Origin of the sequence: Halalkalibacter oceani (assembly GCF_023715705.1) — a bacterium.
GTDB lineage: Bacteria > Bacillota > Bacilli > Bacillales > Bacillaceae_D > Halalkalibacter > Halalkalibacter oceani_A.
Map to the genome: position 1 here is coordinate 1 of NZ_JAMBOS010000023.1, position 57128 is coordinate 57128.

The 57128-nt window shown below is 44.9% G+C and carries 63 protein-coding genes and 3 pseudogenes (1 of these 66 running past the window's edge); 49 read left to right on the forward strand and 17 right to left on the reverse strand.

The genetic code is table 11. The features are described from left to right. Positions 1-240: 240 nt before the first annotated feature. Positions 241-1464: a sensor histidine kinase gene (locus M3212_RS16730; protein ID WP_251195120.1), complete on the forward strand. Its 1224-nt coding sequence runs from the start codon at positions 241-243 to the stop codon at positions 1462-1464. A 132-nt stretch (positions 1465-1596) separates the two neighbouring features. On the opposite strand, the gene M3212_RS16735 is transcribed toward M3212_RS16730, so the two are convergent. Then, positions 1597-2235, reverse strand: a complete 639-nt coding sequence (locus tag M3212_RS16735) for a hypothetical protein (protein WP_251195121.1) — start codon at positions 2233-2235, stop codon at positions 1597-1599. Positions 2236-2538: 303 nt separating this feature from the next. On the opposite strand from M3212_RS16735, the gene M3212_RS16740 reads away from it, so the two are divergent. The 5 genes from M3212_RS16740 (at position 2539) to M3212_RS16760 (ending at position 3982) form a co-directional block, all read left to right on the forward strand. After that, positions 2539-2748 (forward strand): hypothetical protein, encoded by a 210-nt coding sequence (locus M3212_RS16740; protein WP_251195122.1) that lies wholly within the window; start codon positions 2539-2541, stop codon positions 2746-2748. Positions 2749-2774: 26 nt separating this feature from the next. After that, a complete protein-coding gene (locus M3212_RS16745) occupies positions 2775-2993 on the forward strand; it encodes a DUF2922 domain-containing protein (RefSeq protein ID WP_251195123.1) in 219 nt (72 codons plus the stop codon). A 60-nt stretch (positions 2994-3053) separates the two neighbouring features. Further along, positions 3054-3260, forward strand: coding sequence for a YvrJ family protein (locus M3212_RS16750; RefSeq protein ID WP_251195124.1), 207 nt, complete (start codon positions 3054-3056; stop codon positions 3258-3260). 95 nt (positions 3261-3355) lie between these two features. After that, positions 3356-3577, forward strand: coding sequence for a helix-turn-helix transcriptional regulator (locus M3212_RS16755; protein ID WP_251195125.1), 222 nt, complete (start codon positions 3356-3358; stop codon positions 3575-3577). A gap of 18 nt (positions 3578-3595) precedes the next feature. Then, complete coding sequence (locus M3212_RS16760) at positions 3596-3982, forward strand: hypothetical protein (RefSeq protein WP_251195126.1); 387 nt, start codon at positions 3596-3598, stop codon at positions 3980-3982. Between the two features lie 123 nt (positions 3983-4105). Here the strand turns inward: M3212_RS16760 and mreBH are convergent, their stop codons facing one another. Both mreBH and glcT read right to left on the reverse strand, forming a co-directional pair. Further along, positions 4106-5113, reverse strand: coding sequence for a rod-share determining protein MreBH (mreBH, locus tag M3212_RS16765; protein ID WP_251195127.1), 1008 nt, complete (start codon positions 5111-5113; stop codon positions 4106-4108). Positions 5114-5592: 479 nt separating this feature from the next. Continuing rightward, entirely contained in the window at positions 5593-6423 is an 831-nt protein-coding gene (gene glcT / locus M3212_RS16770; RefSeq protein ID WP_251195128.1) for a glucose PTS transporter transcription antiterminator GlcT, read from the reverse strand. Positions 6424-6552: 129 nt separating this feature from the next. Here glcT and M3212_RS16775 point away from each other — a divergent pair, with 129 nt between their 5' ends. The 4 genes from M3212_RS16775 to M3212_RS16790 all read left to right on the forward strand — a co-directional run bounded on the left by M3212_RS16775 (position 6553) and on the right by M3212_RS16790 (position 9654). Beyond that, a complete protein-coding gene (locus tag M3212_RS16775) occupies positions 6553-7317 on the forward strand; it encodes a YkgJ family cysteine cluster protein (protein ID WP_251195129.1) in 765 nt (254 codons plus the stop codon). Beyond that, positions 7304-7717, forward strand: coding sequence for a thiol-disulfide oxidoreductase DCC family protein (locus M3212_RS16780; protein WP_251195130.1), 414 nt, complete (start codon positions 7304-7306; stop codon positions 7715-7717). The genes M3212_RS16775 and M3212_RS16780 overlap by 14 nt, the downstream gene beginning before the upstream one ends. A gap of 117 nt (positions 7718-7834) precedes the next feature. Continuing rightward, positions 7835-8170, forward strand: coding sequence for a hypothetical protein (locus M3212_RS16785; RefSeq protein ID WP_251195131.1), 336 nt, complete (start codon positions 7835-7837; stop codon positions 8168-8170). 122 nt (positions 8171-8292) lie between these two features. After that, complete coding sequence (locus tag M3212_RS16790; protein ID WP_251195132.1) at positions 8293-9654, forward strand: MATE family efflux transporter; 1362 nt, start codon at positions 8293-8295, stop codon at positions 9652-9654. A gap of 223 nt (positions 9655-9877) precedes the next feature. Here M3212_RS16790 and M3212_RS16795 read toward each other — a convergent pair whose 3' ends face one another. Further along, entirely contained in the window at positions 9878-10129 is a 252-nt protein-coding gene (locus M3212_RS16795) for a hypothetical protein (protein WP_251195133.1), read from the reverse strand. A gap of 323 nt (positions 10130-10452) precedes the next feature. Further along, on the reverse strand, positions 10453-10587 hold the full coding sequence (locus M3212_RS22150) for a hypothetical protein (protein ID WP_285874600.1): 135 nt from the start codon (positions 10585-10587) through the stop codon (positions 10453-10455). A 129-nt stretch (positions 10588-10716) separates the two neighbouring features. Here M3212_RS22150 and rnhA point away from each other — a divergent pair, with 129 nt between their 5' ends. The 11 genes from rnhA (at position 10717) to M3212_RS16850 (ending at position 23071) form a co-directional block, all read left to right on the forward strand. Next, complete coding sequence (gene rnhA / locus M3212_RS16800; protein WP_251195134.1) at positions 10717-11334, forward strand: ribonuclease H; 618 nt, start codon at positions 10717-10719, stop codon at positions 11332-11334. 79 nt (positions 11335-11413) lie between these two features. Beyond that, on the forward strand, positions 11414-12727 hold the full coding sequence (locus M3212_RS16805; RefSeq protein ID WP_251195135.1) for a lysine N(6)-hydroxylase/L-ornithine N(5)-oxygenase family protein: 1314 nt from the start codon (positions 11414-11416) through the stop codon (positions 12725-12727). A gap of 281 nt (positions 12728-13008) precedes the next feature. Then, the gene (locus M3212_RS16810; RefSeq protein WP_251195136.1) at positions 13009-13977 is read left to right on the forward strand and encodes a sugar phosphate isomerase/epimerase family protein; all 969 of its coding nucleotides are present in this window, start codon (positions 13009-13011) and stop codon (positions 13975-13977) included. 23 nt (positions 13978-14000) lie between these two features. Beyond that, positions 14001-15152, forward strand: coding sequence for a Gfo/Idh/MocA family protein (locus M3212_RS16815; RefSeq protein WP_251195187.1), 1152 nt, complete (start codon positions 14001-14003; stop codon positions 15150-15152). Between the two features lie 37 nt (positions 15153-15189). After that, positions 15190-16251 (forward strand): LacI family DNA-binding transcriptional regulator, encoded by a 1062-nt coding sequence (locus tag M3212_RS16820; protein ID WP_285874601.1) that lies wholly within the window; start codon positions 15190-15192, stop codon positions 16249-16251. A 33-nt stretch (positions 16252-16284) separates the two neighbouring features. Next, a complete protein-coding gene (locus M3212_RS16825; RefSeq protein WP_251195138.1) occupies positions 16285-16935 on the forward strand; it encodes a ThuA domain-containing protein in 651 nt (216 codons plus the stop codon). 15 nt (positions 16936-16950) lie between these two features. After that, positions 16951-18042, forward strand: coding sequence for a Gfo/Idh/MocA family protein (locus tag M3212_RS16830; RefSeq protein WP_251195139.1), 1092 nt, complete (start codon positions 16951-16953; stop codon positions 18040-18042). Between the two features lie 32 nt (positions 18043-18074). Continuing rightward, positions 18075-19367, forward strand: a complete 1293-nt coding sequence (locus M3212_RS16835; RefSeq protein WP_251195140.1) for an extracellular solute-binding protein — start codon at positions 18075-18077, stop codon at positions 19365-19367. A gap of 62 nt (positions 19368-19429) precedes the next feature. Continuing rightward, complete coding sequence (locus M3212_RS16840; RefSeq protein ID WP_251195141.1) at positions 19430-20362, forward strand: carbohydrate ABC transporter permease; 933 nt, start codon at positions 19430-19432, stop codon at positions 20360-20362. Further along, complete coding sequence (locus M3212_RS16845; protein ID WP_251195142.1) at positions 20359-21189, forward strand: carbohydrate ABC transporter permease; 831 nt, start codon at positions 20359-20361, stop codon at positions 21187-21189. Before M3212_RS16840 ends, M3212_RS16845 begins: the two co-directional genes overlap by 4 nt. A 265-nt stretch (positions 21190-21454) precedes the next feature. Continuing rightward, positions 21455-23071 (forward strand): gamma-glutamyltransferase family protein, encoded by a 1617-nt coding sequence (locus M3212_RS16850; RefSeq protein WP_251195143.1) that lies wholly within the window; start codon positions 21455-21457, stop codon positions 23069-23071. Between the two features lie 166 nt (positions 23072-23237). Here M3212_RS16850 and M3212_RS16855 read toward each other — a convergent pair whose 3' ends face one another. Next, positions 23238-23687, reverse strand: a complete 450-nt coding sequence (locus M3212_RS16855; protein ID WP_251195188.1) for an Lrp/AsnC family transcriptional regulator — start codon at positions 23685-23687, stop codon at positions 23238-23240. Between the two features lie 108 nt (positions 23688-23795). On the opposite strand from M3212_RS16855, the gene M3212_RS16860 reads away from it, so the two are divergent. Next, entirely contained in the window at positions 23796-24371 is a 576-nt protein-coding gene (locus tag M3212_RS16860; RefSeq protein ID WP_251195144.1) for a chromate transporter, read from the forward strand. Further along, positions 24368-24898, forward strand: a complete 531-nt coding sequence (locus M3212_RS16865) for a chromate transporter (RefSeq protein WP_251195145.1) — start codon at positions 24368-24370, stop codon at positions 24896-24898. Before M3212_RS16860 ends, M3212_RS16865 begins: the two co-directional genes overlap by 4 nt. Before the next feature lie 135 nt (positions 24899-25033). Here the strand turns inward: M3212_RS16865 and M3212_RS16870 are convergent, their stop codons facing one another. Beyond that, the gene (locus M3212_RS16870) at positions 25034-25183 is read right to left on the reverse strand and encodes an FbpB family small basic protein (RefSeq protein ID WP_251195146.1); all 150 of its coding nucleotides are present in this window, start codon (positions 25181-25183) and stop codon (positions 25034-25036) included. Between the two features lie 216 nt (positions 25184-25399). On the opposite strand from M3212_RS16870, the gene M3212_RS16875 reads away from it, so the two are divergent. The 7 genes from M3212_RS16875 (at position 25400) to M3212_RS16905 (ending at position 30688) form a co-directional block, all read left to right on the forward strand. Continuing rightward, positions 25400-25819: a hypothetical protein gene (locus M3212_RS16875; RefSeq protein WP_251195147.1), complete on the forward strand. Its 420-nt coding sequence runs from the start codon at positions 25400-25402 to the stop codon at positions 25817-25819. Positions 25820-25973: 154 nt separating this feature from the next. Next, on the forward strand, positions 25974-26120 hold the full coding sequence (locus tag M3212_RS16880; protein ID WP_251195148.1) for a hypothetical protein: 147 nt from the start codon (positions 25974-25976) through the stop codon (positions 26118-26120). A gap of 125 nt (positions 26121-26245) precedes the next feature. Next, positions 26246-26587 carry a hypothetical protein gene (locus M3212_RS16885; protein ID WP_251195149.1) on the forward strand — a complete coding sequence of 114 codons (342 nt, stop codon included), beginning with the start codon at positions 26246-26248 and terminating at the stop codon, positions 26585-26587. 646 nt (positions 26588-27233) lie between these two features. Next, the gene (locus M3212_RS16890; RefSeq protein ID WP_251195150.1) at positions 27234-27614 is read left to right on the forward strand and encodes an OsmC family protein; all 381 of its coding nucleotides are present in this window, start codon (positions 27234-27236) and stop codon (positions 27612-27614) included. 149 nt (positions 27615-27763) lie between these two features. After that, positions 27764-29134 carry an MATE family efflux transporter gene (locus M3212_RS16895; RefSeq protein WP_251195151.1) on the forward strand — a complete coding sequence of 457 codons (1371 nt, stop codon included), beginning with the start codon at positions 27764-27766 and terminating at the stop codon, positions 29132-29134. A 20-nt stretch (positions 29135-29154) separates the two neighbouring features. Beyond that, positions 29155-29769, forward strand: a complete 615-nt coding sequence (locus tag M3212_RS16900; RefSeq protein WP_251195152.1) for a YczE/YyaS/YitT family protein — start codon at positions 29155-29157, stop codon at positions 29767-29769. Between the two features lie 115 nt (positions 29770-29884). Continuing rightward, on the forward strand, positions 29885-30688 hold the full coding sequence (locus M3212_RS16905) for a YfkD famly protein (RefSeq protein ID WP_251195153.1): 804 nt from the start codon (positions 29885-29887) through the stop codon (positions 30686-30688). Between the two features lie 164 nt (positions 30689-30852). Here M3212_RS16905 and yfkAB (M3212_RS16910) read toward each other — a convergent pair whose 3' ends face one another. Continuing rightward, a complete protein-coding gene (gene yfkAB / locus M3212_RS16910; RefSeq protein ID WP_251195154.1) occupies positions 30853-32028 on the reverse strand; it encodes a radical SAM/CxCxxxxC motif protein YfkAB in 1176 nt (391 codons plus the stop codon). A gap of 186 nt (positions 32029-32214) precedes the next feature. Here yfkAB (M3212_RS16910) and M3212_RS16915 point away from each other — a divergent pair, with 186 nt between their 5' ends. Further along, positions 32215-33756, forward strand: coding sequence for a recombinase family protein (locus M3212_RS16915; RefSeq protein ID WP_251195155.1), 1542 nt, complete (start codon positions 32215-32217; stop codon positions 33754-33756). A gap of 135 nt (positions 33757-33891) precedes the next feature. Here M3212_RS16915 and M3212_RS16920 read toward each other — a convergent pair. Next, a pseudogene (locus tag M3212_RS16920) lies at positions 33892-34977 on the reverse strand (IS3 family transposase). Positions 34978-35091: 114 nt separating this feature from the next. On the opposite strand from M3212_RS16920, the gene M3212_RS16925 reads away from it, so the two are divergent. Beyond that, positions 35092-35262 carry a hypothetical protein gene (locus tag M3212_RS16925; protein ID WP_251195156.1) on the forward strand — a complete coding sequence of 57 codons (171 nt, stop codon included), beginning with the start codon at positions 35092-35094 and terminating at the stop codon, positions 35260-35262. Between the two features lie 55 nt (positions 35263-35317). Here the strand turns inward: M3212_RS16925 and yfkAB (M3212_RS16930) are convergent. Further along, a pseudogene (gene yfkAB / locus M3212_RS16930) lies at positions 35318-35974 on the reverse strand (radical SAM/CxCxxxxC motif protein YfkAB); the annotation flags it as partial. 168 nt (positions 35975-36142) lie between these two features. Between yfkAB (M3212_RS16930) and M3212_RS16935 the strand changes: the two are divergent. The 6 genes from M3212_RS16935 (at position 36143) to M3212_RS16960 (ending at position 41633) form a co-directional block, all read left to right on the forward strand. Continuing rightward, entirely contained in the window at positions 36143-36331 is a 189-nt protein-coding gene (locus tag M3212_RS16935; protein WP_251195157.1) for an SE1561 family protein, read from the forward strand. A gap of 14 nt (positions 36332-36345) precedes the next feature. Beyond that, positions 36346-36984 (forward strand): histidine phosphatase family protein, encoded by a 639-nt coding sequence (locus M3212_RS16940; RefSeq protein ID WP_251195158.1) that lies wholly within the window; start codon positions 36346-36348, stop codon positions 36982-36984. 175 nt (positions 36985-37159) lie between these two features. Further along, positions 37160-38704 carry a fumarate hydratase gene (locus M3212_RS16945; RefSeq protein ID WP_251195159.1) on the forward strand — a complete coding sequence of 515 codons (1545 nt, stop codon included), beginning with the start codon at positions 37160-37162 and terminating at the stop codon, positions 38702-38704. 373 nt (positions 38705-39077) lie between these two features. Then, positions 39078-39614: a hypothetical protein gene (locus M3212_RS16950; RefSeq protein WP_251195160.1), complete on the forward strand. Its 537-nt coding sequence runs from the start codon at positions 39078-39080 to the stop codon at positions 39612-39614. 63 nt (positions 39615-39677) lie between these two features. Beyond that, on the forward strand, positions 39678-40484 hold the full coding sequence (gene pdaA, locus M3212_RS16955) for a delta-lactam-biosynthetic de-N-acetylase (RefSeq protein WP_251195161.1): 807 nt from the start codon (positions 39678-39680) through the stop codon (positions 40482-40484). A 111-nt stretch (positions 40485-40595) separates the two neighbouring features. Continuing rightward, on the forward strand, positions 40596-41633 hold the full coding sequence (locus M3212_RS16960; RefSeq protein ID WP_251195162.1) for an LLM class flavin-dependent oxidoreductase: 1038 nt from the start codon (positions 40596-40598) through the stop codon (positions 41631-41633). A gap of 245 nt (positions 41634-41878) precedes the next feature. On the opposite strand, the gene M3212_RS16965 is transcribed toward M3212_RS16960, so the two are convergent. Further along, complete coding sequence (locus M3212_RS16965) at positions 41879-43090, reverse strand: MFS transporter (protein WP_251195163.1); 1212 nt, start codon at positions 43088-43090, stop codon at positions 41879-41881. A gap of 156 nt (positions 43091-43246) precedes the next feature. Here M3212_RS16965 and M3212_RS16970 point away from each other — a divergent pair. Next, a pseudogene (locus M3212_RS16970) lies at positions 43247-43333 on the forward strand (D-mannonate oxidoreductase); the annotation flags it as partial. A gap of 112 nt (positions 43334-43445) precedes the next feature. Here the strand turns inward: M3212_RS16970 and M3212_RS16975 are convergent. Then, positions 43446-43808 carry a GAF domain-containing protein gene (locus M3212_RS16975; protein ID WP_251195164.1) on the reverse strand — a complete coding sequence of 121 codons (363 nt, stop codon included), beginning with the start codon at positions 43806-43808 and terminating at the stop codon, positions 43446-43448. Between the two features lie 135 nt (positions 43809-43943). Between M3212_RS16975 and rlmD the strand changes: the two genes are divergently transcribed. Together rlmD and M3212_RS16985 are read left to right on the forward strand one after the other, a co-directional pair. Continuing rightward, positions 43944-45344: a 23S rRNA (uracil(1939)-C(5))-methyltransferase RlmD gene (rlmD, locus tag M3212_RS16980; RefSeq protein WP_251195165.1), complete on the forward strand. Its 1401-nt coding sequence runs from the start codon at positions 43944-43946 to the stop codon at positions 45342-45344. A 67-nt stretch (positions 45345-45411) separates the two neighbouring features. Then, on the forward strand, positions 45412-45720 hold the full coding sequence (locus tag M3212_RS16985) for a calcium-binding protein (RefSeq protein WP_349774201.1): 309 nt from the start codon (positions 45412-45414) through the stop codon (positions 45718-45720). Between the two features lie 286 nt (positions 45721-46006). Here M3212_RS16985 and M3212_RS16990 read toward each other — a convergent pair whose 3' ends face one another. After that, the gene (locus tag M3212_RS16990; RefSeq protein ID WP_251195167.1) at positions 46007-47443 is read right to left on the reverse strand and encodes a DDE-type integrase/transposase/recombinase; all 1437 of its coding nucleotides are present in this window, start codon (positions 47441-47443) and stop codon (positions 46007-46009) included. An 81-nt stretch (positions 47444-47524) separates the two neighbouring features. Between M3212_RS16990 and M3212_RS16995 the strand changes: the two genes are divergently transcribed. Together M3212_RS16995 and bluB are read left to right on the forward strand one after the other, a co-directional pair. After that, complete coding sequence (locus M3212_RS16995) at positions 47525-48001, forward strand: nitroreductase family protein (RefSeq protein ID WP_251195189.1); 477 nt, start codon at positions 47525-47527, stop codon at positions 47999-48001. A 24-nt stretch (positions 48002-48025) separates the two neighbouring features. Further along, entirely contained in the window at positions 48026-48673 is a 648-nt protein-coding gene (gene bluB / locus M3212_RS17000; RefSeq protein ID WP_251195168.1) for a 5,6-dimethylbenzimidazole synthase, read from the forward strand. Between the two features lie 312 nt (positions 48674-48985). On the opposite strand, the gene M3212_RS17005 is transcribed toward bluB, so the two are convergent. From M3212_RS17005 to M3212_RS17015, 3 genes are all read right to left on the reverse strand, one after another. Beyond that, on the reverse strand, positions 48986-50251 hold the full coding sequence (locus M3212_RS17005; protein WP_251195169.1) for a methyl-accepting chemotaxis protein: 1266 nt from the start codon (positions 50249-50251) through the stop codon (positions 48986-48988). Between the two features lie 30 nt (positions 50252-50281). After that, complete coding sequence (locus tag M3212_RS17010) at positions 50282-50803, reverse strand: EAL domain-containing protein (protein ID WP_349774203.1); 522 nt, start codon at positions 50801-50803, stop codon at positions 50282-50284. A gap of 625 nt (positions 50804-51428) precedes the next feature. Further along, complete coding sequence (locus M3212_RS17015; protein WP_251195171.1) at positions 51429-52697, reverse strand: IS1380 family transposase; 1269 nt, start codon at positions 52695-52697, stop codon at positions 51429-51431. Positions 52698-52856: 159 nt separating this feature from the next. On the opposite strand from M3212_RS17015, the gene M3212_RS17020 reads away from it, so the two are divergent. The 6 genes from M3212_RS17020 (at position 52857) to fosM (ending at position 56851) form a co-directional block, all read left to right on the forward strand. Further along, positions 52857-53420 carry a hypothetical protein gene (locus M3212_RS17020; protein ID WP_251195172.1) on the forward strand — a complete coding sequence of 188 codons (564 nt, stop codon included), beginning with the start codon at positions 52857-52859 and terminating at the stop codon, positions 53418-53420. Positions 53421-53654: 234 nt separating this feature from the next. After that, positions 53655-53984, forward strand: coding sequence for a PadR family transcriptional regulator (locus M3212_RS17025; protein WP_251195173.1), 330 nt, complete (start codon positions 53655-53657; stop codon positions 53982-53984). After that, positions 53984-54655, forward strand: coding sequence for a DUF1129 family protein (locus M3212_RS17030; RefSeq protein ID WP_251195190.1), 672 nt, complete (start codon positions 53984-53986; stop codon positions 54653-54655). The genes M3212_RS17025 and M3212_RS17030 overlap by 1 nt, the downstream gene beginning before the upstream one ends. Before the next feature lie 202 nt (positions 54656-54857). Beyond that, positions 54858-55196: a hypothetical protein gene (locus M3212_RS17035; protein WP_251195174.1), complete on the forward strand. Its 339-nt coding sequence runs from the start codon at positions 54858-54860 to the stop codon at positions 55194-55196. Between the two features lie 259 nt (positions 55197-55455). Then, on the forward strand, positions 55456-56424 hold the full coding sequence (locus tag M3212_RS17040) for an arsenic resistance protein (protein WP_251195175.1): 969 nt from the start codon (positions 55456-55458) through the stop codon (positions 56422-56424). A 4-nt stretch (positions 56425-56428) separates the two neighbouring features. Next, positions 56429-56851 (forward strand): FosM family fosfomycin resistance protein, encoded by a 423-nt coding sequence (fosM, locus tag M3212_RS17045; protein WP_251195176.1) that lies wholly within the window; start codon positions 56429-56431, stop codon positions 56849-56851. 77 nt (positions 56852-56928) lie between these two features. On the opposite strand, the gene M3212_RS17050 is transcribed toward fosM, so the two are convergent. Continuing rightward, on the reverse strand, positions 56929-57128 hold the end of the coding sequence (locus M3212_RS17050) for a LysR family transcriptional regulator (RefSeq protein ID WP_251195191.1). 664 nt of this gene lie beyond the right edge of the window; 200 of the gene's 864 nt are visible here — the last part of the coding sequence; its start codon lies beyond the right edge, outside the window; its stop codon occupies positions 56929-56931.

A 57128-nucleotide genomic window follows, 5' to 3' on the forward strand; every position in this document is an offset into this window, starting at 1 on the left:
GATGTCTTTTTCCTTTCCTCAGAATTAAAAATGTCGAAATGTTTCGAATTATATACGGACATTATAATCGACTAATTCTGGACAGGCAATACCGTCAACTTTCGGTAATTTAAGGGTGTCAAAAACATTATAGCAATGGGAACTTCTTTTTACTATGTTTCAAAATCATTTTACAAGGACCAGCTTCAAAATGATGTAGAGAATCGTCTGTCTGCCCATCGTGAGGTTATTGAGGCAGAAATGGCAGCGGAATCTCTTGAACATGTGGTTATCATGGAACAAAGGGAAAAGGAAAATTCATTTATCATTTTTGATAAAGAATTTAATGTTAAGGCCAGTACAGATACGATACCCGAAGAATGGCTTGATCGATACCGAGGGTGGATCAACAATTCTACTTCTCTTTTAGAGGGAAGAACAGACTTTGTTGATACTATTGCGCACCATATTGCCCATGTCTGGTCGTTTGAGCCGCTGATTGTTGATGGACAAGTGATCGGATATCTCTTTATCGATCAGGATACAGGGAATTTTGAGGAAACAAGACAGAACCTTTTGGTTATTACCATGATAATGGGGATATTCACTCTTATGTTATCTGGAATTTTGGCTATTTTCTTTTCGAGAAAAATCACATTTCCCCTTGTTCAAGCCCGAAATCTAACCCGAACGATTGCAAAAGGGAATTTTGATGTCCAACTTTCTAGTAAAGGAAAAGATGAATTGGCTGATTTGATGAATAATATTTCCTCCATGGCGAGGCAACTTAAAGGGTATAGAGATACCCGCCAACAATTCTTATCGAATGTCTCCCATGACCTTCGAACACCACTGACATATATTAAAGCGTATGCAGCTCTTTTGAAGGATCAGAAAGTAGAAACTGATTTAGTTCAAGAACAATCATCTATAATTTATCAGGAAGCCATTCGAATGGAGAGTTTAGTTAAAGACCTTTTTCAACTCATGAAGCTTGAAGAAGGTAAGGTCTCAATGAACATACAAAAAGTTGAGCTGGTTGATTTCATTAAAGGCGTCACCAAAAAAGTTAAGCTTTTAGCAGACGAGAAAAAGATTGGCTTACATGTTTCATCGTCACATGTCGACATAATTTCTAGTATTGATCCTGAACAATTAGAGAGGGCACTGTTGAATATTTTAAACAACGGCATACGGCATACAGCACCAGGTGGGCGGATTGAGCTAGACATTAAAAAATTGAAAAATAAAATCACAATTAGAATCAAGGACAATGGAGAAGGAATCCCGGCTGAAAGCCGTCCTCATATCTGGGATCGCTTTTATCGGGTCGATAAATCTCGTTCTACAAAGCAAGGTGGAAGCGGCCTAGGTTTGGCGATTACTAAACAAATCATCGAACGGCACGGGGGAGATATTCAAATCGAAAGCACGGTTCATGTGGGGACGACATTTATAATTCATTTGTATAGGGGGTCTGAATAAAGCTTAGAATGTGTGCACTACTCTAGGGTTGGAAACTTGACTTATTTCTTGTTCCATTAGTCCGAGTCATTAATATTTAAGCCTCTTGGATCTAAATCCTTGAGGCTTTAACTTTTAAATATTAAGACTAGCCTATCTCTTTTTTACCATGACTACATTGATAAATCCAAGAATATGGATAAACCATACAACAACAACCAACAGGAGAAACGGAATCCTTAAGACATTTGGGATATGTGGAACGTGAAGAAATAAAAAATAGAATGTGTGCAGGGCGACTAAGATATAATAAATATGCACACGTTGCTGGACGTATTGCCAAGCTTCTTTACCTAAGAATTTTATGCTTTTTTTATTTGAGGTGAATAAGAGTATAAGTAAATAAAGCAAACAAACAATGCCAAGGAGATTCCCAATCGCAAAACCGGGATGGATATCGAAGCTATTCGCAAATGGATTAAAGACCACAAACAACATCATAAAATTCCATCTAATCCAACCATCGAAAATAATGTAGACATGGGTGAAGGCTGTTAAGCCAGTCCAAATTCCTAATTCTTTTCTCCAATTTAAAAATAACTTCATCTTGTTATTAAGCTTTGAAAGTGATCCAATTATAAGAATCGCCGCTAAGTATAGAACTGATACGTCAGCAAATGCTCGGTTCCAGGCGTGCATTGGATCCCAATCACTTCTTAAAAAGAGAAACAGGGAAGTAAGCAACGCAGTTAACATGAACAAAGTTATATGTTTCTTTACCTGACTATCCAATTATGTTCATTCCTCCTAGTAATCTTTATTCTAATGCTAGTCTAGAAGATCCATTTGTTAGAATTGTGAAGAATGGAAAAATTATTATCTTTCTTTCGTGTCTAACAAAGAGATTCACCTAAGTTATGTCTAACATTGTGGTAATATTTACTAAATGGTATTGAAATAAGCATTTCAATATTGTATCCTAAAAATAGCCGGTGGGAGACCTCCGGCTATTTTTGCGTTCATAAAAAAGAGGCAGCCCACCGGCCTAGGCTGCCTCTTTTTTTGAGGTGGGGAAAACGGAAAGGAGGAAAGCAAATGGCAACGAAAAATTTAATGCAAGCACGGTTGTCACTGATCCATTTAGAAGAAGATCAATTTGGAGAAACGAGACAACGACGAAGTGGTTACCCTGTGAAGATTGACGCAGACGTTAACGCACTTTATGATGTCTCAATCGCTCTCAGTAGCTTAAGTTCGGCATCGCTTGTGGGAATTACTTTATCTGAGGAAAGTACATTGGCATAAAACTAAGGTGGGAGGAGAATTGAAAAATGGGAGAACAAACACTGGAATTACGGTTTAGAAATGATTTAGGACGGACGATAGCCATTCGCGTCTTAAACCCTCGAGAAGATGTTACAGCGGAAGAAATCTCTGGAGTGATGGATGTCTTGATGGAGAATAATGTCTTTGCTGGAGCAGTCCAAGCGCTTGAAGCAAAAATTGATGCTCGTATTGTCTCTCGTGCGGTTGAAACCATTATTGTATAGTCGTTCTAGCCTGGGGAGGAATTTGATCTTCCTCAGGTTAGTAGTTAGGAGATGAAGAGAGTGGAAGAATTAATAAAACTCATCTCGAATGTTGGATTTCCAATTGCCGTCGCTTCCTATTTATTGGTTAGGTTAGAACCGGTGATAAAGGAGTTGCAAAAATCCATTGCCGGATTAACGATGGTCATAGCCAAACAAAATGAAGTGACACAGGAACAGGTGAATCAGCTGATGGATACGATCAAACGAGAGCAGGGAAAACGATGAAGATGATGCTCCCTGATCAACAGACCAGGGAGCGAAAAAGGACTTGAAATGTTAACATCGAATAGTATCTTCGAAATGGAAAGGGGGGCTGATGAATGAAAAACAAGCTACCGGATTTCAGGAAACAAAGTGGCTATTCACAAGACAAACTAGCAGAAAAACTTGGTGTTTCAAGACAAACCATTATTTCAATTGAAAAAGGAAAATATAATCCTTCCCTTCCATTAGCATTGGTTATGGCGAAATTATTTAATACGTCGGTAGAAGAAATCTTTTATTTAGACGAGGAGGATTTAAAGAAGTACATTAAAGAATAAATGCAGGAGGCAAATAAAATGGCATCTCAAAAGAACTTTTTTATCATAGGGGTATTGTTATCATTCATTTTTGTCGTAAGGCTTTTTCTCTTTGTTATGACTGACAATAGGGATACGATTGTGTATGCTGTGGAACTCTTGAATTGGGGGTCTGTCGCAGTAATGGCTTTTTGTTATAGTTATCTTTTCCCTCAATTTAAGGAAAAAGATGAAAGAGCGCAGACTATAAGGCAAAAAGGGATATATTACGCTATGTTTGTAATGATAATCTCTCTAATTATAATAATGCTACTCATTCAATATAGTATTTTATCTTTAACAACCCTTGCAGTCGTACGAATTTTAATCTCATTAGTGCTTATAACCATTTCATTATCTTGGGTTATACTTGCAAAAAAAATGTAATACGAAACGATGAGCATCAAATGAATCAACGACTCCATTCTGCACTCAGCCAGGAGGAAAAACCATTTTCCTCCGGCTTTTAAACTCGTGTGCAGTTTTCATTATCGCTTCCTGGACGTGTGTTTACACAGTGGCTTTTTGCAGCTTGTCGATGAATTTCAGTGATCGTCCTGTGCCGATTGCGACGGATTCAAGCGGTGTAGGGGCGATATGGACAGGGACGTCGATCTCGGTTGCAAGCCATTCCTGAATGCCGTTGAGCAGGGCGCCGCCGCCGGTGAGCATGATGCCCCGATCGACAATGTCGCCGCTCAGCTCGGGTGGACAGTCCTCCAATGTCGAGCGAATTGATTCGAGCAGCTGGAGCATATGCTCCTGAATGGCCTGCTGAATTTCTGTGGAGCGCAGCGTAACGGTTTTTGGCAGGCCGTTCACGAGGTCGCGTCCTCTAATCTCCATCGTCATTTCCTCATGGGTAATTGGAGCGTAGCCAATTTCCATTTTGATCTGCTCGGCCGTGCGTTCGCCAATTAGAACGTTGTAAGACTTTCGCACGTATTGAATAATGCCTTCATCGAGCTTGTCGCCGCCAATTCTGACGGAGCTGCATGAAACGACGCCGCCGAACGAAATGATCGCGACTTCGGTTGTTCCGCCGCCGATGTCAACGACGACATTGGCAACCGGCTCTTCGACAGGGAGGTCGGCGCCGATTGCGGCTGCGACCGGTTCTTCAATGACATGAACCTGTTTGGCACCGCAGCTTTTCACGGCGTCGAGAATGGCCCGCCGTTCGACCGAAGTCGAGCCGGAAGGAGCGCAGACGACGACATTCGGCTTGCGCATGGCAAGGCCAAGCTGCTTGCTTGCTTTTCGCATAATCGCTTTCAGCATTTTCGAGGTCATATCAAAGTCGGCGATCACGCCATCCTGAAGCGGACGGACAGCGACAATATTTGCCGGCGTCTTTCCGACCATGCTTTTCGCTTCGAGGCCGACGGCCAGCACCTCCTGCGTTTGGGTGTTTATTGCGACAACGGAGGGTTCGTTTAAAATAATTCCTTTTCCTTTGCTATATACAAGTAGGTTCGCAGTTCCTAGGTCAATTCCAATTTCAACATTATTCCACATTTTTTTCACCAACTTCATAGATTTCATTGTCTAGGGTAACATTTTAACAATGAACAAACTCGAAAAATAGAGACGGAACGCTTATCTTCTATGTAAGAATATGAGAGAAAGTCAAGCGGATAAAGAGATTCGGTGGATTTAATGGAAAACGTTGCTAAAAACGCCGGTGCTTAGGTCTTAAGCCTGGTGAAGGAGGGAGGAGGGTGTTGAAGTTTTTTTTCTTTGGTTGGAGTCATAATTTGAAGCAATGGCTCCGTTCTGCACAAAATCCGTACTGAAGAAAACCACTTCAGTACGGATTTTTAAAACGAAGTGCAGACTTCGCACACTGCTTTGAGCTTGAGACAAAGGGGAAATTGCCCTTTGTCTCAAGCTCTATAGTAAGGTGGGGAGGTGACAAGAGCGTAGGCCAAGCATAACCTGCTCTTACACAAACAATACCCGACTCCCTCCGGATTGAAACCTGTTTCTTTTTTCAATTATCGTCTGGCGATCCGTTGCAAATGTAATGTTAAATAAACCGCTTCCGCCTCGGGCACTTTTTTTTCTAATGATTGCTCCATCATTTCCAAAAGACTCGATGCCAATTCATAGCAAACGGGGTACTGCGCCTGGAGAATGTCTTTCAGCGCATCCTGGTTATCGTCATACTGATCCTTGTTGATTAGTTCGATCGAATGGCGAAGATGTCTGACGAGGCGTAAGTAGTTGATGTCTTTGCGGTCAATTGACAGCTGCAACGTGTTCTCCACTTCCTGCACCATTTCTCCGATCAGTCGCGTATGCTGATTGACTTCCTGAATGGAACGCTTCGTCAGCGCGCTGTGAATGTGGAGGGCGACAAAGCCGATTTCATCCGGCGGGATCGAGATCGAAAGCTCCTGGTTCAGCCGGGCGATAATTTCGGCGGCGACATCAAATTCTTTCGGGTAGGCAAGCTCTGTTTCAGGCAGGAAAGGATTCTTAATATCCATATTCTGCTTGACGCGTTTCACCGCATAAAAAAGATGATCCGTCAGCGCGCTGTGAATATGCTCGTGAAGGTGGATTGAGAAGCGCTCCTCGACATGCTCAATCACGTCGTTCATTAACCCGATAAAATCTTCATCTATATAATGCAACAGTTTTTTATAGCGTTCCTGTTCTTTTGCTTCCTTTAGGACAAAGAACTTTTCAGCCTGTTCACCGGCCACGAGTTCGCCGTTTTTTTTACCGAAGCCGAGTCCTTTGCCGATTAAAATGACTTCATTGTAGTCCGGGTGATGCGCTATAATAACATTATTATTTAATACTTTTTTGACAGCTAGCATAGCTTCCCCTCCCGTTTTCATCATAGCGGGAATGCGGGGGAGCGTCAATGAACGAAGCTTTAACATTCTTGGCTCTTCTGGCTGCACTTCCCTATTTTTATAAACTTTACTAGAAGGAGAGGCGGACGGATGAAACCTTTAACGATAGACGAGATTAGGCAGGTCGCTGCCAGAATCAATAAACGGACGTATGACTATGAAGCGCCATTTCTGCAAAAGGTCGATCAGATTTTGGACGACAGTGAAGGCAAGCATGTCGAGACGGTGCTTGGTGAAGCCTTTACTGGCCTGCTTGCCCAGGTTGACGATGAAATCAAAGAAATTGAAAGCGAGCTTGGAGTGCGGCCGAGCTGCGCGCTTGGCTGCGATCATTGCTGCTACTTTCCGATTATTGTAACGCGGCTTGAGGTAAAGCTGATGCTAAAAGTGATCAAAAGCTGGCCGGCAGCGCGGCGACGGAAGATTGCAGCGCAAATAGACCGGTATGTAACGACGTATCAGGCTGAACTGAAGGAATTGGCCGAGCTGGATTTTCGCAAAGATCCGGCATTTAAAGAAAGGTATAAGCAAAAAAACCTTCCGTGCATCATGCTCGATCAAGAGACCCGGACATGTATGGCATATGAAATCAGGCCGATTCCATGTCGCACCTATTTGAATTACGCAAGCCCGGATGTTTGCGGGGAGAGTCATGTTCCGGCGGAGCCGCTCAGCTTCGAATTTCTCTACCCTTTTTATGTAGAGGGGATGGATGAGGTGCTGACGGAAATTCTTGAAGTGGTTGATGACAGCGCGCTCGGTTTTTCCTATCCACAGGATGCCGCCGAGGTTCATTATCTCCCATTGCTGCTGCAGGAGGAATGGAGAGGGGGAGCTGTCATTGCCGGAGAGTAACGAAGAGGATCGCCCGATTTTAATGTTTGACGGGGTGTGCAACTTATGCAACGGTTTCGTCGATTTTATTTTACGTAAGGAGAAGGATCACCGCTTCTTGTTTGTTTCGCTGCAATCTGAACGGGGAAGGCAGCTGCAGGAGCAGTTTGCGATATCGCCCGCGGTTGACTCTGTTATTGTGATTACCGATAATACGGCTCATTTTTATTCGGATGCTGTATTTCAGGTAGTTAAGGCTTTGCCTTGGTATTTTCGGCTTCTGCTCGTACTGCGTGTTGTACCGAAGGTCGGACGTGACCGGCTCTACCGGCTTGTCGCGAAAAACCGCTATCGTCTATTTGGCAAACTGGAGAGCTGCCGTCTGCCGACCGCCGCGGAAAAGGACCGGTTTTTACAATAGCAGTTTTTTCTTATTTTAGTCTTAGGAAAAATCATGGTATGATATATGTATAGAAATAGACTGCCGGAATGTCTGACACGATGCGTTAGTATGAGAGAGAATCTGGGAGGGATACCGATGGAAGAGAATAAAATAGCTGTCTATCTTCAGGAAAGACTGGCAGAAGCGAAACGTCAATTTGAAAGAACGGTGGACTGTAAGCACACGGAATTTGATGATCTCTATCCATATATGACAGAGCAGCCGCAGTTTTTCTGGTACAAACGCTATGTCGCTTGGCAGGAGCTGTTAACAATCGTGAAAATTGCGGAAGATCTCGATGTTCCGTGGAAGGACTTGTTTCTCGAAAAGCAGGCTTCCTTCGTTGAAGCAAGAGTGCTTGATGCGAAGGTGCTGGATAATTGGTATGAGGAAGAGCTTGAAGCAGAATCAGCACAAAATGATAAAAAATAACGAATATCCGCTATTGGAATTCCGTTCCTTTAGCGGTTTTTTCTCGGGGTTTTCCTGAATGACATTACTTTGGGCAAACCCCTCCTTGTTGTGTTTGTTGTGAAAGTCTAGGAGGAATAGGGATGAAACCGACACAAACCATTCGTCAGAAAATACGGCTGTTTCTCATCGTGATGATGCCGATTTTAGTGACACAGCTTGGTTTATATGCGATGAATTTTTTTGATACGATGATGTCCGGGCAAGCGGGCGCGGAGGACCTGGCGGGAGTTGCAATCGGTTCCAGTTTATGGGTGCCGGTCTTTACCGGGCTGAGCGGTGTGCTGCTTGCTTTGACGCCGATTATTTCCCAGACGATTGGCGCTGGCCGTAAGGAAGACGTTCCGTTTTCTGTTTTGCAGGGTGTGTATTTATCCGTTTTTCTTTCCGTCGTGATTCTGATCAGCGGGGCGTTCGTCATCGAACCGATCCTTGGTTTTATGAGCCTTGATGCGGATGTTGAGTATATCGCTTATCATTACTTGATCGGACTTGGCTTTGGCGTGCTGCCATTGTTTATTCAGACGGCCCTGCGTTGTTTTATCGATTCGCTCGGTCAGACGAGGGTGACGATGCTCATTACCCTAATTGCGCTTCCGATTAATGTGTTTTTTAATTATGTTCTTATTTTCGGCAAGCTCGGCTTTCCGCAGCTCGGCGGAATCGGAGCGGGCTATGCCTCTGCTGTAACCTATTGGGTGATTTTGTTCATTACGATTTATTTCGTCAGCCGGGTGCGCCCGTTTGCGGCGTATGGCATTTTTAAAACGTTTGTTAACGTCTCGCTTTCGAAATGGAAGGAAATTTTATGGCTCGGTTTGCCAATCGGGTTTACGATTTTCTTTGAAACGAGCATTTTTGCCGCCGTTACCTTGTTAATGAGCACATTTGATACGGCGACGATTGCGGCTCATCAGGCAGCGATCAATTTCGCTTCGTTCCTGTACATGATTCCACTGAGCATGGCGTTTACATTAACGATTGCCGTCGGCTATGAAGTCGGGGCTAAGCGGCTTACTGATGCGAAGCAGTACAGCAAGCTCGGGATGGTCATTGCGATCGGCATGGGGATTGTCGCGGGAATTATCATTTTTCTCTTGCGTGAACCCGTTTCCCGTCTTTATACGATTGATGCGACTGTCGCTGTCCTGATTCAGCAGTTTTTAATTTACTCGATTTTCTTTCAGCTTTCTGATGCGATTGCCACCCCGATTCAAGGGATTTTGCGCGGCTATAAAGATGTCAATATTCCATTTTTGTTCGCGTTCGTTTCCTTCTGGTTAATCGGGCTGCCAACAGGATATATTCTCGCCAATTACACCGACTTCGGCCCGTTTGGCTACTGGATCGGGCTTATTACCGGTCTTGCCGTCGCCGCCATTGCCCTGCTGGGCCGCCTGGCAAAAGTGGAGAAAGGCGCAGCTCAAAGCCGGCTTGAAGGCTGAGGTGGCTCTGGGATCGCTTACGCATGACAAGAGCTTGAGACAAAACTAACTTTGAACCTACTGGCAATGGCTTCACACGCCGCAAGCCCGTTGTGAGAGACACACTCACAACGGGCTTTAACGTCGCATTTCGGCACATGGCTTAGCGCTGGTCGACCTTCCTTCCTACGATAAAAAAACAGCAGCCCAAACCATGGCCTTCCTTGGTTTGGGCTACTACTGCTTAATTTAATGTAATATGAGAGTCGCGATGCTGGTACACTCCATCGAGCTCATCGTCAATATCCTCTTCAATTTCTTCGTTCGTCGGCAAGGAATCATAGCTTTCAACAATTGTAAATGTTTCAAGGCAGAGCAGATGATAAGGGTATTTCTCACCATGATCGCAAATGATCGCGTAAAGCTTGTTTCCTTTCGTACTGACCAGATCCCCCGGCTCCTGAACCGACCGCTTCCGGTTAATCGTGATATTCACCTGACATCACCTCTTTTTGACACCCAGTATAGCCAAAGAAAGAAGTAAATATACAAGGACTCGTCCGAAAAGGTTGGTTTTTTCCTTTTCGGACGAGTCCTAAGCAATGTGCGGAGTCGCTACATCATTTATAAGCATAGAGAGGAGTGGGGTTCTCCTCTCTATGCGAGTAGCGAACGAAGCCATTGCAGCATCCTGAAACAGCGGGGAAGGTTCTTCTCTTCTTAACTTTGCGCAGAACGGAGCCGCTGCTATCATCGTGCGAAAAATCCAGAAACGGCAGGCGGGGACTCTATTACGATCCTCTTTGAAATGGAGATCCCTTACTGTTTCTTCTTATTCGCTTTGTTGCCGCCCTCGTCGACAAGTTCGCTGGCGACCTCCTGATTAAACAGGTTGCGTTGCGGTGTTTGGTTATTGGTCAGGGCTTTGTTTTTTTGCGGTTGACGTTTTTTCATCGAAGCAGCTCCTTTTCTTCATTTGTGAAATAGCTCTTTCGCTGTTAGTATTTCTGTATTGGCAGAATTTATAAAAGCTTTTCACAGACAAACGAGGAGAAACAGCTCTCGGAATAGGAAGGTGCAGACATGGCAAAGCAGAAATTTTATGTAGTGTGGAGAGGGAGGAAAACAGGGATCTTTCCTACATGGGCGGAATGTGAGGCGCAGGTGAAGGGCTTTACCGGAGCCCGTTTTAAATCATTTGCGACAAAAGCAGAAGCGGAGAAGGCGTTTAACGAGGGCGGCTTCAAACAATCAGCGGCCAAGCGTTCTGAACCGCTGACGACGTTTGATGAAGAAATTGATTACGACAGCATTTCGGTCGATGTTGGATGTCGGGGAAATCCGGGTATTGTGGAATATAAGGGCGTCGACACGAGGACGGGAGAGGTGCTGTTTTTTCATGATGAAATTCATATCGGTACAAACAACATGGGAGAGTTTTTGGCGATTGTCCACGGTCTTGCTTATACGAAGCAGCGTGGAGAGACGAAAACGATTTACTCCGATTCTTTGACGGCAATTAAATGGGTGAAGCAGAAAAAGGTGAACTCTTCGTTAAAACGAACGGAGGAAACAGCCTATATTTGGTCCCTCGTCGAACGGGCGGAGCGCTGGTTACAGACAAACATGTATCAAAACAAAGTGAAGAAGTGGCATACAGAGAAATGGGGAGAGATTAAAGCGGATTATGGACGTAAATAATGATCCTCCTTCCCCGGCGCTCCGGACAGGCTGTCCCTGAAAGATGGTTGTAAAAAATCGAAAAGAGATGGTGAGACAGATGAACGAGTATACGCAGTATGACCTGGTCGGAGTAGGGATTGGCCCCTTCAATCTTGGACTGGCTGCCTTAGCGGAGGAAGGAACGTCCTTAAAGACGGCTTTCTTCGATCAAACCGAAGTCTTTCAATGGCATCCGGGAATGCTGCTGGAGCAGGCTAACTTGCAGGTGCCGTTTCTAGCTGATTTGGTAACGATCGCCAATCCGCAAAGCCAGTATACGTTTTTGAATTACATTCATAAACAGAATCGGATGTTTCCGTTCTATTTTTTTAAGCGTTTTGACATTCCTAGACAGGAATATAATGACTATTGCCGCTGGGTAGCAACTCAGCTGGCAAACTGTCATTTTGGCTACGAGGTTGTCAATTGCCGCTATCAAAAGCAAGATGGCGGTTATCTTCTGACGATAAAGGATGTTCGGACCAAAGAGGAGAAAATCGTGCTGGCACGTCATGTTGTGCTTGGGACAGGAAGTGTTCCCCTCATTCCGCCCCCGCTTCAAGAAGTGCTCAATGACGATGTCATCCATTCCGGCAGCTACCTTCATTATGCAGATGAAATGAAAGAAGCGCGTTCGATTACGGTCACCGGTTCAGGTCAGAGCGCCGCTGAAATTTTTTATGACTTGTTGAAGCAGCAGGAGGATCATCGCTATCAGCTCACCTGGTTAACGAGGTCGGCCGGCTTTTTCCAATTAGAATCGGGAAAGCTTGGACAGGAGGTCTTTTCTAACGATTATGTCGATTATTTTCATCAGCTCTCGTTTGAGCAGCGGCAGGATGCCTTGCCGACCTTGGAAAGCTTACGAAAAGGCGTCGAGGAAGAGACACTGAAAGCCATTTATGAGCTGCTCTATTATCGGTCTGGTGGAAAACAGCGGCTGCCGGTCAGAATTCAGGCTATGACAGAGATAGACGGAATTGTGCCGGAGGAGCAAGGCTATCGGCTTGAATGTCAACAGTGGCAGCAGGACAAGTCGTTTACGCTCCATTCAGAAAAGGTGATTCTTGCCACCGGCTACAAGCCAAGCCTGCCCGACTGGCTGCTCAAGATGGCGAATGAATTGGAGTGGGAGGACGACAAGCGCTTCGCCGTTACCCGCGACTACCGATTGAAATGGAAAGAAGAGCGTACCGGGCATATGTACACATTGACGAATCTTGAACATACTCACGGAGCCGGGGCGACAAACCTCGCCTTATCGGTTCAACGGAACCAGATGATTCTTAATGCGATAGCGGGAGAAGAGGTGTATCCTCTACCTTCACAGACCGTTTTTCAGCAGTTTGGAATTGAGGACAAAGAGGAGTAACAAAGGAGACAGTGGTGTCGAAGAGGCTTGGCCGAAGGGGTGTTTTTCCCTTTTGTCAAGCCTCTAAGCAGTGGGCCTGTGGCAAGTGAAGCTGTTGGCATTTGGTCGTTTTATTCCAAAAATTCAGAAATGTTATTGAATTTTTTTGGGAGATCAGCTAGGATAGAAATATGAAAGCCCTTTCAAAAAATCAGGTTCATTCCAAGGTTTATAGAGGAGCAGGCTGAGAATTTTTTAGCCGCAGCCCTATAAAATAAATAAGCAGGCGAAGGGGAGGTTACATGAAAGTAGGAGTTTTTGCCGTGTTGCTGGCCACTGAACCATTACACGAGGTACTTGATTATTTGCAGAAAAAGGGAATAAATACCGTGGAAATCGGGACTGGAGGCTTTGTGGGGAATGCGCATTGCAACCCTTCTGAATTGCTTGCCAATCCAGAAAAGCTGGCAGCCTTTAAGGATGAATTTGAATCACGCGGTATGGAAATAAGTGCGCTAAGCTGCCATGGGAACCCTCTGCACCCTAATGTCAAACGGGCTCAGGAGGATCATCAGACTTTCGTTGATACAGTCAGGCTTGCAGCGAAGCTGGGGGTTGAGAACGTCGTGACGTTTTCCGGATGTCCTGGTGAATCAGAGCAGTCGCTGTATCCGGTATGGAACACGTGCACGTGGCCAAATGATTTTGCTGAAGTCTCCAAATGGCAATGGGAAAAGAAAGTAATTCCGTATTGGAAGGAGCAGAATGCGTTTTTGGCGGAACAAATTGTACGCGCGTCCATTGAGCCGCACCCGGGCTTTGTCGTCTATAATACGGAGACGATGCTGAGGCTGAGAGCAGAATGCGGAACTCAGATTGGCGCTAACTTTGATCCGAGTCATTACTTTTGGCAGGGGATGGACCCGGTCGCTTGTATCCGTGAGCTGGGCAAGGAAAATGCACTCTTTCACTTTCATGCGAAAGATACGAGAATTGACCAGCAGAATTGCGCACTTAACGGCGTACTCGATTTAAAAAGCTATCGTGATCTGGCGAACCGCTCGTGGATTTTTAGAACAGTTGGGTATGGGCATGGGGAGGAGATTTGGAAAGAGATTATTAGTGAATTACAACGGATCGGCTATGAGGGAGCGATCAGTATTGAGCATGAGGATGGATTGATGAACCATCTGGAAGGGCTCGAAAAAGCCATCTCCTTTTTACAAAGCATCATTATTGAAAAACAGGAGGTGGAGATGTGGTGGGCGTAGAGAAGCGTAAAATCAGAATCGGCATGGTCGGTTATAAGTTTATGGGGAAGGCACACTCTCATGCGTATCGCGATGTTTCCTTTTATTTTGATAATCAGGTTGAACCTGTTCTTCAGGCAATTTGCGGCCGCGATCAGGCTGCGGTAAAGGAAGCAGCAGAAAAAATGGGCTGGCTCAGCTATGAAACGGACTGGAGAGCACTGATCGCTCGTGACGATATTGATTTAATCGATATTGTAACCCCGAATAGCAGCCATGCGGAAATTGCGATTGCTGCGGCTGAAGCCGGGAAGCATGTGTTTTGTGAAAAGCCGCTGGCGATGACATTGGAGCAGGCGAAGCAGATGCTGGCCGCTGTTGAAAAAAATAATGTGCTTCATATGATCAATCATAATTACCGTTTCGCCCCGGCTGTGCAATTTGCCAGAAATCTGATCAAATCAGGGCGTTTAGGAAGGATCTATCATATTCGCGCCACCTACTTGCAGGACTGGATAATGGACCCGCAGTTTCCGCTTGTTTGGCGACTTTCCAAAGAAGCGTGTGGTTCAGGGGCACATGGGGATTTAGCCGCACACAGTATTGATTTAGCGAGATTTCTTGTAGGTGAATTTAAAGAAGTCAGTGGATTAATGGAAACCTTTATTAAGGAGCGGCCGCTAGTCGAAGGGAGTTCCGGTTTAAGTGGAAGTGCGTCAAGCTCTAAAACAGGACCGGTGCATGTCGATGATGCCAGCTTATTTCTCGCCCGTTTTGAGAATGGGGCAATCGGGACATTTGAAGCGACGCGTTTTGCCGGCGGGAATCGAAACGGCAATCGCTTTGAAATTAATGGCGAAAAAGGCTCGCTTCGTTGGGACATGGAAAAAATGAACGAACTGGATGTTTATTTTCATGACGATGAAGTTAATGTTCAAGGTTTCAGAACTGTAAGCTGCACGGAAGAGGGGCACCCATTTGCCGCTGCCTACTGGCCGGCAGGACATATTATTGGCTATGAACATACTTTTATCAACCTGGTAGTAGAATTATTAAAGGGAGTTGAGAAAGGGGAAAGTCCGGCGCCGAACTTTGTTGATGGGATGAAAAACCAGGCAGTGCTGGAAGCCGTTGAGCGTTCTGCAAGCTTGAAAAGGTGGGTCGCCCTTTCAGAACTAGAATCAAACTTCAGCTAACAATTGTACGCGCGTACAATACTAATTTTTCCAAGTTTTGAACGCGGGTACATACGAGAAAGGAAGAGCAACAATCGCAACGAGAAAAGATGTCGCAAAAATGGCAGGAGTATCAGAAGCAACCGTATCCCGTGTCTTCAGTGAACAGGATGCTGTAAAGGAGCATACAAAGCAAAAAGTTTTAACCGCAGCAAAGACGCTTAACTACTACCCAAATGTGATGGCGAAAAATTTTGCAAAACGTAAAAGCGGGAACATAGGGGTGATTTTACCCTATTTACCAAAGGTGAAGCTGTTTTCTGTTTATTATTTTTCTGAGATTTTAAATGGAATTGGTGAGGCGATTGAAAAAGAGGGCTATGACATGCTGCTATTATTTCAGCGTGTCGGCCAGCCGTACGATTACAAAAAGTATTTTCTGAGTCATAAGATCGATGCAGCGATTATTTTAGGCTCGAAGGATTCTCATGAAGAAAGGGACTCTCTGCGCGAGCTAAGGGATGCCAGCTTCCCTTTCTGTCTGGTCAACCAACATTTTGACGGTGAACAATTTTGTGAGATTGATGCTGAGCATGTAGCTGGCAGCTATACTGCTGTGACTCATCTGATTGAGCAGGGCTGTCAGAATATTGCTTTTCTCAATGGACCACTTGCTTATTCGAACAGTCTTGATCGCTTGAAAGGCTATCAGAAAGCCTTACAGGATCATGGCTTTGCACGACAGGAGCAGGCAGTTTTTTATGGTCAGTACAGTCTTACTAGTGGCTATAAGGCAGCTGATGATCTGTTATCAGGTCAGCTCTATGACGGTATTGCGGTTGCTAATGACAGAATGGCGATTGGCCTCATGCAGCGGATGAAGGAGCTTGGGATCAGGCCGGGAGCTGATATCGCGATTGTTGGGTATGATGACTCCGATGCTTCCGCGATGTGTGATCCGGCTTTATCAAGCGTCCATGTTCCCTTTTTCGAAATGGGAAAGCGATCTGTCCAGCAGCTTGTTAATCAGCTGTCTGCTCCACAAATGAAGCTGTTTCAAGAGAAACTGGAAACAAGGCTGCTCATCCGTGAGAGCTCTCAACGAAATCAGGGCAATTAAAGAATGCTCATGTAGGAGTAGGAGGAACTGGTGATGAAAAAGGCATTGATATTTCAAGGGGGCTGGGAAGGTCATGAGCCTGCTGAGGTAGCTGAGATTCTGGCCGGCATTTTAAAGCAGGAAACGTATGAGGTTGATATAACGGATACATTGGAAACGTTAGAAAAGGCTGAGCTAACGGGCTATGACTTAATCGTGCCGAATTGGACACAGGGCACGATCACGAAGGAGCAGCTTCAGCCTCTCCTTGACGCTGTTGCCGCCGGTACAGGGCTGGCCGGGTTGCACGGAGGAATGGGAGACAGCTTTCGGATGGCAGTGGATTATCAATTTATGGTGGGAGGTCAATGGGTAGCACACCCGGGCAATGAATTTGTTGAATATCAAGTCCGGATTCTTGATCAAGACCACCCGCTTACCGAAGGAATCAATGATTTTACCGTCGTTTCTGAACAGTATTATATGCATGTTGACCCTGCTGTAAAGGTTCATGCGACGACAAAGTTTCCAATTAGTGAAGGACCACATGAGGCAAATGGCGAGGTTGAGATGCCGGTCGTTTGGACGAAACGCTGGGGGAAGGGAAAGGTCTATTACTGTTCTCTGGGACATGTGGCAAAAACGGTGAACATGCCGGAAGTCATTGCCTTAATGCGAAACGGAATGGTCTGGGCGACACGATAAGGGGGCGGATTGACGATGAAAATTGGCGTTATTGGATGTGGGAATATTAGCAGCATCTACCTTGAGAACTGTCAATCGTTTGCTGAAATAGAAGTAAAAGCTTGTGCAGATTTGCACCGGAGTAAGGCAGAGCAGCAGGCAGAGAAATACGGAGTTCCTTTTGTTTACACAGTGGAAGAGCTGTTAGCGGATCGGGAGATTGAGGTTGTCATAAATTTGACGATTCCAAAGGTTCATGCTGAAGTTAGCCGGCGTGTGCTTGAAGCAGGTAAGCATGTCTATGTGGAAAAACCATTAGCGGCCGAGCTTGACGAGGGGGAGGAGCTTGTCGCCCTTGCCGCACGGAAGGGATTGCGAATTGGTTCGGCACCGGATACGTTTTTGGGAGCCGGCATTCAAACGTGTAAAAAGCTAATTGATGAAGGGGTTATTGGTCGGCCGCTTGCCGTCACCGGATTTATGCTGAGACCGGGACATGAGAGATGGCACCCCGATCCGGCATTCTTTTATGAACGGGGCGGCGGTCCGATGTTTGATATGGGGCCATATTACTTAACGGCATTTGTTCAGCTTCTCGGTCCGATGAAGCGGGTGACCTGCTCGGCCTCCAAGGCCTATTCAGAAAGGGTCATTACGAGTGAGCCTAAATACGGAGAAAAAATTCCTGTGGAAACACCAACCTATTTGGCCGGAACAATTGAATTTCAAAATGGAGTGATTGGCACACTGATTACCAGCTTTGATACGTTTGCCAAAACTGACTATCCGAATATTGAAATTTTCGGAACCGGTGGTGTGCTGCGCGTCCCCGACCCAAATCGCTTTGACGGACCGGTCTATCTGAAAAAAACGGGAGAAGACGAGTGGCTGGAAGTAGGGCTGACACATTCCTATGACTATAATGCGCGCGGGCTGGGCGTACTAGACCTTGTCAGAGCGATAAGAGAGAATCGTGAGCACCGGGCGAATGGAAATGTCGGGCTGCATGTACTTGAAGTGATGCATGGCTTCCATAGAGCAGCTGAGGAAGGACGACATTATACTGTGAAGAACCAGTGTGATGTTCCGAGGCCGTTACCGGAAGAGAAAAAACAGGCCAAATCTTGAAAGCGCTATCAAATAAGAGAGGAATGATGGGAATGAAGAAGTTCCATTTGTTGTTACGTGCTTTAGTCATTTTGCTTGTTCTGGCAGCGTGCTCTCCAAGTGACGAAGGAAGCAGTACCCCGGATTCGAATGAGCAAAATGGTGATAAGAAAGTAATTGATTTTTGGCATATTGATCCCGGTGTGAGAGAAGAGGTTTATATGGAAGCGGTGGCCCGTTTTGAAGAGAAGCATTCGGATGTGCAAGTCAACGTCCTGCAAATTCCAAATGATGATTATAAGCAGCGGATGGTCGTTGCGATGTCAGGTGGGAATCCGCCGGATGTTTTTCACAGCTGGGGAGGGGGCTGGCTGGAGGAATTCGTTCAATCTGGTCAGGTGAAAAATTTAACTGATGAAGATATTGATTTTAGTCAATTTGCCGAAGTGGCTTTAGACAATTCCACGTATGACGGAAACGTTTATGGGCTGCCGCTCGGATTATCCCCTTATGTCTTCTACTACAATAAAGATATTTTTGCTGAACATCATTTGGAGGTGCCTGAAACGTATGATGAGTTACTGACGATCATTGATGTGCTAAATGAAAATGATGTCATTCCGATCGCTTTAGCGAATCAGCCAAAGTGGCCGGGAGCTTTCTTCTTAATGTATTTGGCTGACCGGCTCGCCGGGGAGGATCTCTTTCTTGAAGCGTATCATCGTCAAGGAAGAGGGTTTGATGACCCTGCCTACGTTCAGGCAGGAGCCTATATTCAGGAGCTGGTAGAACGAAATGCCTTTAACCCGGGCTTTAACGGCATTTCCTATGATGCCGGTCAGGGGCGGCAGCTTATGTATTCCGGGCAGGCAGCCATGATGCTGATGACAAGCGGTTTTGTGAATAATATGCGTGATGAAAGCCCCGACTTTGAAGAGAAAATGGGAGTCTTTAACTTCCCGGCGCTCTCAGAGGGGGAAGGTGATCCTACCAATATTAGTGCGGGAGCATCCCCGGTATGGTCTGTTTCTGAACACGCCGAGCATGCTGATCTTGCTGTCGAACTTATCAAGGAATTGACGAGCGCAGAAACGGCACAGGCATTTGTCGACCGGACGGGTACAGCAGTCGCGCTGACAGGAATCGAAAGCAGTGATCCATATGTGCAAACGTTTATGGATATGATCGGCAAGGCCAATTCCATCCAGTTTCCTTATGACCAGGTACTGCCACCGGCTTTAGGGGAGCTGCATAAGGATACAACACAGGAAATTTTAGGATTAACGATGACACCGGAGGAAGCGGCGGCGCAAATGGAAAGCAAGGCTCAGGAAGAGTTAGAGTAGACTGCGGCGGAGACGCGCCATCCCTATTTAAACTCATTCTATTATAAAGAAGGGGATATCTAATGAATACTGTGCTAAGTACAGAAGCAGCGATTGTAAAACAATCAAAAAAGCAGAAACAAAAAAAGGCCGTGACGATTGCGCTTTTCGTTTTGCCAGCGCTGCTTGTTTATTCGGTTTTTATACTTTATCCAATCGTGGCGACGTTTCAATACAGTCTCTTTAGCTGGAGCGGCGGCCAGGGCGAACGGACATTCATCGGGTTACAAAACTATACCGTCCTGTTGGCCGATCAAACATTTTGGTCGGCCCTGCAAAATAACATGATGCTGATCTTAGCCTCTGTTTTCATTCAGATCCCCTTAGGCCTGCTTATGGCTTTAGTCTTATTCAGTCCAATTAAAGGGATTAAGCTTTTGAATGTGTTGTATTTCCTGCCGTATTTGATGTCGACGGTGGCGATCGGCCTGCTATGGATCTTTATGTATGATCCAATTAATGGTCCAATGAACCAGGTTGTTCAATGGTTTGGATTCGAACCGGTTGCCTGGCTGGCAGATCAAAATACGGCAATGATCGCTGTCCTCCTCGTGATTATCTGGCAATTTGCACCATTTTATATGATTTTATTCAAAGCAGCGATGGTCGGCATTCCGGATGAGCTGTACGAAGCAGCAGAGATCGATGGAGCAAATGGCATTCAGAAGTTCTTCTCGATTACATTTCCGGCTTTGATCCCGACAATCGTGACCTCGTCCATTCTGGCAATTGTCGGTTCCTTAAAGGCATTTGACATCTTCTATATTATGACTGGCGGGGGACCGGGGAATGCAACGGAAATAGTAGGCACCTATATGTTTAAACAAGGATTTATTCATTTCAATATGGGCTATGCCAGCACGATTGCCGCGATGATGTTCATACTGGCGTTTATCAGTGTTCTAATCATTCAAGTATTCGAGTATCGACGGAAAAAACGGGGGGCATTGCTATGAGACCAGTAGAAATGCTGAAAAGAATCCTTCTTTATGTTCTGGCAATCTTATTATTGCTGTTTACTGTCTACCCCTTCGTCTTTATGATCGGTACGTCATTTAAAAGTATGGATGAGTTTTTTGCGAATCCGTTCTCGATTTTGCCGCAGTCATTCACAGTCGAGCATTATCTATCAGTGTTTGATATGGGTTTAACAAGCTATTTTGTGAACAGTCTAATCATTACCACTTCCGCGGTTATTATTGTCGTCTTTATTGCTGCTTTAACAAGCTATCCACTGAGCCGGATCAAATTTAAGCTGAATCGTCCTTTGTTTTTGCTCTTTGTAGCGGGAATGATGCTGCCGATTCACGCCACCTTAATTCCTATCTTTGTCATGACGAATAACTTTGGAATTTATGATACGCTGCTGGCGTTACTTGGCCCGTACGTCGCCTTCAGCCTGCCAATCTCGGTCTTCATTCTGACTCAATTTATGCAGGAAATTCCAAGGGAACTGGAAGAAGCAGCGCAAATTGATGGAGCAAGTCATTGGCGGATATTCTCAAGAATCATTTTTCCGAATGTGGTCCCGGCAATTTCTACAATTGTCATTTACAATTTTGTTTTTCTTTGGACAGAATTCATCTTTGCGCTGATTCTCATTCAAACGCCTAGCAATATGACATTGCCGCTGGGGTTGCAAAATTTTTATGGCGAGTTCTCGATAAATGTACCTGGCCTTATGGCAGCCTTGGCATTGGCCAGCTTACCAGTACTGCTATTGTTTATTCTTGCCCAAGAGCGAGTGGTGAAAGGCTTATCTGGAGGAGCGGTCAAGGGATAGTGCAATAATCCGGCAAATAAGCTTGAGACAAAGCGAGTTAGCATTAAGTTCGTAGCGGTTACGCTCATAGGGCTGGCCAAAAGGTTATTTTTTGCCTTTTGCCCAGCCCTACTTTATTTTCGCAAAAATCCGAATAATACATAGACGAACATATTGAAATTAATTATAATGGATTAATGAACAAAATGATTGAATAGTAGTTTAATATCATTTTAAACGAAAGAATATGTAAGAATGACTTACCATTTGGTTAGGGGGAGACAAGATGCACGTATCATTTGATTCACATCGTTACCCATACTCGTCGAAGCGCAATGTCGTATACGGCAGACGGGGAATGGTTGGAACATCTCAGCCGCTCGCCGCAGAAGCGGGTCTCGCTATATTGAAAAAAGGTGGGAATGCGATTGACGCCGCGATCGCGACAGCAGCCTGCCTCACAGTGGTGGAACCGACATCGAACGGAATTGGTTCCGATTGTTTTGCCCTTGTTTGGACAAAAGGCAAGCTACATGGATTGAATGGGAGCGGGCAGGCGCCACAGCAGCTGTCGATCGAGGCTGTAACCGCAGCGGGGCATAAGGAACTGCCTAAGCACGGCGTCGTTCCGGTAACGGTTCCAGGCACACCGGGCGCCTGGGCGGAGTTATCGCGAACGTTTGGGAAGCTGCCGTTGGCGGATGTGTTAGCACCGGCGATTGAATACGCTGAAAATGGCTATCCGCTTTCTCCAACCTTGGCTCATTATTGGCAGGAGGGCTATCGTCAATTTTCATCTTATCGGGAGCGAAAGGAATTTGCTTCCTGGTTTGAGACATTTGCGCCAAATGGTCGTCCTCCACAGGCTGGTGAAATCTGGTCCTCGCCGGGTCATGCCGAGACATTGCGTTTAATCGGAGAAACAGAGGCGAAGGCGTTTTATCAAGGGGAGATCGCCGAGAAGATCGCGGCGTTCTTTAAAGAGCATCAAGGATTCTTGCGTCAGGAAGATTTGGCCGCTTACAAGCCGGAATGGGTCGACCCGATTCATACGGACTACCGCGGCTATCAAGTATGGGAAATTCCGCCGAACGGGCAAGGACTGGTCGCCCTTGAAGCGCTCAATATTTTAAAGGGCTTCGAGTTTAATGAGCGGGAGAATGGCGCTACCTATCATAAAATGATCGAGGCGATGAAGCTCGCGTTCATTGACGGAATGACTTATATCACCGATCCGCGGCATATGACGGTGACGCAGGAGGAGCTTTTATCGGATCAATATGCAGCCGAGCGGCGCGCTTTAATTGGAGAGGAGGCCTTGCATCCGCAGCCCGGTACTCCGCAGTCGGGCGGCACTGTTTATATGGCGACAGCTGATGAGGAAGGAAATATGGTTTCCTTTATTCAGAGCAACTATATGGGCTTTGGCTCCGGGATTGTTGTACCGGGTACGGGAATTGCGATGCAAAACCGCGGCCGCAACTTCTCGCTTGATCCGGCTCATGATAATGCGCTTGCGCCGGGAAAGAAAACGTATCATACGATTATTCCGGGTTTCTTAACAAAGGGAGATCAGCCGGTCGGTCCTTTTGGCGTAATGGGTGGCTTCATGCAGCCACAGGGTCATGTCCAGGTGGTGACCAATGCGATTGATTTTGCTTTGAATCCGCAAGCGGCTCTCGATGCACCACGCTGGATGTGGTCCGGTGAAAAAACGGTCTATCTCGAGCCCCACGTCCCACAGCATATTGTCCAGGAGCTGCGACGGCGCGGTCATGATGTTCATATCGGTTTGGATGTCGGGCTATTTGGCAGAGGGCAGATCATTTGGCGCGATCCGGAAACCGGCGTACTCGCAGGCGGAACAGAACCAAGAACAGACGGACACCTAGCTGTGTGGTAAAGAAGATATCAAAGGGGTAAAGTGTCCCTTTTGATATCTTCCTGAAGAGCGAGCGAAGGCGGCGCAAGGTATATTAAGACAGGAAGGGGAGCGCATTTTCTCTCCTTCCGGTCGCGCGCCAGCCAGAGCCGCAGTAACTCTCAGTCAAAAGGGTTTGATATCTTCCTTACAAATTAAGGCCGCTGCGGCTTTTAAAGCGGCGTAAAAGAATATGACTTTCGACGCGGGTGATCCCTTCAAGGGCATAAAGCTCCTCATTAATAAAGGATTCGAGCTGTTCAAAGTCATCAACGAGAACATGCATGTGAAGGGTGCTTGGCCCTGTCATCTGATAGCAGCTTGCCACTTTGGGGTTTTCCGCTAGAGTTTCGGCCACGGAAACAAGGGACGTTGGCTCACAATCCACCTCAAAAAAGGCAGATACTTTCTTCCCCACTTTGTCGGAATTGATGACAACACTGAACTTCTCGATGACCTCGGCTTCAATCAGCTGATTAATCCTTTCGCGAACGGCGACGCGGGAAAGCTTTAATTCCTTCGCGATGTCGACATACGATATACGGCCATTCATTGTTAAGAGCTCAAGAATCTTTCGGTCTGTTGCATCTATTTTCATTTGCAGGCCCCACTTCTTTTGCTTTGTTTTGTATCTTATCATGATTGCCGCCTTATGTGTAGACTACTAAGGACGAGGAGGTAGTCTCCTGATGAAAGGAGTAAGAACATGAATTGGAAAACGAATAAAGATTTGTTTGTCGCCTTTTTTCGGGCGGGTATTCTCGGCTATGGCGGCGGACCGGCAAGCATCCCGCTCTTTCATAAGGAAGCGGTTGAACGGTACCGCTGGGTGACAGATGAAGAATTTGGCGATATTCTCGCCCTGGGAAATGCGCTTCCCGGGCCGATAGCGACGAAGATCGCTGGATATATCGGCTATCGTCTGGCAGGCTGGAGCGGACTTGTCTCGGCCATTTTGGCAACGGCTTTGCCTACTGTATTGTTAATGATCGGACTTATGGGTCTGTTAACAAGCTTCCGGGATTCTTCGGTCGTGCAAGGGATGACGCAGGCCATTACACCTGTTGTGGCAGTGATGATGCTGACGCTGACGTATTCCTTTTTCAAGCAGTCGAAAAAGGGACTTGGTTTGGGACTGAGTATCGCGCTTGTGATTATCAGTTTACTGTTTTATCAAGGCCTGGCCGTTCATCCGGCGATCATTATCGGCGCTTTGTTGGGATATGGTCTTTTGGCAAAGCCGCGTAAAGATAAAGACACGAAAAAAGGAGAAAGCGCATGATTTATCTGCACATTTTTTTAGCTTTTTTTATTCCGAATATTGTCGGCTATGGCGGCGGCCCGGCCTCTGTTCCACTGATACAGGAGGAAGTGGTCAACCGCTACGGGTGGATGACAGTGGAGGAATTTGCTGAACTGCTGGCGATTGGAAATGCGCTTCCGGGACCGATCAATACGAAATTGGCCGGATATATCGGCTATGAAATGGGAGGAGTGTTTGGTTCGTTTGTCGGTCTGTTTGCGACGATAGCGCCTTCCCTGCTGGCGATGGTCTTTTTGCTTGGGCTGTTATATAAATTCCGCAACTCTCCGCGGGTGAAACGAATGACCGGTCTGATCCGGCCGACGATTACCGTTTTGCTTGGTGTGCTTACATGGGAGTTTTTCGGAAGCTCGCTGCAAGGAGCAGGGCTTGGTCACACGATTGTGCTGGCCTTGGGCAGCTGGGTGCTGATGGAAAGAGTGAAGCTCCATCCAGCATATGTGATCGCCGGCTCACTTTGCTATGGCGCGCTTGTTTTAAGTTGAACAATGACAGAAAGGAGCCGGAAGGAAAAACTTCCGGCTCACTTTCTGTCACGATTGATGTGCGTCTTCTGTTTTTTATCAATTATCCAACGGTTTCGTACAACCCCTGATTATCTTTTGCCTCGAGGCCTGGTGTTACTGGGCCTTTTTAAATTCTTTTTCATTGTTTTGAGAAGAACGCTCATCAATGCGTTTTTCAATTTCGGCTAAAGCCTTTGGATCATTTAAGAGCTCTTTTTTGTTCTCGGATACAAGTTCTTTAAATGATGCTACCTGTCTTCTCATACTGGAATCACCTCAACTCTTAGGATGTAAGTTCATTATAACAACAGATGATGTGGAAAGAATGAAGGAATTGTTACAATTTTGCGAAAAAAGAATTTTATTAACGATTATTGTCGAATATGTCTATCGACAGAAAGCCTTACATACGTTAAGAAAAACAGGGTTATGAATAGGGGATGTGTTGTTTATCCATGATAAAGGCAGGGGGAAGTTGGCATGAAGGGCTGGTATCACTGGCGTCCGGTTAACCCGCGGTTAATTGAGGACTTGTTGAAAACGGAGAGCTCAGATATGCTTACGATTGATTATTTATCCGTGATTGCGAAAACAAGTGAAGAACGTCAGCTTTGGCGGCTCCTTCTTGACAGCAGAAGAAAAGATTATATTCTTTTAAAGCAGGTGTACAGCTTGCAAACCGGGACTTCCCCTGAGGTTGACCAGGAGGTTTTTCAAAAGCCGGAATCATATGAGCAGGGCATGCATGCCCAAATCCGGCAATCGGGACACAGGCTATCTTTGCTTGAACAGGCTTATCAGGAAGCAGGCGATGAAAGAATCAGGCAAGTCCTTCAGCTCCTCATTCATCAGCATCGGTATGAAGGAATGGTTTTTAGACGTTTAACTGCTTTACAATAAATAAAAATTATTTTTCAAAAAACTATTTACATGGACAGATTATGTTGTTAGAATATTTTTAACATTTAAAAGGGCGAGCACTCTTTTATAAATAGAAAATGAGCGAATGCTCAATCGGCTGCCGCCATAAATAACATCAAGGGAGAGAGAAGCTATGACGGTATCAGAAAAGAAAGCATTGGAAGAAATGCAAAAGAAGCTGGAACTTCTTGCGACGGAGATTAACGACTTAAAGAAATCAAGTCAAAATGGCTTTGAACAATTAGATACGGATGACTTGCTGACGCAGGCGTATAACTAATAGACAGAAGGACTCCCAGGCCAGGCTTGGGTTAGTCCTTTTTTTGTCGGACTTGCCCTGCGGATAGAACTGGTAGACCCTTGGCTTCAATGGTAAAATGAAAGAAAAGCGGAGGAGGATGGATGATGGTGAAAAAGTGCACGATGTTTTGTAAAGGAGCATGGATAGGAGGCGCCATTGCTCTTGGTGTTCTGCTGTCAAAAAAGGAATACCGGGAAAGAGTGGCAAAGGAAGCAAAACAAGTCAAACAGTGCACGGTGGATGCAGTGAATTTTGTCCGGGATAACCGCGAGCAGATTATCGCTCACATTCGTGAGACGGCAAACGAAGTCTCCACCATGATGCGTGACATTAGCGAGGATGTTAAGCAGCTAAGTCAGGCCGCAAGTCATCTGAAGGAAAGCTCCGAGGAGATTGTCAAAGCAACAAAGGAAGCAGCGGCGGAAATAAAGACCTTGAAGAAATAGACGGACTGACAGCTGAAAATGTTTATGTATAGAGTCCGGACAACGGGACATGATAAGGAGCGAGGAAGCAGCAGCAGCTGTTTCCCATCCACCCACCGTTTTCAAGATAATGTTCAAAGATGCAACAGGCTAGTAACGTGAATTGTAAAAGGAAAGCCTTTCTCGAGGTGATTACGTTGGAGAATGACAAATATTTTCAAGAATGTTTTTAACATGAATGAAGGTAGGTGTCTCCAAAAGACAAACATCGTTTCGACCCCAGATTGTTCATTGAATAATCATGCTTGAGCGGTAGTGGAAAAAAAAAGAAGGTGACCACCTCGCGTGTGTCACCTTCTTTGATCTTTAAAGGGAGAGTGAGCGTATGAGCAAGAAAAAGAAGCAAAAGCAAAGCGCCAATCAAAAACATAATCATAAAACGAGCAGTTCAGCTAATAAATCCAATCAATACCATTAAAAAAGCTCGATCTGCTCTGTGAGCGTCAGTGTGTAAAGTCCGGGCAAAAGGTGAAAATCCTTTTGTGACGGGCTTTTCTTAATGATGAGCGCGTGGATGTACGGTTTCTGAGAACGTAAAAAGTGGCGGAATACATGACGGCGTCGGTCAACGCTGTTACAATAAAAGGAAGAGAGGGAGGGATAAGGCATGGATTTTCACATGAAGGAGCATAGCTTTACGACCGATTTGGAGTTTGGTCAGCTGGAAGTATCGGGGAATGAGGAATACGGGTTTCGGCCTTACCAATTACTAGTGTCGGCGACTGCTGTTTGCAGCGGGGGTGTGCTGAAGAGGATATTGAGGAAGCAAAGAATCACGTTTGAAGATATCCGTATTCATGCTGATGTGAAGAAAAGTGAGCATGGGGCCAATGAAATAACGGACATTCACCTTCATTTCACGATTGCCGGCACGGATGCTTCTGAAGAAAAGGTGAAGAAAGCACTGGAAATCACACGCAAAAACTGCACGATTGTCCAATCGATCAAGGATAGTATTAACATAACGGAGAGCTTTGAACTGCAATAAGCAACGTACAGAAGCAATAAACTGATGATGCTTATTGTTCTGTTCTTACATAATTGTACAAGATAAGATAAAAGGACGTCGGCTTGAAAGAAAACCGACGCTTGTAAAAAATGGTGCAGTGGGGGTTTTAGCGAGGGAAGGGATGACGATTGACACAGGAAAATCAACTCGATTTCACAGAAGGAAAAATCCTCAAAAAAATGGTGCTGTTTTCGTCGCCAATATTCATCAGCAATCTGTTACAGTCTTCCTATCAGCTGATTGATTCGATTTGGGTTGGAAACTTACTTGGAGCGGATGCTCTCGGTGCCATTTCAATATCGGCTACGGTCGTGTTTACGGTCCTGTCCTTTATTATTGGCTTAAACGGTGCGACCTTGACGGTAATTAGCCAGCGAAGAGGGGCGAAGGACGAAGAAGGACTGAAGGATTCGCTGAATGCGTTTGTGTTCGTTCTCGGCTTGCTCGCACTTTTGCTCGGCTTGATTGGCTTTTTGTTTTCCGGCGCGATTCTACGCTTTATGGGGACACCGGAAACTATTTTGCCAATGGCCCAGGCGTATTTGCAAATTAATTTTGTCGGGATTCTCTTTTTATTCGGCTATAACTTTATCGGGACGGTCTTACGCGGGATGGGTGACAGCCGCACGCCGGTCCGTTTTATTTTGCTTGCTGTTGTGCTGAATGCTTTTCTTGACCCGCTTTTTATTTACGTGCTTAATTTCGGAATTGAAGGAGCAGCTTACGCGACAGTTATTTCACAGGGGATCGCCTTTTTATATGGGCTGTTCTATTCAATTTATAAAGCAAATGTTCCTTTTCAAGTGCCGAAGCTGCCGGAGAAGAGATATTTTATTGTCCTGTTTAAAATGGGGCTGCCGGCCGGGCTTTCGATGATGGCCATCTCAGCAGGAATGATGGCGATTATGACCGTTGTTACAAGCTTTGGTGAACAGGCGGTCGCCGGATTTGGCGCCGCTCAGCGACTTGATAATTTGATTATGCTGCCGGCTCTCACGCTTGGGGCGGCGGTCAACAGCATGGCCGGGCAGAACATCGGGGCAAGGCAGTGGAAAAGGGTCAATGAAATTGCCAAGCAGGCGATTATCCTGATTATCGTCGTCTCCCTGACGGTAAGCACGATTATCTTTAGCGGCGCAGAAACATTTGTCAGAATCTTCGTCCAGGAGGAGGAGACGGTGGCCTTTGGCGCGATGTATATCCAGATGATCGCCTTCTTTTACCCATTTCTCGGGATCAACTTTGTTTTGAATGGAATCGCCAGAGCAGCCGGAGCGATGTTTCCTGTGCTCATTTTGAACATCATTTCATTTTGGGTGTTGCGCTATCCGCTGACTGCACTATTTGCGTCCTGGTTTGGAGAAGAGGGGATTGCGATTGGCATGGGAGTAAGCTTTGTCATTAGCAGCGTCGTGGCGACCGGCTACTATTTCCTCGGAAATTGGCGTAATATCAGTGAAGAGGTGATGACAAGCACCGAAAAACAACCGCAAGAGTAAAAAAAGAAATGGAGAATTCAATGAAACCTATCATGATTCGTTTAATAAGCTATCTCGGTGGATTGCTTATTCTATCTTTTGGCATTACGTTGACGATTCTGGCCGGGCTCGGTGTCGGCGCCTGGGACGCTTTAAATGTCGGATTGGCGAACCGGACGAACTTTTCAGTCGGCAATTGGGTGATTTTTGTCGGGATCGCGCTCATTTTGCTTAATGCGCTGCTCGGCAGACGAAAGCCGGAGCTTCTTGCGCTCGTCACTGTGATGGCGATTGGGTATTTTATCGATTTTTGGCTGATTGTCGTTTTTGACTATCATTTATTCAGCGGCTTTTTGCTTCAGCTGACCGTCCTTCTTCTCGGCGCGGTCATTATTGCTTTCGGGATTTCGGTTTATTTGCAGGCCGAGTTTGCCGTCATCCCAATCGACCGTTTTATGTTTGTGATCAAAGATTTATTAGGTGTTCGTTTAATGGTGGCCAAAACGATTTCTGAGCTTATCGCCTTAACGGCTGCCTTTGTCGCAGGCGGGCCGATCGGACTTGGTACCGTTCTTGTGACGTTTTTGATCGGACCGATGATTCAATGGTTTTATCCGCGGGTGGAGAAGCGGATTAATTGGCGTGAATCGTTGTAGCGACATGGAATTTTCATCGGAGAAGCATCCTCCTTGACCGGATCGTGGATAAATTTTTTAACAAGGCTCACACTATGAACAAAAGAGAGCTGAAAGTTAAAAGGAGGCTTCGAAGATGAAACGATTTATCGCTGTATTCATGCTGGTCTGCCTGTTCATCCCGTTCGGAAATGCGCTGGCTACCGAAGGTGACAAACAAGAAAAGCAGTCATTTCAAATTCCTAATTCCGTGTTGAATATTTCCAAGGAAAACACGTATACAAATCCTACTCAGGACTTGCCATATTTGCAGCCGAGCACGCTTGCTCAAGAACTGATGGAGACGACAGAGGTGAAAATTGAGAACCCGGACCTGATCCGAATTTTAAATGAATCGACGATTAACGATTCGAAATTAGCACTTGGCTTCCGTGCCTCCATTTATTTAGGGGAGTGGCCGCTTTCCTATGATTCGGCCGGAACCGAGGTGAATTGGGAATACCAGAAGGTCAACACGAACTATTTGGACAACCGCGGCGGACGTACACCGCAGAAGCTGACGTATCATCAGGAGCAGCAGAAAAAGGTCAATGGCGGCTTAACCGCGAAAATCCCAAACAGTGAAGCCGTCAAAAAGATGATGATGATTAAAGCGGCGGAGCATACGAATTTGCCATTATCGTTTGAGACGGTGATCGGGCAGGGAACGCGGAAAAACAACACCTATAATATCGCGCCGAAGCAGGTCGGCTATTTGCACAGCTTCGTGCCGGCGGTCAATGAAAAAGGAAAAGTGACATATGGCGAGGTGTATTTAACGTTTAAAGGCGGAAAGCGGAAGCTTGAAGTGAAAAACGTCACCCAGCAAGGCGTCGGCTCGTGGATTCCGGTACAGGATCACCTCTCGTTTTCCTTCATGTCGGCGAATCAGCCTAGATAAGCTGTCTTGAATAAATGCATGCAAATAACGCTCAGATTTTCCCTGCTGAGCGTTATTTGCATGCTATTTGAATTGTAACTGATAAGCAAGAGCATTACTGAAAATACTGGGATGAACTTTTTCCATTCATACAAAAGCTCCGATCTCGCTTCGGCCATAATCCTTTATAGATTCGTCTTCTTTTTTGTAAAGTCAACGTCCTGGTAATAGGCGTTTTTGACAAGGAGATTGGGGCCGAGACATTGTACGCTTGGGCAATGACAATGTAAGGAGGCAGCCACGGTGGAACGGTTCCACGTTTCAAAGGCCTCCGGCAAGGATGTCGTGCGGATATCACCCAATGGCGGCGTATCGCCGAAATCAGTCACGATGATCTTGCCGTCAAAAATATTAATGTTTAAGCGTGAACGCCCATCGGGATCGTTGCGTACGGTCACATTCTCTTCGGCATAGAGCCTCTTTTGTAAAGCGAGATCTTCTTCATTCATGCTGCACGGATAAAATGGCAATGTGCCGAACAGCATCCACACCTCTTTGGCACGAACGTCGAGCAAACGCTGGATTCCGGCGCGGATTTCAGCGAGACTGGCGACCTCAAGCTGACTGGCGAAGTCACTTGGAACATCTTGCGACTTCGCAGGAGCATTCATACCAACAAATCCACTATCATACATAGGGTGAATTTCATGCCTTTTACAGCCCATTTCCTCAACTACCTGCTTATGAATTTTTTCTAAGTGGGGTAATGTATTTTTATTAATCATTGTCTCAGCAGATACTAATACTCCCATTTCAGATAAAGCCTTAGAGTTAACAATCATCTTGTCAAATAATGCTTTTCTTTGTTCTCTAGTGGGCTTTCTTTCCATCATAGCAAAGCCAGTATCTATAAACTCATCCTCTGTACCCCAGTTATGAGATATGTGTAGTACATCTAAGTATGGTGCTATTAGCCTGTATCTATCTAGGTCTAAGGTTAAGTTAGAATTTATCTGAGTGTATATGCCTCTCTCATGAGCATATTTCAATAATGGTAATACATAATTATCTACTGACTTTAAGGACATCATAGGTTCTCCCCCTGTGATGCTCATTGTTCTCAGGGTAGGTACTTCCTCTAATCTTTGCAGTAATAACTCTAAAGGAAGTGCTTTAGGGTCTTTATGTGAAAGAGTGTGTCCTACAGCACAGTGTCTGCATCTCATATTACAGAGGTTAGTGGTAGTAAACTCTATGCTAGACAGAGTAGGCTTACCATGTTGCTTTACATCTAAATAAGCCTCCCAAGCATCAGTGTCAGGTGTCTGTTTACTTTTGGTAATAGTTTTATATTGTTCCATTTACATTCTCCTATCTTATTACTACTTTATCATTATGAGTAATCAGGGTAACATATGTCAATGTAGCAAAGCTCATTGAGCCATTGAATGTATAACATCTTGTGTCTAAATGAATACCTGCTATAATAAGGTCTGTGAGAGAAATAGGGTCTACATAAAGCAAGTAAAGGGGAGATTTCAGCATAAATGGTAACAGTCAATGCAGGAAAAAAACTAGTAGCAATCTATGTTAGAAAATCAAGGTTGAAGGATGCAGATGCGCTAGAGATAAGTAGACAACTAGAGTTACTAACTGACTATGCAGATAAGAACAATATGGAGTATGAGATATTTTCTGAGGAAGGTAGCTCAGAGGATTGGGATGGTAGACCTGAACTACAGAGGATGATGATGGAGCTAAGGAGAAACATCTATGATGGAGTCTTAGTTACAGACCAAGATAGATTGACTAGAGACATAACAGATTTTGGTCTTTTTGTAAGGTTTATGAAAAATGAGGGCTTAATGTTATTCACTCTTAATAAGACATACAACTTTATGAATGATGATGACATCTTTACATCAGGAATACAGTCTGAGATGGATAATCACTTTATGAGGATGACAAAGAGAAAGCTCAGGAGAGGAAGAATACAAGCAATTAAAAAGGGAGTTTACTTTGGGATAGCTCCTTATGGATATACAAAAAATGAGCAAAAGCATCTACTTCCTCATCCTGAGGAGTCTAAAGTAGTACAGGACATCTTTAACATGTATGTTCATGAGGGAATGAACATGACTGAAATACAAGAACAGTTAGAGCTGAGGGGCATTAAGAACAGGAAAGGAAAGTCTATAAATGTCAGGGCTTTGTCAATTATCTTAGACAATGTAGCTTACAGAGGGGTAGTACATTATGAGCTTACAGGTGAGGATGTTATTACTGTAGAGGAGGCTCATCCTGCCCTAGTAGATGCTGAGACATTCAATAAGGCTCAGGTATTAAGAGTTGAGAGAAGGAAAGTCCCTCAGAGTCAGCAAAAAGGACTTTATACGTTATCTAAGCTGATTGTCTGCTCTAAATGTAAGCAGACATTATCCTTTTGTATGAAATATGGTAACAGAGAGGGCAGAGCTAAGTTAGACAAGTCCAGTAGACATCTATACTTACTAAACTGCTATGCCTCTAAAGGTGCTAGGGCTAAGGCTGAGATGAAAGGTCTAGAAAGATGCTCAAACAATGGCATTAAGATAAGCAGATTACAGGAGGCAATACTAAACAAGCTCAGGGAGCATCTAACAGAGATAGATGCAGAGATAGAGGCTGTTCTTTCAGGTAGTAATGACATCATTAGTAAGGTAGCTCAAAAACAGCAGGAGCTTACATTACAATACAATCAATTAGATAAGCAGAAAAAGAATGTACAGGATGGCTTTAAAATGGGCATTTATGAGGCTGAGGAGGCTCAGGCTGAGATTAGAACAATTAAAGAGGCTCAGTTAAGCATTGAGCAGGAGCTTAAAAACTTAGAGGGAGCAGATGCTAAAAGTGAGGTAGAGAAACAGAAAAAGCTTAAAGCTAAGATAGAGCTTTTATTGTCTATGGAGCATACAGTAAATGAGTCTAATGAGACCTCTATGAGAGCTAACAAGTTACTACATGATGTTATTGATAAGGTTTGGTACTGGAAAGAAAAGAATGATGTAGGTGGAGAGAAGCCTTTTGAGATTTCAATAGAGTACAAATAAGGGGGAGCATCATGAGCAGGACTGTAGGATATATGAGAATTAGTACAACTAATGAGTCACAGACTTTCTCTAGACAGGAGGCTCAGCTACTGGAACAGAGAGCAGTGGAATGTCAACACTAAACTGAACAATTTCCTAAAGGTGTATCAACTTGTATTCAGTAGGGGTTAAATAATCTAATGATCCATGGATTCGGATATTATTAAACCAATGAACGTAATCAAAAAGTTCAAGGTCAAGTTCGTGTTGGTTAGAGAAAACCGCACCACGAACGAACTCTGTTTTTATGGGCTTAAAAGTGGCTTCTGCTATGGCATTGTCATAGGGCGTTCCTTTCTCACTCAATGAACGTTCAATCCCAAAGGTTTCTAAAGCCTGGTCAATAAGTTTGTTCTTAAACTCACTTCCTCGATCTGTATGGAATAACTGAAGCAAAGGCACGTTGAACTAACTCAGCACTTTTATGAGGACCAGCGCTGTAGCCGATAATTTCACGATTATATAAATCTACTAAAACGCATATATAATGCCATCTTTGTTGAACGCGCACATACGTTAAATCACTTACAATCACTTTAAGTTCTTGATCTTGATTAAATTCTCGATTCAGGGTATTCCCTACTTCCGATTCGTTACATGATGATTAAGAGGGCTTAAATTGAGCAACAGTATACTTCGAAACAAGTCCTTGATCTTTCATAATCCGGCCGATACGACGTCTGGAAACTGTCCAACCTCTCTTTTTAAGTTCAATCTTAATCTTTCTTTGGCCATAGTTATCGCGACTTTTCTTAAAAATATCGATGATCATTTCGGTTAATTTTTCATTCTGATCATCTCGAATTTTTGCTTCATAATAGTACGTACTTCGGGCAATTTGTAGGTCGGCGCACATTGCTGATACCGAGTATTTGTGGCGGTTGTTCCGGATCACATCTACTTTCGTCCCATGATCAGCGCGGCTTGCTTTAAAATATCATTCTCCATTGCAAGCTTTTGGTTTTCTTTTCGCAGCCGAATCAGTTCTTCCTGTTCTAGTGTACGGTTGTCTTTTTCTTCAAACGAACCGCTGTCCTGGTGCTGCCGAACCCATTTATCAAAGGCAGAAGGCGTTAGCTCGTATTCTTTGATAATTTCAGCTCTTGGCTTACCAGAAGCGTGCAAATGAACGATTTGTTCTTTGAATTCTTTAGAAAAACTTCTTCTCACTCGTTTGGTCATTTTTAAATCTCCTCGGCTCTTATTTGAACCAAGTGTAACTGACCTTAACTAACTTGTCCAACTAAGTGTAACCTATCCAGGGCAAAACAATTAAACAACAGGGAGAGGTACAGTATGAATAAGGAGATTACAGATATAGAAAAGCCATATAGTAAGATAGCTGAAATGTTGGGTAGACCTCAGCCAAATCCTGAGGATATTCATGTAAATGATAAAGGAATTATTATAATAGAAGTAGGTAGACCTAATATAAATAATTTAGTGAGGAATGCCCTGAGCCTGTAAGGTTTTAAGGCTTTTTTTATTTGTCTAATTAATGGAATGAAATATTAAACATACTATACATCAGATGAACCTCGTGACGCTGACAGCCCATTTCCACAATTTGCTCATGAATTTTTTCAATATGAGGCAAGGTTCGTTTATTGAGCATCGTTTCAGCGGAAACAAGCACCCCCTCGCTTGTCAGGGCCCTCGCATTGTCTACCATGCGATGAAACAGCTTCGCACGATGGGCGAAGCTCGGCTTTCTGTCCATCACGGCAAAGCCGATGTCGGCAAAATCATCAACGCTGCTATAATTGTGAGAAATATGAAGTACATCTAAATACGGGATAATCTTTTCATACCGCTTTAAATCGAGCGTTAAATTCGAATTGATTTGCGTCCGGGCGCCTCGTTCGCGGGCATATTTCAGCAGGGGAACGACGTATTGATCAACCGATTTCAGCGAAAGCATCGGCTCTCCGCCCGTGATGCTGAAGGCGCGTAAATGCGGGATTTCATCGAGACGGCTGATCAGCAAATCAAGCGGCAGCGGCTCGGCTTCCTTTGTCGTCAACGTATAGCCGACGGCGCAATGCTCGCAGCGCATATTGCATAAAGTGGTCGTCGTTATTTCAATATTCGTTAAGGTAAGCCGGCCAAATTCTTTCATATCCTGATAAGCTTCCCACGGATCATGGTTTGGGGTAATTGCCGGTAATGTATGAATCACAAAACATCGTACTCCTTTTTATTGTAGCTCCTATAACTAAAAAAACATCATGCCACTATCATACCGTATCGGCACGTGAAAATTCCACCCTGCAATCCGCATTGTTCAGAAGGAGGCAATCTGTTAAACTTTGAATACGATACTTGCAGTTTGAAGGAGAGAATCTATTTGGGCGGAGCAATTCACGATAAAAAAACACAATTACATTATTTACAAAATCGGTTTGATCTTGTTATGCAGATGCTGGAAACGATTGATCCTGACGAAGCGGGAGTGGAAGAGATTGACCGCCTGCTCGCGATCCTCGATGAGATTGAGCTGAAATGCAAGCAGTTCAGACATGATTGGTCTGAATAAGGAGCTGAATGGCAATGAATGTCTTTTTCATTCGTCACGGAGAGTCAATGGGGAACCGGCAGGGAAAGATTCAAGGTTCAATGGACTTTGAGCTGTCCGAGCTCGGTAGCAAACAGGCCCATCTGCTCGCCGTTTATTCCGAAAACTTAGCACTCGATTATCTTTACAGCAGCGATTTAACACGGGCCTATGATACGGCAAAAGCGATTGCCGCACACAATCGGCTTGACGTCAAAAGGTGGACAAAGGTGCGTGAAGTTCACTTAGGGCCGTTGCAGGGGCTGTCCCGTTCCGACATTTATGAACGCTTTCCGGAGACGAAGGAGCGTTCGATTTTGACCTCGGGACTGGACGGAACGGAAAGCGTTGAGCAGCTTACACAGCGCTGCCGCTTGGTCGTTGAACAGCTGCTGCTTGCCCATCAAAATGACAATGTAGGGATCGTCTCGCATGGCGGATTTATTAGCATTTTGCTGACCTATTTGTTAGCGGGAGAGCAGTGGCCGTCTCTGCACCGGGCATTCCAGATTGGCAATACGAGCATCACCCATGTGGAGTGGACAAAGGAACAGAAGCCGCTGATCCACTATACGAATCAGACGGTTCATCTCTCCTCGTTACTGGAACCAAGCACTAAAATCGGCTTGCTATAGGAAGGGCAGACCGGACTTGGGTAAAAGGTAAAAACAATCTTTTATCCAAGCCTTATGCCAACTCTTTCCTCGCGATAATCATGCTACTTTTTCCTTTCGGAATGTTTCGACTAGCATTATAATAGGAGAGGATGAATGTGACTAAGGAGATTACATAGAGGAAAGGGAGAGGAAAATGCAAAAGCTACAAGAAAGCATGTACCAATTGATTGTCGAAACGTCTACCAACCTGCCCAATGATGTCCGGCGTGCTATCGTGAAGGCCAAGCAGCAGGAAAACGCAGGGACGCGTGCGGCGTTATCGCTTTCTACGATTACAGAGAATATTGAAATGGCGGATGATAAAATTTCGCCGATTTGTCAGGATACGGGAATGCCGACCTTTAAAATTAAAACGCCGATCGGAGTCAATCAGCTTGAAGTGAAACGGGCAATTCATGCAGCGATGGAGCAGGCGACGGCGGATGGAAAGCTTCGCCCTAATTCCGTTGATTCGTTGACAGGCAAAAATTCAGGTAACAATCTCGGTGAAGGAACGCCGGTCATTTACTTTGAACAATGGGAAAAGGACTATATCGACGCGCGCTTGATTTTGAAAGGCGGCGGCTGTGAGAATAAAAACATTCAATATAGCCTGCCAGCTGAGCTTGAAGGACTTGGACGGGCAGGACGCGATCTTGATGGTATCCGCAAATGCATTATGCATTCTGTCTATCAGGCACAGGGCCAGGGATGCAGCGCGGGCTTTATCGGCGTCGGCATCGGTGGAGACCGGACTTCCAGTTATTCGCTGGCGAAGGAGCAGCTGTTCCGCACCGTGGATGACGTCAATCCGAACGAAGATCTGCGCAAGCTGGAGGATTATGTGATGGAACATGCCAATGAGCTTGGCATTGGAACGATGGGCTTCGGCGGGGAAGCGACACTGCTCGGCTGTAAAATCGGAGCGATGAATCGTCTGCCGGCCAGCTTCTTTGTTTCCGTTGCCTATAATTGCTGGGCATACCGCCGTTTGGGCATTGTCATTGATCAGGAAACAGGCGGAATTAAGGAATGGCTTTACAAGGACGGAGAGACCGTTGACTTGAATGCCGCATCGAAGGAAGTGGCAGTTGCGGCCGAGGAGAAGAGCGAGGTCCGTGAGGTAGTGCTGGAAGCGCCGATTACGGAAGAGAAGATCCGTGAGCTTAAAGTCGGAGATGTCGTCATTATCAATGGCATGATTCACACAGGCCGTGATGCGATCCATCACCACTTGATCGATCATGATGCGCCAATTGATTTGGACGGTCAGATCATTTACCACTGTGGTCCGGTTATGCTGAAGGATGACAAGGGTGAGTGGCATGTGAAAGCGGCCGGTCCGACAACAAGTATCCGTGAGGAGCCGTATCAAGGCGATATTATGAAGAAGTTCGGCATCCGTGCTGTCATCGGTAAAGGCGGGATGGGGCCAAAAACGCTGAAAGCGCTTGAGGAGCACGGAGGTGTTTATTTAAACGCGATCGGCGGCGCGGCGCAATATTATGCCGACTGTATTAAGAAGGTGCACGGCGTTGACCTGATGGAATTCGGTATTCCGGAAGCGATGTGGCACCTCGAAGTAGAAGGATTTGCGGCGATTGTCACGATGGATTCGCATGGTAACAGCCTGCATGCTGATGTCGCCAAAACATCGCTTGAAAAGCTGGAGCAATTTAAAGAGCCAGTGTTTAAATAAGCAGCAGAAAACAATTGCAGGGATGTCTCGAAAGGCCGACGGCTGGTCCTTTTGCGGCATCCCTTTTTCATAAGGAGGGGTAATAGTGGATTATCGCGACTACCAAAGGAGGCAGGCAAAGGCGCTTAAATGGGCAGAGCATTTTATGCTTGGAGCGGCCCTTCTTTAGCTTTTCTATGGTGCTTTAACGGGCTTTGCCACTTTTTTTGCGGGAAGAGGGGGGCAGGCTCTCCTTTACTTCGTTTTTATCCTGATCATCTGCTACAGCTTTTCCTCCTGGTTTTCGCATTTAGCGAACCGGGACATCAAACCGGTTAGGCTTGACAGTGAGGAAACGCTTCTTACAGCTGGACGCCTTCTGTTTACATCAGATATGCATTGGCTGCGGCGCTTTCATTTCTTTTCGTTGGATGGCAAGCGTGTCGCCTATGTTGAAGAGGAAGTCTCCTTTCTCCGGCTTTGGAGCGGGCTTTTCCGTTTGATCGGGTTGAGGATGCTGCTTCCTGTAAGAATGACGTTTCAGATTGATCAAGATCGTCGATTGATGCTGCTGAAAAAAGCGGGAATGTCAGCGCCGTTCGTTCTGCTTGATGAGGCTGGAGAAGAAATCGGTTATTTCACCCATGATTGGCGGGCTCTTTCGCGCTTTGACGTTCAGCTCCATCAGCGTGGAGTCCAGATTGCGACATTAAGCGGCGGGCTCGGCGCCATGGAATTTAAGGTAATGGACAAGGAATCACAGCAGCAATTGCTTTTTGTCAGGACAGGCGGAGTTCCGACCGAAGCAATGGAATTATTTTCAAATGGGGCCGATATTATTGATCTCGATCCAGCTATGAGTGAACAGCGGCGTCTGCTGGCGCTTGGCTCATTGGTCGCGTTATACACGTATTATCAGATTAGACGTTGAGCCATACATAAACCATTTCCGCAAGTGCCACACTAACAAAAAAATGAGGGAGATTGATACATCATGCCGAGAAAAATCATCGTTCTTCTTTTCCTCATGCTGGCGTTCGTGTGCGCAACGAGCATCGAGCCGGCGCTCGCTTATAGCAACAAAACGTATAACTGGAGCTATAAGCCGGAAAAAGACAACAAACCGGTCACAACCGAACCTGTTTTTGAAAAATTGCTGGAGGATACAAATGGCGTCTTTATCGGCGATACGACGAAAAAAGAGCTCTATTTGACATTCGATAATGGCTATGAAAACGGCTATACCGAAAAGGTGCTTGACGTGTTGCAGGAAAAGCAGGTGCCGGCGACTTTTTTTGTGACGGGGCATTATTTGGAAACCGCGCCGGAGCTGGTCCAGCGTATGGTGGCTGAAGGTCATATCGTCGGGAATCATTCCTGGCATCACCCGAGCCTGCCAAGCGTCGGCGATGGACGTTTGATTGACGAGCTGCAAAAAGTGAAGGAGGCTTTCGCGGAGCTGACAGGTGTGAAAGAAATGAATTATTTACGGCCGCCACGGGGGGAATTTAGTGAGCGGACGTTAGCATTGTCGGAAAAAATCGGCTATACGAATGTATTTTGGTCAATGGCCTACAAGGATTGGGAAGTCGACAAGCAAAAGGGCGGCCAGTATGCCTACGATCAAATTATGAAACGGATTCATCCCGGCGCGATCATGCTGATTCATTCGGTCTCAAGCGATAATGCCGAAGCGCTGCCGAGCGTGATTGATGAGGCGAGGGAACTTGGCTATGAATTCAAAAGTCTTGACGACCTGATGCTTAGCAAGCAGCTGCAGCAGTTCCCCTTTCCGCAATAAAAAGAGATATCGTTGGCAACATCCGGCAAAATGTGATACATGTAAAACAAGATAAGATCACGATACTGTTGCTTTGCTCAAAAAGTGAACAGGGAGTTGGAGGAGCGTTTCATGGAAATAGGGATCAGTACATTTGTTGAAACAACACCAGATGTGAACACGGGAAAAACAATTAGTCATGCCGAGCGCATACGGGAAGTTGTCGAGGAAATCGTCCTCGCCGATCAGGTCGGTCTTGATGTATTTGGCGTCGGCGAGCATCATCGCGAGGATTTTGCCGCTTCTAATCCAGCGGTCATCCTGTCTGCCGCTGCTTCGCAAACAAAGCGGATCCGTTTGACGAGCGCGGTCACCGTCCTTTCATCGGATGACCCTGTTCGCGTCTTTCAGGAATTTGCCACGCTCGACGCAATTTCAAACGGACGGGCGGAAATTATGGCGGGACGGGGATCCTTCATCGAGTCGTTTCCGCTCTTCGGCTACGATTTGCACGACTATAATGAGCTGTTTGACGAAAAACTGGATCTTCTGCTGCAAATCCGTCAATCGGAGAAAGTCACATGGCAGGGCAAGCATCGTCCGGCGATCCGCAATTTAGGCGTCTATCCGCGCCCGGTGCAGGATCCGCTGCCTGTCTGGATTGGAAGCGGCGGCAATCCTGAGTCGGTCGTCCGCGCCGGTACACTTGGCCTGCCGCTCGTGCTGGCGATCATCGGCGGCCGCCCGCTTCAATTCGCGCCGCTCGTTCAGCTCTATAAGCAAGCTGCCGCAGAAGCGGGTCATGATCCGGAGAAGCTGACCGTCGCTTCTCACTCCCATGGCTTCATTGCCGAGGATCGGGAAGAAGCGGCTGACGCTTTTTTCCCGTCAACGCAGCTGGTGATGAACAAGCTGGGCAAAGAGCGGGGCTGGGGCCACTATGGCCGGGCGAGCTTCGATGCTGCCCGCAGTCTGGAAGGAGCTTTGTATGTTGGCGATCCGGACACCGTCGCCGAGAAAATCATTCACCTCCGCAAGAACGTCGGCATCACCCGCTTTATGCTCCATGTTCCTGTCGGCTCGATGCCGCATGAGCAGGTCATGAAAGCAATTGAACTGCTCGGCACGAAAGTCGCACCAAAAGTGCGGGAGGAAGTGGAGGGGCTGTAGTGGCTCCGTTCTATTCAAAGAGGCTGTGACAAAAGGTTGTTTTTTTACCTTTTTGTCACAGCCTTTAAGCAATGAGCGGAACCGCCACGATCTTTTAAAGCCCGTTGTGAGTGGGTTTCTCACAACGGGCTTGTGGCGTGTGAAGCCATTGCCAGTAGGTCCAAAGCTAGTTTTGTCTCAAGCTCGTTTTTTGAGATGTAAATCAATTCGTACTTTTTGTTCCTAATTTCCCCCATAGCGATCTTTTAAGAAATTTTCCCCTTGCCTCTAAATTCCCCTGCATAATAAATCAATGCAATCACCGGCAAGGTCAGACCAATCAGTAAGGCCGTTTCCCAGCCGCCGCGGGCATAGGCCCATCCGCCAACCGCGGATCCGAGCGCACCGCCGGCAAAGAAAATTGCCATAAAAATCCCATTAAGTCGGCTGCGAATCTCGCCGCTCAGTGAAAAGATCGCACGCTGTCCGAGAACCAAATTCGCTGAAACCCCCATGTCGAGCAAAATAGCCGTTGCCACTAACGTAATCAGCGCGAACATTGAACCGCCTTGGATAACGAGCGGTAGAATGAGGGAAATGATCACCAGCGCGAGCGCAACTCCGGTCGCAGGGCGAATCCATCCTCGGTCGGCAAGACGACCGGCAATAGGCGCGGCAAGCGCTCCGGATACACCAAGCAAGGCGTACAGCGCAACGCCCTGGTGGGAGAATGAAAAGACAGGCCCAGTCAATAATAAAGGAACTGTTGTCCAGAACAGGCTGAACGTTCCGAATAAACAAGCGTGATACATCGCCCTACGCCGCAGAACCGGTGTGGTCTTTAACAGATAAAACATCGAGCTGAGCAGCTGCGGATACTTCGTTGTCGTGACTGGTTTCCTTACTGGCAGTGTCCGAATCAGAATAACGGCCAACACGAGAATGGCTGCGGCCGAGAAATAATAGACGGAGCGCCAGCCCAAATATTCCGCCATCATACTAGAGACAGGGCGGGCAAGCATGATGCCGAGCAGCAGCCCGCTCATCACGTTCCCAACGTTACGGCCGCGCGTCGCTTCTGGTGATAGGTGGGCGGCGTATGGCATGAGCATCTGCGCGGCGACCGATCCAATTCCAATAAAGAGAGAGACAGCGAGAAAAGGAATTGCGCTTTTGACAACTCCCGCCACCGCCAGCGCAATTGTTGTGAAGAACAATAGTCCGGCAACAAGCTTCCGGTTTTCAATCATATCGCCCAAAGGAACGAGCAGCAATAAACCGATGCCGTAGCCGATTTGGGTCAGCGTGACGATCAGGCCTGCCGCCTCGGAAGATAATCCGAGCGAGGCGCTGATCGGGCCGACTAGTGGCTGCGAATAATAAATATTGGCGACGATTAAGCCGCATGCGGTGGCAATAATGAAGATGATCCGCGCTGAAACAGCAGGCTCTCTTGCCTGCTCGTTGATTGCAACCATGGTCAAGCTCCTTTACTAGAGAAAAAGTTGTTCAGAATCCGCTGGCAAATACTTTTACCGCCCGACGCCAGCTCCCTTCTTTTCCGATAAATAACAGTATAATCGTTTCAGTATGATCAGTCTAATTATTTTGATTAATTAAAAAAAGAGAATCCCTGGTTGGCCGATGAGAATATGTCCGGCTTCGTCACTGGCATTACCGTCCCGGTAGACGGCGGTTTTTTAGCGTATTCCGGTGTATAGTGGTCAACGACAAAGACCCGATAAAGGAGCAGGCTTCCGGGCCGGTGCTCGGTTTTATCGGGTCTTTTTTTATAGGCGTGAACGGATAAAGTCTTGTGGGGGCGTTCTTATGTTAATTGGAACAACTCTCTTGGCCGATCGCAGCGGCAATTGTTTCAAGAGTGCTGACGTCTGTGACGTCAAAAGCGATTGGCTGGCGGCTGCGGACGACCATCATCCCGATCTCTTCTTCGGATGAATTGGTAATCGGGAACTTCAGCTCTCCATTACATTCCCATTTTAAGTCATCTTCCAAGTCGGAGGCAGCCACAAGCTTATGGTCAAGGTTTTCATACATATAAATCCCGACCCAATCTATGTACGGAACTTGTTCAACTAAACTTTCCACTGTTTTTTCAAAAATGGAGTTGAGGCTGGCGCGTTTGTAGACGTGAGCCATAATTTGCAAGGATGCAACATCTGTAGGTATTGACAACGGTAATCTCTCCTCTGCTTTCGATTCCTCTCCTATTTTAGCAGACAACGACCTTCTTTCGGTCTAGTAAGTTTAGGAAGTTGGAAAACGATGTGCTATAATGGGTGCGCATAAACTTGGACGGAGATGAGAGCAATGACGAACAAAGCATCAAAGCAGGAACAACCAGTAAAAATCGAAGTGGGACAACGGTTTCCCCTCACAATAAAGCGGCTTGGCATCAACGGCGAGGGTGTCGGTTATTTTAAAAAACGGGTCGTTTTTGTCCCCGGTGCGCTGCCAGGCGAGGAGGTCGTGGCGGAAGTGACGAAAGTGCAGCCGCGCTTTGCCGAAGCGAAGGTCAAGAAGCTGCGCAAATCATCGCCGGACCGGGTTGCTCCTCCGTGCCCGATTTACGACTCCTGTGGCGGCTGTCAGCTTCAGCACATGGCCTACCCGGCAACATTGCGTGAAAAGCGTGACATCGTGAAGCAGGCATTTGAACGTTATACGCGACTGAAGCCGGAAGAATTAAATGTGAAAGAAACGATCGGCATGGATGATCCGTGGCACTATCGTAATAAAAGCCAGCTGCAAGTTGGCAAACATAATGAAAAGGTCCTTGCCGGCCTGTACGGAATGAATTCGCATCAGCTGATTGATCTGAGCGACTGTATGGTCCAGCATCCGGCGACAAACAAGGTCACCGAGCAGGTCAAACAAATCCTGGAGGACTTGCATATTCCAATTTATAATGAGAAAAAACGAAAAGGAATCGTGCGGACAATCGTCACCCGTGTCGGCTTTGCGACAGGGCACATCCAGCTCGTGCTGATCACGACGCAGAAGGAGCTGCCAAAGCAAAAGCTGCTGCTCGATGAAATCACACGGCGCATCCCTGAAGTAACCTCGATTCTGCAAAACATCAATGGTCAGAAAACGTCGCTGATTTTCGGCGAGGAGACCGTCCATCTTGCCGGGGAGCAAGTCATTCAGGAAACGTTGGGCGATGTCTCCTTCGAGCTGTCAGCCCGGGCGTTTTTCCAGCTGAACCCCGAACAAACGGTCAAGCTGTACGACGAAGCAAAGAAAGCAGCTCAACTAAGCGGTACAGAAAAGGTCGTGGACGCCTACTGCGGTGTCGGCACGATCGGAATGTGGCTTGCCAAGGATGCCGGGGAAATCCGCGGCATGGATGTCATCGCCGATTCCATCGACAATGCCAACAGGAACGCCGAGAAAAACGGCCTCACCAACGCCCATTATGTCGTCGGCAAAGCCGAAAAATGGCTGCCAAAATGGGTCAAGGAAGGCTGGAAACCGGACGTCATCGTCGTCGACCCGCCAAGAACCGGCTGCGACACCGCCTTGCTGAAAACGATCATCGAAGTCAAGCCAAAGCGGTTCGTCTACGTCTCCTGTAACCCATCAACGCTCGCCAAGGATATAAACGAACTGGTGAAGGCAGGATTTAAGGTTGAGTATGTGCAGCCGGTGGATATGTTTCCGCATACGAGTCATGTTGAGTGCGTGGTAGGGATATATCGTGAAGGATAACAGTTAAGGGAGAGACAGTTGTATGAAATGAGGGTTTACTGAAGAACAAGATAAAAGAATATCAAACGTGGTTAAGGATTTGGAAAGTGAGATAGAAATCATGGAAGAATGGCTAAGGTGTATTCAACAAGTGATTCAATTTCCTTTTTATACAAAAGTGACTGAGTGGCAGGATGATACGTCGATTGTTCAAGAAGGAGATTTATTAAAAGTACATGCAATAGGTGATATTGATGATAAGTATGGTATTATTGCAAATACAAGGTTTGGTAGGAAGAAGTTATATTTTCCATTATGTGAATTAGAAGCCATAGATTTAAGTGATATTGAGAAAAATGTCTTACAGGATTATGCAGTGTGGTTTGCTAATAAGTAATACTGTGATTGTAGATCCTGTTGAGTGTGTGGCGAGGATGGTAGTCTCAAAAGTGCTATGAAAAACTAGCACGGTTCATACTACCTACCATTTATTAGGTGGAAAGGCCGCGCTATCGCTCTTGACAAACACGCCAATGGTTTATTCAGAGGTCAATCAAGGGCGAAGGGAACAAAAGTAGGCATGCCAAATAACCCTTGACTTTTTCCATTTTAAACCATTGGCAAGTTCGGTTTGTCAAGAGTTCGCTTCGCCGATAGCTGAATAGGGCTCAGCTAAACAAAAGTTAGGCTGACTGTTGTTGTTGAATCCAGTCTTGAGCTAATCCAATAAGGGCTGTCCATCTCGCTGGCATGGTTGGTAGCTTTTCTAATTCTGGAATTGTTACTGGCACTTTACCTTCAAGTGAAGAATGTGGGCGCAAGAAGTTAAAGTAAGCCACAAACAATGTCACAAAAGAAACAGATCCCTGTTCAGAACCAAAGCCGTGCGTCGAACGATAATTCCCTTTAAACGTGCGATTTAGTCTCTCGATGATTTGCTTGAGAGGTCGATACTCTCTAGAGACATCGTCTTCATTTGTTAGCCCGATGACCTGTTTTACGTCAAACGATATGTGGTTCTCTGCGAAGAAATGCTGTGCCAACAAGTAAATAGGGTTACCATCTACTACAAATTGTAGGTTTTCTGGTATTTCTTTCAGTTTCACTAGTACTTCATCAATCGCTCGTATCGCTGTTGCGGTGTCGCGATTTGGTGATACTGGATACGAAAGAATGACTTTCTTGACCGCATCAAAAAAGAAGAACAGGTAATGCCAACGACCGTTGACCCGGATGTACGTTTCATCCCCACAGAATTGATCCGAGAGCTCATACGGAAAGTAGTCAATATAAGGCTTAAGCCATAACGCGACGCTGTTTTCGTAGTTTAGGATACTTTGATGGGAGACAGACACGCCGTGAATATCCTTCATGATCGCGGCCGTTTTACGGGCCGATAATCCGTAATTGACATGGTACGTCAAGATGAGCCCAAGTGTATGCGGTGAAACATACAATCTTGATAAATCGACTTTTGGCTGCTTTGGTGATTGTTTGGATAACGGTTGATAGTCGATGTGGAACTTCCGGTAAATGTAGCGTACTTTCAGCGATTGTGGATCTTCTTTAAATTGTTTTTTCTCTTTTTTGGTCATGGCGCTCAAGTTTTTTTGATAATAGGTACACATATCATTTTTGCACTTAAACACGTGAAAATCTTTTCGTTCTTTAATTTTTTCTAGCGTTTTAAGGCAGTGAGGACACTTAAGAATGGCCTCTTTCTGATAACGACTTTTTTTATTGAAAACACACGCACACACCTTACATTGATATTGTCCTTTTCCTCCGTTGTTTGCGTACAAATACGCAGAAGGAGCACCACACTTCGGACAACATAATGTAGACGGTACAGGTGTAGAATTGGCTCGACGACGTACTGGTTTTAACGGTTTTCCTTTGGATTGAAGGTATTCCGTTAATAAAAGCTGATAATCGAGCTTTTCTACCTTTTCAATGATAGGTAAATCATCAATTTGAAGCTTTCGATAAGGCTGATTAACAGGAGCTTCTTTTGGTTTATCGAACATGCTTTTTCCAATCAATAGAGTAAGCAAAGTTCGAATAATTTGTTCTTGATAGTTTATAAAAGTTAATAAATAGGTTATAATTTGAGGGTACAAATTGTCACTTCCTTTTCTGGAATTGGGTGTGTGGTAACCTCAATTATCTACAGAAATCAGGGAGTGGCAATTTTTTTGCTTATAAAGCCCTCTAACATAGGATTTAATAGCCTATTTTTATATAAAGTTTTGACAATACGTCAAGGGGAGGCGAAGGAAAGATATGAAGAGTTAGCCTTAGCATATTTACAAGAGCGTTTTCCAACGAAGCCTCATTTAATTGAAAGTTCAATTAAAGTTGTGACGAACACACCTGTGATGATCGCGGTGACGTCTGATATTGCCTCGAATGAAGCTGATTCAAAAGATAATGAATATGCGGTTTGTTGCGCGATTCATTCAATGTGGTTAGCTGCACAAGAATTAGATTTAGGATTTGTTTGGAGAACAAGAGGAGTCGGTCTTGTTCATGATCAGCGCCTGCACGATTTTATTGGCGCACCTGAAGGGAAGAAAACGGTTGGGATGATCTTTTTAGGTTATCCTGATGCCAAAGAACTAGAAGAAGCAAAGCCAAAAAAACGTACGCCATTTGTAGAAAAGACGGTCTGGCTTTAAGAAAAGAAGATCTGGAGGCAGCAAATGTTTACTCAAGAAGAAAAAGATGCCCTTTACAAGGTTATTTATAAAAGAAGAGATATCCGTACCTTTTTACCTGATCTAATTCCTGAAGAATCATTACACAATATTCTTAAAGCTGCTCATCATGCACCGTCTGTCGGCTTTATGCAGCCGTGGAACTTTATTATGGTGACATCAGACGAACTAAAGGAACGACTTGCTTGGGCAGCTGATAAAGAAAGAAGAGCACTTGCGATTCATTACGAAGATGACCAAGGAAAAGAAGAGCACTTTCTAAAATTAAAAATTCAAGGAATAAAAGAATCTCCGCTAACGATATGTGTCACTTGTGATCCGACTCGAGGAGGATCGCATGTCCTAGGGCGTAATTCAATTCCTGAAACGGACCAATTATCAACTGCTTGTGCAATCCAAAACATGTGGTTGGCTGCTTGTGTGGAAGGACTGGCAATGGGCTGGGTTAGCTTTTATAAAAAGCAAGATGTACGAGATATTCTAGAGATTCCTCCCCATATTGACCCAGTTGCTTTAATGACAGTTGGCTACACAGATCATTACCCAGATAAACCGATTCTTGAAACATCTAAGTGGGAAGAGAGAAAGAACTTAGATCATCTTTTATTTGAAAATAAATGGGGCTATAAGTGATGAGTATAGCCCCTTTTTTTATTGCGGCCCAAAAGGTCGAATCGATAATCAGTGCTGATGCGAGTAAATCAATGACCCACCACTTAACGACCTTTTTGACTGTTTGAAGTGGGGGTATCCTTGCCGATTTTAGATGGAAACCAAATGAATCATATGTATCCTGTTGCTTTTTTTAAAACACTTGCTTGATGTCATTTGAATGAAAATGCTCCTACATGCAAACTATTTAATGTGAATTGAATAGATCTGCCCTTATCAATACACGGTTTATGGGAAGAGGATAGATCGTTGCTATTTAATGACAAAAGGTCATTAAGCTCTCACTAAATCTTCTGTAAAGGAGCGCTTAAGTTCTTCAATATTTTCGTGAATTGTTTCGATATCTTTCAGTTGTTGCTCAATCGAGTGGCTTATATTAAGAAGGTGAGCTGTATTTTGTTCTGTATTTCGGGATTCTGCCTCCATGGCACTCGCAATTTCTTGACTTGCACTCGTAAGTTGGGTGAGGTCATCTGTCATAGCAGTGATTGCTGATGAATTTTTCAAAACCGATTGGATCATCGCTTCAAAACGTTCGTTCATTTTAAGAATTTGCTGTGAACTATCTTTTACTTCTTCAACCCGTTCTTCTGATTGAATCACAGAATTATCAACATCTTGCAAGATATAGTCAACATTCTCAGTGATTTGTTTTGTCGCTTCTACGGAGCGCTCAGCTAGTTTTCGCACCTCATTCGCAACGACTTCAAAGCCTCTCCCATGTTCTCCTGCACGTGCTGCTTCAATGGAAGCATTTAAGGCAAGTAGATTCGTTTGCTCTGAAATACCATTGATAAGGGCAACAATATCTTTGATTTTTCCAATCTGATTGGCTAGCTGAAGCATCGATTGTTTATTTTCATCTGCTCGTTTGGAAAGCTCCTCAATCGTTTTCGTGACTTCTATAATATCTTTCTTCCCTTCATTAGCTTCCTGACTCATGTCGTCAAAAGACGTGTTAAGTGCTATTAATTTATTGGACAAAGAATCCATTCCAGAACTTATTGATTCTGTAATACTAGTCGTTTCCTCATATGTACCTAGTTGAATCTCGGATTGAGAAGCGACTTGTTCAGAAGCATGATTCGTCTCATCGATATGTTTACGCAATGAATGAACTTTGTTTGATAATGTGATGGCTTGCTGTTCAACAGCATCAATTTGACGTTGTTGATTTGATTGAAAATCCTGAATGCTAGTAAAAAGTGAATTCATTTGATCTCCAAGGATAGCGATCTCATCATTGCCTTTCATATTCAAGCGCACATCGAGGTTTCCTTCTTCAAATTGAGCAATCGTTTTAGCCATTTTCTGTAATGGTTTTATGACAAGAATGTTTAGTAATAATGAAATGATAATGGTTGCTACAATGACATTCATGAAATTGCTAAGCCATACACCAACGATGCCTAAATCAATATCTGTTGCATTAATTGCCGATAAGATCATATTTGAAATCGTGGTGTTAAGAAGTAACACTAAAATTAGAGCACCGATAAAACGGATGCGTATTCCTGACCAAATGGTAGGTTTATTCATAAGCAATCATCCTCCGAAAAATAATCATTGTTATACAATTAGATTAGTAAACTCCTTTTCTGATAGCGGGCGGCTAAAATAGTAGCCTTGCATGACATCACACCCAATTGATTGAAGATAAGTGAGTTGTTTTTCATCCTCGACTCCTTCTGCATCGACTTTAAGGTTTAAGTTGTGACCTAGATCAATGACTGATTTTACAATCACTTTATCGAGAGCCTTTTCACTGACAAAACCTTTATCGATTTTTAGGTGATCAATCTGGAACTGTCTTAAATAACTTAAAGATGAATAACCTGTTCCAAAATCGTCAATTGAAATTTGAATACCAAGCTCTTTTAATCGATTAATCATTTGGCGAGCAGTTTGGATATTAGTCATTAAGATATTTTCAGTAATTTCAAGATTTAACAAAGAAGGTGGGAAATTAGTTTCTTCTAACGTTTTCTTTACAAAATTAATGAAATGCTCATCTTCTTCAATTGCATGATACAAATTTGTTTTAACTTTTAATCGATTAACATTTGATTCATTAAGATTTTTACAAAAGATGAGTTATAACAGCTGCTCTTTTTTTGCTTTTTTGAGTGCAGCATCAGTATTTTTAAGTAAAATATCCTTATTTGTTCCATCTTCTTGATAAGTAGCAATTCCTGTAGAAAAGGATAACATAAATTTGTAATTGCCGATTTAAAAATGCTCACCAACATGCTTCTTTAGTTTAGTGACAAAAGAAAATCTTTTTAATGATAAGGTATTATTTGTTTAATTGAATTTATCTTTGAATTCTTCTCGTGGCCTAGGACTTCAGATATACTTAGTATACTGTCTTTTTGTTCCACCTATTTAGTCTCCTTATCTGTCTAAAAAAAGTGTATTGCTTCTAGGTAATTAATTTTAGTCGATAATACCTAAACCTGCAATACCCTGAAAATAAACTTTCAAAACATTAAAGTCCTAGATTATTCATAAGACCATCACAATCGAATGAAAGCTACCACAATGTGTAGAAATCAACTACTTCTAAAGAATGTATTGCGTTTTTGACTTGGATATAGGGCAGAAATTAATCTTTTGACTTATAGAACGCTTCTTAGATGACCGTTTGAACGGAAAAAAGGCAGACTTATCCCTTTGTACGTAACGCAATTTCAAAAATTTAGGATGTCATAGGATGTTAGGCTTGGATCATCCGGAGCGTCTTGAAGAATTCCTCTTGGTAGACAAAGGATTTCGATAGCTTCAAATGAAGATATCGACCAGATTTTGTCAGTTTCGCTCCTGTTTTGATCATCAAGCTTCTAAACGTTCCCATTCGGTACGATTTGATGGCAGGAGAAAAGAACAGGTTTTTCGTAGCGATATGCAAGTTATACGCAACAAGGGCCGTCATCATTCTTGCGCAGTTGGCCGTATAATCATGGCTGCTAGTATATTTACAACCGAAATCATTTTTGGCTTCCTTAATAAACAGTTCCATTTCTCCGCGTTTTTTGTAAAGACGGAAGACCGTTTTTGGGTCAGCAGTTAGGTCTGTTACGATAAAAGTATGGGTAAAGAGAAGTTCGGTTGCTTGTCTTTCATACCGAACGACTACTCTTCTTGGACGATCCCAGGAGCCTGCCTGATAATCAAACTCATCATAATGAACCTCCTCGGATTCAGAGGAAAAAGAGGGAGCGGGGCTGATTTCCTCTGCCATAGCGTGAAGCTTGGCATTGGCTTTTAAACGAATGGCGTAACTCACTTCTTTGTCTTCGCATGTTTCATACAGGGATGGAATGGCAAATCCACTATCGCCGCGAACGAGTATATCCATATGCGGAAGCTTATTCAAGTAGCTGTCAATGATGTCGCTTACCATGTCTTCCGCCCCTTTGGATGTATATTGTTCACCAGGGCGATTGACCGCAGAAAGACACATGCCTGTCATACAATCGAACGCCATTAAAGGGTGAAATCCAGTTGTCTTGTAATGGGTATTAAACGCGCTATTTTCCTGATTTCCATAGGTTTGGAAATACATGGAATCGACATCGATGGTGAGCTGATGTTGATCTAATCGTTTGTGAGTGTCGATACTTGATTGCAGGAGGAAATCATTCATTTGGTCGATGTTTTCGGGTGTAAAAGCTCCATATGTTCGTGACACAGTTGGTTGGCTAGCCAAGTAATCCTTTTCTGTAACCTGAGTAAAGACCGGATCGTCCACAAGACGTTTCGCAGCGTAATCACGATGGTACCCTGCTAGATGTTGAAAGACTAGTTGTTCAACAACAGATGGGTAGGTATGGTCTGGTAAATGACGCTCATCTTGAATATGAAGGGTGTCATGAAGAGATTGAAAATAACCGATTTTATGTGCAGACTCTTTATAAAGAATCAGTCCTCCATCCGACGTGATTCTTTCATGAGATAGACCAATTTTTTTGTACTCTTTTTTCACTTTTTAGGTGAAAGGTACCAGTAGAGAGAACACTTGGTACGTATTCGTTTGGGAGAATTTTGGATTTTTTGGTGAATAATCTAGGTATAAGTATAAACAGGAAGAAAAAAGAATTGATTTGAAGAACTGAATGATAAAAATATGAAAGGAATGAACGAAGTGAGTGATGAACTGCTAAAGCAAATTCTCACTGCAGTAAATGAGTTAAAAGAGCAACAATTGAGTACAGACCAAAGTATAAGCGCAGTTTGGGAAGAAATAAAAGGGTTAAAAGAGCAACAATTGAGTACAGGCCAAAGTATAAGCGCAGTTTGGGAAGAAATAAAAGGGTTAAAAGATCAGCAATTGAATTCAGACCAAAATGTAAGTGCAATGCGTGAGGAAATGAAAGGGTTAAAAGATCAGCAATTGAATTCAGACCAAAATGTAAGTGCACTGCGTGAGGAAATGAAAGGATTCAAAGATCAGCAATTGAATTCAGATCAAAATGTAAGTGCAATGCGTGAGGAAATAAAAGAAGTAAAAGACGAACAAGAAAAAATGAGTAAGAAAGTGGATAAGATCGAGAAAACCTTGGATTACAACACGCAAATGACAGAAAAAACGCTGGAGTACGCCATGAATATCGATAAATACCAGCATGATCATGAATGGTATGTAACAAAAAAAGTCATGCAACATGACAAGGAAATTTTGCAGATTAAGGATAAATTAAAGATGTAGCCGTTTGGAATCCTGGACAAAAAAGTGTTTATCGACGAATGATTATCTTTATTCCAATTTACAAACGAAAAATTCTTGAAAAAAGAAACCTAATTTGATAGAGTAAAGATAAGCTATTTTGCAATGCAAGGTAGCTTTTCAAAGGCTGACTATATTGTTATACAAGATACTTGAGAGGGACGTATGTCCTTTCTCTTTGCGTCACTATATTGCAATGCAAGGTAGGTGAAGAGCTTGTCGGTACGAAGCCAATTGTTAAAAGGGATTCTCGAAGGATGTATTCTCGCTGTGATTTCAAAGGAAACGATATATGGCTATGAGCTTACGATGAAGCTTCATGCCTTGCGCATCGAAGTAAGTGAAGGCTCCATTTATCCTATTTTACTCCGGCTTCAAAAGGAAAAGCTGATTGTCGGCGAAATGAAGAAATCACCGAGTGGACCAAACCGTAAATATTACACATTGACGGAAAAAGGCGAGGAAGCGCTTCAGGATTTTAAAATGCATTGGATACAATTAAAAGGCCCCGTGGATAAACTGCTGGGAAAAGGAGACGAAGAGTGATGCGTGTGAAAGAGCTGATCGAAGAGAACAATCGAAAGCGCGAACTGCTAGACAAAGAAAATGAAAATTATTATGAGGGACTGCTGCTGTATATCCGAACGTCATTTAATAAATCGGAGCAGGAAACGGAAGAAATCTTAATGGAAGTGCTCGACCACCTCCTTGAAGCACAGGAAGAAGGGCGGACAGCCGAAGAAGTATTTGGAGATGATCCAAAGGCATACGCCGAGGAAATTGTCGGCGAGCTGCCAACAGCGATGCCGAAAGAGATCGTAAAGATACTTTCCATGATGGGCTTGATCTTTTTAGGCGTTTTCTCTTTTTCTACAGGGCTGTTGGCGACCATCCTCAGTTACGGCTTCGATATGGGGGACACGATTTATCAATTTTATTTAGGGAGCTTGGCCGTCAGGGTGGCTGGTTCGATTCTCGTCGCCTATCTTTTGGTTGAAGGGGCATTAAGGTATATCCGCTGGTCTGCTTTTCGGTCGATAAATAGAAAAAAAGAATTTATCCTCTTATTTTTGCTCGGTGGAGGAGCATCGGGGCTTGCCATAGCTGGCCTTTATCTTATGCCTTCGTTTGGTGTTCCTTTCGAATTTCCTGTTTACTGGCTAATCCCGATTGGAGTTGTCTTATACGGAGCTGGGAAATGGGTGGGGAAGAAGTGATGAAAACAAAATAATGAGGAAATCTAACCAGAGTCGATATGAAGCAAAGAATCAGGATCATCCTAGAAAACATGCAGGAAATCGGTATTTAACCTGTAACGATTGCCGGGAACCGGGAGTCGATGAATGAGCAGGAAAGCTGTGGAATTCAAGCGGATAATGCGGTAAGCTTCAAGAAAGAGAGTCGAAATGGAGGGGTATGATGAAGTCGTTTCTGTATTCCTTGCTGCTTTCAGCCGGGTCCTATGTCTTCCTTATTCTTTTGGCGGTGGTTACAGCAGGTCAGACCGGGTTTGTGCAAATGGCCGGGTTTATCGCAGCGGCTATTTTTTTCTTGTCAGCTGTTCCGTTTCATCGGGCGTTGTACCATGGGAGCAGGGGGGCAGAGCCGACGTATACAGCTTACGTGCCGCCTGATGAACATTTGCATGAGCGAATGGCGACACGGCACAAAGAACCGAAAAGCGCCGCAAGATCCATTTTGCTGTTTGCCGCGGCAAACACTTTGCTCATTACGATCATTCTAGCACTTATTTTTTAACGCTCATCTGCTCTTTCCAGGATTGCCCGGGACCTCAGTGAAGTGTTGCTGTCATCAAACGGCTGAAGCGAGGGTTTTCGCTGATGTGGCGCATCAGGGAGTGACCGGGCAGACAGGTGCCTATCAGTCTGGCAATATCTAAGGAAGTAACAGGGGATGTAGCTGATTCTGTAGCAGAAACGCCGGTTGCAGGAGGCTCGCCGCCATCAAGGCTCTGCTCAATTTCAACTGAACAGCGTGAAAGGAAGGAGGGGGCAAGATGAATCTCATTGAGAAGTGGTATTCGATGATTATTTTGACAGCGGTCATTGTTGGCTTGAGCCTCGGCCAATTCGAATCGATCAGCGCTCATGCCGAGCTGGTAATTATGCCGTTGCTGGTAGTGATGCTCTATGTGACTTTCTTGCAAATTCCGTTCCAGGACATCACGAAATCAGGTAAATACGTCACGTTTACTATAACGGCATTATTGATTAATTTTGTATGGACACCGCTGTTCGCTGCCGCTTTGGCGTTCGTATTTCTGGCTGATCACCCGGCGATCTTTATCGGCTTTATGATGCTGATGGTGACGCCGTGCACGGACTGGTACTTAATTTTTACCGGAATCGCGAAAGGAAATGTGGCGCTTTCGACAGCGATCCTTCCTTTAAATTTAATTGTGCAGGTTATTTTGCTGCCGGTCTATTTGCTCGTGTTCGGAGGCGCGACCGGTGTCATTGAGCTTTCGCTTTTCGTCGAAAGTGTCACTATCGTGTTAGTCATTCCATTTGTTTTAGCGTTATGCACAAAAGCTTTTCTAAGGCAGAAGCGTCAACTGGCAGATCAGCTGTTAGCAAGGGTCAGCACGCTGCCGATCGTGTTTCTCTGCCTGGCGATTGCGGCGATGTTTGCTTCGCAGGGAAGGGTGCTGCTGGCGAACCTCGATGTCTTATGGTACATGATCCTTCCGCTTTTCTGTTTCTTTTTCGTAAACTTCATCATTAGTCAAAAGGTCGGTCAGCTGATGAAGTTCTCCTATAAAGACCGGGCAAGCTTAAGCCTAACAACATTAGCGAGAAATTCCCCAATTGCACTGGCGATTGCGATGACGGCGTTTCCCGATGAACCATTAATCGCCTTAACGCTCGTAATTGGGCCGTTGCTCGAGCTGCCCGTTCTCGCTCTCGTGGCGCAGCTTTTGTTATCGCGAAGGAAAAACGAAGTAGAAAATGATTTTCTGAGGTGAGAGGATGTCGATCAAAGGAATCAATCATCTTTTGTTTTCTGTGTCTGATTTAGAAAAGTCGATTGAGTTTTATAAAAATGTCTTTGAGGCGAAATTACTGGTCAAGGGGAGAAGCACCGCCTATTTTGATTTGAACGGGATGTGGCTTGCTTTAAATGTTGAAAAAGATATTTCACGCAATGATATAAACGAATCGTACACCCATATTGCTTTTACAGTCGGTGAAGCAGAGATTGATTCTTTATACGAAAAGCTGGTAAAGCTCAATGTGACGATTTTGCCGGGGCGCCTGCGGGATGAAAGAGACAAGCGCTCGCTATATTTCACCGATCCGGATGGTCATAAATTTGAATTTCATACAGGGACGTTACAGGATCGCCTTGAATACTACAGACAGGTTAAACCGCATATGGAATTTTTCGATTGAATACGATGTAGGACAAAATCCAGGCTGCTAAAAAAGTGAACCTTCACTTTTTAGCAGCCTGGATTTCTATACCCAACTTAGAGCATGAGAGAGAGGTTCATAAATTCGCGCAAGGAAGCGGACAGATGCTGATCTTTGCGGTAAATGAAGAGCGTGTTGACCTTGCCGAATTGTCGTGGAATAGGGTGCAGCACCAATTGAGTTGCTTCGCTGTGCTTTTCGACGACGCTGCGCGGAAGCAGGCTGACCCCGAGCCCGGCTGAGACGCAGCCAATAA

Coding starts and splice junctions, on each gene's coding strand:
- M3212_RS16730 (WP_251195120.1), top strand. CDS start 241: ATGGCAGCGGAATCTCTTGAACATGTGGTTATCATGGAACAAAGGGAA.
- M3212_RS16740 (WP_251195122.1), top strand. CDS start 2,539: ATGGCAACGAAAAATTTAATGCAAGCACGGTTGTCACTGATCCATTTA.
- M3212_RS16745 (WP_251195123.1), top strand. CDS start 2,775: ATGGGAGAACAAACACTGGAATTACGGTTTAGAAATGATTTAGGACGG.
- M3212_RS16755 (WP_251195125.1), top strand. CDS start 3,356: ATGAAAAACAAGCTACCGGATTTCAGGAAACAAAGTGGCTATTCACAA.
- M3212_RS16760 (WP_251195126.1), top strand. CDS start 3,596: ATGGCATCTCAAAAGAACTTTTTTATCATAGGGGTATTGTTATCATTC.
- mreBH (WP_251195127.1), bottom strand. CDS start 5,113: ATGTGGAATAATGTTGAAATTGGAATTGACCTAGGAACTGCGAACCTA.
- glcT (WP_251195128.1), bottom strand. CDS start 6,423: ATGCTAGCTGTCAAAAAAGTATTAAATAATAATGTTATTATAGCGCAT.
- M3212_RS16775 (WP_251195129.1), top strand. CDS start 6,553: ATGAAACCTTTAACGATAGACGAGATTAGGCAGGTCGCTGCCAGAATC.
- M3212_RS16785 (WP_251195131.1), top strand. CDS start 7,835: ATGGAAGAGAATAAAATAGCTGTCTATCTTCAGGAAAGACTGGCAGAA.
- M3212_RS16790 (WP_251195132.1), top strand. CDS start 8,293: ATGAAACCGACACAAACCATTCGTCAGAAAATACGGCTGTTTCTCATC.
- M3212_RS22150 (WP_285874600.1), bottom strand. CDS start 10,587: ATGAAAAAACGTCAACCGCAAAAAAACAAAGCCCTGACCAATAACCAA.
- rnhA (WP_251195134.1), top strand. CDS start 10,717: ATGGCAAAGCAGAAATTTTATGTAGTGTGGAGAGGGAGGAAAACAGGG.
- M3212_RS16805 (WP_251195135.1), top strand. CDS start 11,414: ATGAACGAGTATACGCAGTATGACCTGGTCGGAGTAGGGATTGGCCCC.
- M3212_RS16810 (WP_251195136.1), top strand. CDS start 13,009: ATGAAAGTAGGAGTTTTTGCCGTGTTGCTGGCCACTGAACCATTACAC.
- M3212_RS16815 (WP_251195187.1), top strand. CDS start 14,001: ATGGTCGGTTATAAGTTTATGGGGAAGGCACACTCTCATGCGTATCGC.
- M3212_RS16825 (WP_251195138.1), top strand. CDS start 16,285: ATGAAAAAGGCATTGATATTTCAAGGGGGCTGGGAAGGTCATGAGCCT.
- M3212_RS16830 (WP_251195139.1), top strand. CDS start 16,951: ATGAAAATTGGCGTTATTGGATGTGGGAATATTAGCAGCATCTACCTT.
- M3212_RS16835 (WP_251195140.1), top strand. CDS start 18,075: ATGAAGAAGTTCCATTTGTTGTTACGTGCTTTAGTCATTTTGCTTGTT.
- M3212_RS16840 (WP_251195141.1), top strand. CDS start 19,430: ATGAATACTGTGCTAAGTACAGAAGCAGCGATTGTAAAACAATCAAAA.
- M3212_RS16845 (WP_251195142.1), top strand. CDS start 20,359: ATGAGACCAGTAGAAATGCTGAAAAGAATCCTTCTTTATGTTCTGGCA.
- M3212_RS16850 (WP_251195143.1), top strand. CDS start 21,455: ATGCACGTATCATTTGATTCACATCGTTACCCATACTCGTCGAAGCGC.
- M3212_RS16855 (WP_251195188.1), bottom strand. CDS start 23,687: ATGAAAATAGATGCAACAGACCGAAAGATTCTTGAGCTCTTAACAATG.
- M3212_RS16860 (WP_251195144.1), top strand. CDS start 23,796: ATGAATTGGAAAACGAATAAAGATTTGTTTGTCGCCTTTTTTCGGGCG.
- M3212_RS16865 (WP_251195145.1), top strand. CDS start 24,368: ATGATTTATCTGCACATTTTTTTAGCTTTTTTTATTCCGAATATTGTC.
- M3212_RS16870 (WP_251195146.1), bottom strand. CDS start 25,183: ATGAGAAGACAGGTAGCATCATTTAAAGAACTTGTATCCGAGAACAAA.
- M3212_RS16875 (WP_251195147.1), top strand. CDS start 25,400: ATGAAGGGCTGGTATCACTGGCGTCCGGTTAACCCGCGGTTAATTGAG.
- M3212_RS16880 (WP_251195148.1), top strand. CDS start 25,974: ATGACGGTATCAGAAAAGAAAGCATTGGAAGAAATGCAAAAGAAGCTG.
- M3212_RS16885 (WP_251195149.1), top strand. CDS start 26,246: ATGGTGAAAAAGTGCACGATGTTTTGTAAAGGAGCATGGATAGGAGGC.
- M3212_RS16890 (WP_251195150.1), top strand. CDS start 27,234: ATGGATTTTCACATGAAGGAGCATAGCTTTACGACCGATTTGGAGTTT.
- M3212_RS16900 (WP_251195152.1), top strand. CDS start 29,155: ATGAAACCTATCATGATTCGTTTAATAAGCTATCTCGGTGGATTGCTT.
- M3212_RS16905 (WP_251195153.1), top strand. CDS start 29,885: ATGAAACGATTTATCGCTGTATTCATGCTGGTCTGCCTGTTCATCCCG.
- yfkAB (WP_251195154.1), bottom strand. CDS start 32,028: ATGGAACAATATAAAACTATTACCAAAAGTAAACAGACACCTGACACT.
- M3212_RS16915 (WP_251195155.1), top strand. CDS start 32,215: ATGGTAACAGTCAATGCAGGAAAAAAACTAGTAGCAATCTATGTTAGA.
- M3212_RS16925 (WP_251195156.1), top strand. CDS start 35,092: ATGAATAAGGAGATTACAGATATAGAAAAGCCATATAGTAAGATAGCT.
- M3212_RS16940 (WP_251195158.1), top strand. CDS start 36,346: ATGAATGTCTTTTTCATTCGTCACGGAGAGTCAATGGGGAACCGGCAG.
- M3212_RS16945 (WP_251195159.1), top strand. CDS start 37,160: ATGCAAAAGCTACAAGAAAGCATGTACCAATTGATTGTCGAAACGTCT.
- M3212_RS16950 (WP_251195160.1), top strand. CDS start 39,078: ATGCATTGGCTGCGGCGCTTTCATTTCTTTTCGTTGGATGGCAAGCGT.
- pdaA (WP_251195161.1), top strand. CDS start 39,678: ATGCCGAGAAAAATCATCGTTCTTCTTTTCCTCATGCTGGCGTTCGTG.
- M3212_RS16960 (WP_251195162.1), top strand. CDS start 40,596: ATGGAAATAGGGATCAGTACATTTGTTGAAACAACACCAGATGTGAAC.
- M3212_RS16965 (WP_251195163.1), bottom strand. CDS start 43,090: ATGGTTGCAATCAACGAGCAGGCAAGAGAGCCTGCTGTTTCAGCGCGG.
- rlmD (WP_251195165.1), top strand. CDS start 43,944: ATGACGAACAAAGCATCAAAGCAGGAACAACCAGTAAAAATCGAAGTG.
- bluB (WP_251195168.1), top strand. CDS start 48,026: ATGTTTACTCAAGAAGAAAAAGATGCCCTTTACAAGGTTATTTATAAA.
- M3212_RS17005 (WP_251195169.1), bottom strand. CDS start 50,251: ATGAATAAACCTACCATTTGGTCAGGAATACGCATCCGTTTTATCGGT.
- M3212_RS17030 (WP_251195190.1), top strand. CDS start 53,984: ATGCGTGTGAAAGAGCTGATCGAAGAGAACAATCGAAAGCGCGAACTG.
- M3212_RS17035 (WP_251195174.1), top strand. CDS start 54,858: ATGAAGTCGTTTCTGTATTCCTTGCTGCTTTCAGCCGGGTCCTATGTC.
- M3212_RS17040 (WP_251195175.1), top strand. CDS start 55,456: ATGAATCTCATTGAGAAGTGGTATTCGATGATTATTTTGACAGCGGTC.
- fosM (WP_251195176.1), top strand. CDS start 56,429: ATGTCGATCAAAGGAATCAATCATCTTTTGTTTTCTGTGTCTGATTTA.